The following is a 57,082-nucleotide window of genomic DNA, read 5'->3' as shown; positions in this document are numbered from 1 at the left end:
TGGCCAAAGACAAAGCCAAAGACCAGTGCTGTAAAGAATGCCCCGCCTGCACGAAAGGTGATGTAGCGAAACAGGTTGAAGACATCCCCGCCATCGGAGAACGCGGTCAGCCAATACAACATCTAGCGGTGTCCCTGTTTGTTGCCCACTGCCGCTTGCCCGAGTTTGCGCAGCGCGTCAACTACGCGAGAGACCCTGATCCCCTTTGAGCCCTTGAGCAGCACGATATCCCCCGCCTTCAGCCCTTGGGGCAAATGCGCGGCCATCTCTTCGGCGCTGTCGCTGTGATGGCCACGGATCGCACCGGGCAAGGCCGCATGCAGATGCGCCATCAACGGCCCCACCGTATGCACCAGCGCGATGCGCGCCATGGCGGGGTGATCGGCGATGGCGGCATGCAGCGCTGGACCGGTCGGCCCAAGCTCCAGCATGTCGCCCAGAACCGCGATCCGCCGCCCGCGCCCCTCGGGCTCGGCTGCGGCCAACATCTCAAGCGCGGCAGCGATGGAGGCGGGATTGGCGTTGAACGCGTCATCGATCATTTCAACGACCAAATCCTCGCGCCCGCCTAGCGTCAGGCGTTCACGCGTGCCGCGCCCTTGATAGGGTGTCCAACCTGCCAAGGTGATCGCAGCTTGGGTCGCATCGGCCCCGGCCAGTTCCGCCGCCGTCAGTGCAATCAGCGCATTCATCGCGTAATGCCGCCCCGGCGCGCCGATCTTGAACACCCGCGCGGTGTCAAGGATATCGGCCTTGATCACCGTGGCACTATCGGCGACTTGGGCCGAGATCATCCGCGCCTCGACCCCGTCACGCGCACCAAAACGCACCAAGCGCGCGCCCACGGCATGCGCCTTGTCGAAAAGGATCTGGGCGGTGTCGATATCGGCATGGGCAAGCGCGATGCCGCCGGGGACAAGCCCATCATAAATCGCGGCTTTTTCATGCGCGATCCCCTCGATTACGCCGAAAGCTTCCAGATGGGCGGGGGCGACGGTGGTAACGATGGCGATATCAGGCCGGGCAAGATGGGACAGCGGCGCAATCTCGCCGGGATGGTTCATGCCGATCTCGATCACCGCGAAATCGGTGTCAGCAGGCATGCGCGCCAGCGTAATCGGCACGCCCCAATGGTTGTTGAAACTCGCCTCGGCGGCATGGGTCCGACCCTGCGGGGCAAGGGCCGCGCGCAGCATTTCTTTGACCGTGGTTTTGCCGACCGATCCGGTGACGGCGATAACTTTCGCACGGGTGCGCGCGCGCCCCGCCGCGCCCAAGGCGCGCAGGCCATCCATCACATCGCCCACGATCAACAGCTTGGCCGGATCGACGCCCTCAGGCACATGGGCCACCATTGCAGCGGCCGCCCCACGCGCCAAAGCATCGGCCACGAAATCATGCCCATCGCGCGCGGCCGAAAGCGCCACGAACATTTCACCCGGCGCGATGGTCCGGCTGTCGATCGACAGGCCCGTGACCGCCCAATCGCCCACGACCTGCCCGCCGGTGGCGGCGGCGGCCTCAGCACTTGTCCAAAGCGCGCTCATATACGGCCCTCCAAGGCGGCGATGGCAAGGCTTGCTTGCTCGACATCATCGAAAGGATAGACCACATCGCCCACGATCTGCCCGCTTTCATGGCCCTTGCCCGCGATCAACAGCGCATCGCCCGGTGCAAGCGCATCAACCCCGCGCAAGATCGCCTCGGCGCGGTCGCCCACCTCGCGCGCCTGCGGGCAGGCTTGCAGAATTGCGGCACGAATAGCCGATGGTTCCTCGGATCTTGGGTTGTCATCTGTCACAAAGACAACATCGGCATGATCGGCGGCGGCCTTGCCCATCAAGGGGCGCTTGCCACGGTCACGGTCGCCGCCTGCACCAAAGACCACGATCAAACGGCCCATGACATGCGGGCGCAACGCCCTGAGCGCGGTTTCCAGCGCATCGGGCGTATGGGCGTAATCGACGAAAACCGGCGCGCCATTGGCCCGGCGGCCCGCCATCTGCATCCGCCCGCGCACACCGGTAAGGCGCGGCAAGACCGCGAAAACTGCCGCGGGCGCTTCACCCGCCGCGATGACAAGCCCCGCCGCTGTCAGCACATTCATCGCCTGAAAAGCCCCGATCAGGGGCAGACGCGCCTGCACCGGCTCGCCCTGCCAGCGAAACAGCACATCCTGACCTGTCTCATCCAAGCGCCGCCCGGTGATCTTGAGCGCGGCATCTTCTGCATATTGGGCGACACCGATCACCTCAATCTCGCGGGCTTTGCAGGCGGCGGCAACGCGCGCGCCATAGCTGTCGTCAAGATTGATGACCGCGATCCCGTCTTCGGGCAGCAATTCCGAGAAAAGGCGCAGCTTGGCTTGGAAATAGGTTTCCATGTCGCCGTGATAATCGAGATGGTCTTGCGTCAGATTGGTGAAACCGGCAGCCGCGAGCCGCACCGCCTCCATCCGGCGCTGATCAAGCCCGTGCGACGAGGCCTCCATCGCCACATGGCTGACACCGGCACCTGCCATTTCGGCCAATACGCGCTGGAGCGTCAGGGGATCGGGCGTGGTATGCAGCCCCGGCGCGGCATAGGCCCCCTCGACCCCGGTGGTGCCGATATTGACCGCCTCATGGCCCAACAGCGCCCAGATCTGGCGTGCAAAGCTGGCGACGCTGGTCTTGCCGTTGGTGCCGGTAACCGCCACGACACAGTCAGGCTGGGCCGCAAACCACAGGGCCGCCGCATGGGCGAGGGCCGCGCGCGCATCTTCGACGACCACAACTGTCGCGGGGGTTTTGGCCAAGCCATCGGCGGCAAGTGCCGCCCCTTCGCGATCAGTCAGGATCGCGGCAGCGCCATGTTGCAATGCTGTCTCGATAAATGCAGCGCCATGGGTTTGCGTGCCGGGAAGTGCCGCGAACAAGGCACCAGCGGCGACCTTGCGGCTGTCAATCGCCAGCCCTGTGACAGCCACATCGCCACCCGCGCGTGGCGTCAGGCCAAGCTCTGAAAGCTGCCGTGTCAAAGCGGCCATTGCCCCACCCCATCCGCATTCACCGTGAACTGCTCGATAGCGCATCCATGGGGCCCGGTTCAATCTCGGGTCGCAGGCCCAAGATCGGCGCGCTGCGGCGAATGATCTCGGCGGCCACGGGAACCACGGTCCAGCCCGCAGTGCGGCGTGGCTCTGGCCCCGATGTCTCGACGGGTTCTTGCAACATGGTGATCAGCACATAGCGTGGCGCATGCATCGGAAAGGCGGCGGCGAAGGTGTTGATATTGCGATCCTCGTAATAGCCCCCCGTGGGGCGCGGCAGATCGGCGGTGCCGGTCTTGCCACCCACGGCATACCCCTCGACCTCGGCAAAGGTCGCGGTGCCTTCCAGCACGGTGGCACGCATCATCGCGCGCAACTGCGCACTGGTCGCCTCGGAAATGATCCGCGCGCCGATCTGCGGGCGGTCTTGGCGCAACAGCGTCGGCACCACCTTTGTGCCGCCATTGACCATGGTCGCATAGGCGCCCGCCAGATGCACCAGCGAGGTCGACAGCCCATGGCCATAGGAAATCGTCATCGTCGCCAATTCGCCCCAGCGCGCAGGGATCAGGGGGCGGGCATTGCGCGCCTCGATGATCTCGATTGACGCGGGTTCAAGCAGGCCCAGCGCCGAGAGGAATTCGCGCTGTGCCTCGCCGCCGATGGCCTGCGCGATGCGCGCCGTGCCGATGTTGGAGGAGTGGATGAACACGTCGCTAACCGATTGCAACGGGCCCTTGCTGCGATAATCGCTGATCCGAAAGCGCCCCACCCGCATCGGCCCGCGGGTATCGATCATGTCGTCGGGGGTGATCTGCCCCATCTCAATCGCCTGCGCGATCGGGAAGGCCTTGAGCACGCTGCCAAGTTCATAGACGCCCTGCACCGCGCGGTTAAACAAGGGGCTATCGGCCGGATCGCCCGATAGCGCAGGTGCAGGCCGGGCGTTGGGGTCGAAATCGGGCAGGCTTGCCATGGCGATGATCTCGCCTGAATTGGCATCCATCAGCACCGCGGCCGCCCCGCGCGCATTCATCAGCATCATGCCGCCGGCCAGCACTTCTTCAAGGCCCGCTTGCACGGAAAGGTCGATAGAAAGCTGCAAGGGCGCGCTGCGGCCCGGATCGCGCAGGGTTTCGTCGAACACCGCCTCGATCCCGGCCACGCCGATCACCTCGGCGGCATCGACCGCCTCTTGGCCAAAGCCCGCCCCGCCAAGGATATGCGCCGCCAATCGGCCATTGGGATAAAGCCGCATCTCGCGCGGGCCGAAAAGCAGCCCCGGCTCGCCCAGATCATGCACCTGTTGTTCTTGCTCGGGGCTGAGATAGCGACGCAGCCACAGGAAACGACGATCAGAATCAAGCCGCGCATGCAGCGCGTCGGCGTCTAATTCAGGAAAAATTTGCGCCAAACCATCGGCGGCGGCGCGCGCATCAACGATCTCATGAGGATGGGCGTAAAGCGCATTGGTGGCGAAATTCGTGGCCAGAACGCGGCCCTCGCGGTCGACGATATCAGCGCGGGTGGTGTGGATCGTGCTGGTGATCTGGGCCACCGCAGGCTCTGACGCCTCGGAGGTGGCAAGCGCCGCCATCCGCGCGCCGACCGAGCCGAAGGCCAACAGAAACACCACCGCCACCAAAAGCATTCGCCCCTCGGTGCGCTGGCGCAGACGGTCGCGCGCCGCCTCGTGGCGCTGGCGCAGGTTTTCGCGCTCGATCAAGGCGGGGTTTTCCCCGCGCTGGCGGGCGTCAAGGATCCGCGCCAAGGGGCGCAATGGCGTGCGCTGCGTCATGGGATCTGCTCCTCGCCGATGGAGGCGCTATCCAAAATGATCTCGGGCTCGCTATCCTCGATCACCGGCAGCGGATAGGGGATTTGCGTCGCGCGGCCGAATTGATCGGGCGACATGGGCAAAAGGCCAAGCCGCTCGAAATTGATAAAGCCAAGCTCACGCAGACGGTCAGGACGGTTAAGATAGGCCCATTCAGCAGTCAAGATCGCCATGCGCTCGCGCTCGGCGCCAATCTGGGCCTGCAAACGCTCGACCCGGCGTTCGGCCTGTTGGGTCAAGATCGCCTGATGATAGGCCCAATAGCCCAAGGCGATGACCGTAAGCATGCCACACAAGGTGAGAAACCCACGCATCACAACACCTCCGGCAAAAGGGGAAGGCCAAGGCGCGCGCGATCAACAGGGCGGGCGGGCGCATCGGTGCGCGTCGCAACCCGCAGGCGCGCCGAGCGCGCACGCGGATTATCGGCCAATTCGACCTCATCGGGCGCGATGGCCTTTTTCGGCGTCAACACGAAACCGGGGGTTTGCTCTTGCGCCTCGGGGGCATGGCGTGACCCGCCGCCTCCGGTGCTGGCGCGTTCGGCCAAGAAGCGTTTGACCACGCGATCCTCGAGCGAGTGAAAGGTGACGACGGCCAGCTTGCCGCCGGGTCTCAGCGCGCGTTCCGCCGCCTCTAGCCCATCGACAAGCTGGCGCAGCTCGTCATTCACCGCGATACGGATGGCCTGAAAACTGCGCGTGGCGGGGTGGCTTTGACCGGGTTTCTTGCGCGGCAAGCACCCTTCGATCAGCCGGGCCAGTTGCAGCGTTGATGTGATCGGCGCCTTGGCGCGTTCGGCAATGATCGTGCGCGCAATGCGGCGCGCGGCATGTTCTTCACCGTAATGATAGAGAATATCGGCAATCAACGCCTCGGGCGCTTGGTTGACGATATCGGCAGCAGACACACCCGCCTGCCCCATCCGCATATCAAGCGGGCCGTCATTCATGAAGGAAAAGCCACGCTCGGGGCGATCAAGCTGCATCGAGGAGACACCCAGATCGAGCGCGACACCGTCAAGCGGCTGCCCTGCCAATTGGTCGAGATCGGAAAACGTGCCCTGCACCAGATGCAAGCGGTCGCCATATTCATCGGCCCAAGCTGCGGCCAGATCAAAGGCCAGCGGGTCGCGGTCAACACCGATCACCTGCGCGGCACCGGCGCCCAGAAGGCCACGGCTATAGCCGCCCGCGCCAAAGGTGCCATCAAGCCAAACGCCCTGCACCGGGGCCACCGTATCGAGAAGGGCGCGCAACAAAACGGGAATATGCGGCGCGCGGCGCGGTGGTGTCGCGCTGGCAGAGGTCATTCCGCATCCATCGGTGCTGGTTCATCCGGCAAAAGCGAGAGCGCATCGAAATGCGCATCATCGCGCCCAAGCTCGGCCAGAAGTGCCGCAAAGGTCGCGGCCTGTGCATCGGCCTGGGCCGGGCTGAGAATATGGAATTTCTCGCCATGCCCCTCAAAGGCTGCTTCGTCATCAAGCGCGATCTTTTCGCGCAATTCCTGTGACAAAACGATCCGGCCCGTCTCATCAAGCGTGAGCGTCTCGGACATGGTTTTGTAGTAATAGGCCATGATGCGGGCCTCGGCCGAGCCCGATTTCATCCGGCTGATGCGCGACAAAAGCCGCCCATAGGCGTCGGCCGACCAGCATTCGATAAATTTCTTGGTGGGATCGCCAAAGGTGACATGCATTCGCAACACGCCGCCGGGTGCATATTCGGTATCGCAGTTCTGCAAGACACGACGAAACTTGACCGGGATCGAGACCCGGCCTTTTCCATCCATCTTGTTCCGGCTGACGCCGGTGAACTCACGTTCCACGGGACTTTGCCCTTTTGCTGCCACGTTTCGGTCGCAAACCGACCGCCGGGAATGGAAACGGCGGATTGAGCAAGCTGCCACTGCTCAATCCGCCGCTCTCGTCCCATCTCTGGGTGTCCGACTGCGCAGGCCACCTGGGGGGATGTCTGCTCGCTTGCGCGCCGGATCTCTTTTTCTGGCGTGAGAGATGCCTGTATGAACCTGCCGTTTTTTGTTTTTGGTTCAGGCCTTTGCGGCCCGTTTTTTTACTCGTCTGCCAGTGGTGATTAAATGCCATGGCACGGACGCCCATGTAAACCCTTTTTTTGGGAATTATTCCCATTTCATGGGACAGTCGGCCAAAACACGCCGCATGGGCAAGCCACGACACCCCAATCAAGGGCAGCTGTTGTAGCCTCGCGGCCTACAACCCCAAGATATAGATTAAAGACAGCGCTGGGTGAAAATGGGAGCAGATCCCAGATTTCGTCCAGCACGGCCGCGAAAACGCTAATCTGTGGTGATTTCACCTGAATATGGTGCGAATCACCCCCTCGGCGGGGATGAGATCAGACCAAGCCGCCCGCGATCAGACGCGCGGCCAGCGCACCATAGGCCTGCGCCATTGGGCCGTCGCCCGCGGCAATCGGCGTGCCCGCATCGCCCGCCAGACGCGTATCGAGGTCGATGGGAAGCGATCCCAAGAACGGCAGGCCGAGCTTTTCCGCCTCGGCCTTCACGCCACCTTGGCCAAAGATATGCGCCTCATGCCCGCAATTGGGGCAATGATAGACGCCCATATTCTCGATCAAGCCCAAGATCGGCGTCTTGAGCAACTCGAACATATTGAGGGCCTTGCGCGCATCCAAAAGTGCCACATCCTGCGGGGTCGAGACCACGATTGCCCCGCTCACATCAGAACGCTGGCACAAGGTCATCGCCACATCGCCGGTGCCGGGCGGCAGATCGACGATCAACACATCGAGATCGCCCCATTCGACCTGCGTCAGCATTTGCTGAAGCGCGCCCATCAGCATCGGACCGCGCCACACCACGGCTTTTTCCTCGGGCAGCATAAAGCCAATCGACATCAGCGTGACGCCATGCCCATGCAGCGGGATGATCGTTTTCCCATCAGGCGAGGCGGGGCGCTTGTTCACCCCCATCATGCGCGGCTGACTGGGGCCATAGATATCGGCATCGAGCAAGCCTACCCGTTTGCCCGCGCGCGCCAAAGCCACGGCGAGGTTCGAGGCGACGGTGGATTTGCCCACCCCACCCTTGCCCGAGCCGACCGCGATGATGCGCTTGACGCCGGTTGGGTTCATCGGCCCGGCCTGCGGCGTGGGATGGCCCCCGATCTTGAGGTTTGGCGGCGCAGATGCAGGCGGTGCCTTGGGTGCCGGACCATGGGCGGTCAAAGCCACGCTGACCTGTTCGACACCGGCCAGCTTGCGCACCAACCCCTCGCAGGCCAGCCGCACAGGTTCCATCTTGCGCGCCATGTCGGGGCTTTCGGCCTCGAGCACGAAGCTCACGCGGCCACCCTCGACCTTGAGCGCGCGTACCATATCGCGGCTGACCGGGTCGCCGCCATCGGGCAAGGTCAGGCTGCGCAACGCCTCAAGAATAGTTTCGCGGGTCTGTGTCATGATGCGCCTGTCCTGTTGCGGGATCGCTCTTGCGCCATGACATAATCGCTCAGCGCCGGGCTTGCACCCCCAGAATGAGCGCGCCCAAGACGATGATGCCGCCGGCCCCGGCCAAGACCAGCGCCGTGCCGATCCCAAGCACCTCGCCCAAGCCGCCGATCCCGAAGGCGCCCAGCGCCACGGCACCGAAACCGGCCACCACCCATAAGCTCATCACGCGACCGCGATATTCATCGGGCAGGTCGGTCTGGATCGCCGATTGCATCGACACACCGACCCATGTGGCGCAAAATCCCGCCACCGCCGTGGCCAAGATCGCCGGGTACCAACCCGGCGACAACCCCATGGCGATCACCGCCCCCTGCCCCAAGGCCGCAGCCCACAAGACCACAGGCGGGATGCTTGCCCCCGAGGCCCCGATGCCCGACGCCTTGAGCATGGCCGAGGATACCGCCCCCGCACCGGCAGCAGCCGTCAACACACCCAAACCCGCAGCCCCGCGCCCATAGGCACCATCGGCCAGAACCGGCAACACCTCGAGCGCGCCGCGCACGATGGTTGAAAAGATCAAGGTAATGGCCAGCGCCAGCCGCACGACAGGCGCGCGCACGGCATACACCAACCCTTCACGCAGATCAGCGAACACCGACGCGCGCGGGCGTGGCGGCAGCGCGCGCGGGCGCAAACGCGGCAACACGATCAGCATCGGCACATAGCAAAGGACAGATACCCACAACGCCACCCCTGCCCCCAGATTGGCAATCACCGCCCCCGCGATCACCGGGGCCACCAGCCGGGCAAGGTTGAAATTCAGGGCCGCCACGCTGACGACATGGCGCACCTCGGACACTGGCACGAGGCGCGGCCCCAAGGACATGCGCACCGGATGATGCGCAGCCGAGATCAAACCGATGGCAAAAGCCGCTAAGGCCAGCGCGAAAGACCCCGTATAGGGCAGGCTGATTGCCAAAAGCGCCAAGACCAAGGCCATCAGCGCATTGGTCGAAAACGATGCGCGGCGGATGTCGACCCGGTCGGTCATTACCCCGAAAAGCGGGCCCAAAACCAAGGCGGGCGCAAGGCTTAAACCCGCGACAAGCCCCACGAACGCGGCAGAGCCCGTCCGCTCCCATGCCAGCCAGCCAAGCGTGACACGCTGCACCCAGATCGCCTGCACCGCAAAGAAGATCCCGATGAAGAAAAGACGGAACTGCGCATCGCGAAACGCGCCACCAGCCAAGGCCGTGATGTCAAGGGGGGGCTTCCGCAACGTCATCTCCAGCTATGCATTTGCTGCAAAGCAGCATTGAGGCATCGTGCATTGTGCAAATGCAGCATATGGCTATCTTCAATGACAAGGCGGGGATGAAACGAACAAATCTGAGACGAGCCAAAGCGCAATTCGGCGCTCGCCCGCCCAAGCAAGAAAGTGATGAAAATGGCATATGTAACGAGCAACCGCACGATCTCCAACGGCATGGGCCTCGGCGCGCGCCTGACCGAAATCGGCAAAGACATCGTCGCCGCATGGCGGGCCCACCGCGTCTATCGTGAGACGCTGACAGAATTGCAAGCGCTCTCGACGCGCGAGCTGGCCGATCTTGGCCTCAACGCTTCGATGCTGCGCAGCATCGCGCTCGAAGCGGCCTACGGCAAGCGCGGCTAACGCGCGGCAGAAATAATGTGCGGCCTTGCGGCGGCACAAAAGAATGGCTCGGCATCCCTTCCTCCCTTGGGATTGCTTGGCTAGCGGGTCCATCCCCCTCCTCCCTAGGATGGGCCCAGCACGACCCGGCCCGGCAACGGGCCATGCTGATCGGTTCCTCTCCTCCTCCCTTGGGGAACCGTGACGTCCGGCGGTGGGGCCTCCTCCTCCCTAGGCCCCGCCGCCGCCTTATTCCGCAAGCGCGCCCTGCGCCTTGCACGCAAGATCGGCGCCTTCTCCTCCCTTGGCGCTGAACGTAGGCGGTGACACCTGACCTCCCTCAGGCGTCACCGCCTTTTCTTTTTGGGAAATGCCCGTCATAGCTGCCGCACCCCCGATATGATGGCGCTGCGCGATGACACTTGATCTGATCCTTGCCTTGATCCTTTTCGCCTTTGCCTCGTCGATCACGCCGGGACCGAATAATATCATGCTCTTGGCCTCGGGCGCGAATTTCGGCCTCCGGCGTACGGTGCCGCATATGCTGGGCATTTCGGGCGGGCATGCGCTGATGGTGGCGCTGGTGGGGCTTGGGCTGTTGCAGCTTTTTACGGCGATCCCATGGCTGAAAACCGCGTTGATGATCGCGAGCGCCGCCTATCTGTTGTGGCTGGCATGGAAAATCGCCAATGCCGCCGCACCCGGTGCGCGCGATGCCACGGGCCGCCCCTTTAGCTTTGTGCAAGCGGCAGCCTTTCAATGGGTCAATCCCAAGGCATGGTATATGGCGATCTATGCACAGACGAATTTTGCGCCTGAACAAAGCGGCTATTGGGGCGCGCTTGCGGTGGCTATGGTGTTTGCGGTCATCAACCTGCCATCGGTGACGGTGTGGGCCGCGATGGGCACACAGCTGCGCCGCTGGCTGGACGGGCCGGGACGATTGCGCGCCTTCAACATCACCATGGCGCTATTGCTGGTCGCCTCGCTCTATCCAATGCTGGGGCTTTGAAGCTTAGAACGGCACATCATCGGCGCGGTTGGCGGCGACAAGATACCCCGCAACCACATGCTTGGCCCCGGCCTTGTCAAAATCGACGCCCAGCTTGTCACCCTCGACCGACACCACAGCGCCATAGCCGAATTTCTGGTGAAACACCCGGTCGCCGATGGCAAAGGCGCTGATCGCTTCGGCATCGATGGTCATATGCCGCGCCTCGGTCGGTTGGCGCAGGCCGGGGCGGGCGGTGTTGGTCTGCAACCGCTTCCAGCCCGGTGAATTATAGACATCGGCCCGCGCTGCCGCTTCATGCAGGGTCGCACCACCCATCGCCGCGGCAACAGGGCTGGCGCTGGCCGCCATGCCGCCATGCCCATGTAGGCCGGGCGGCGTCAGCACCTCGACATGGGTTTGCGGCAGCTCGTCGATGAAGCGCGAGGGCATTTGGCTTTGCCATTGACCATAAACGCGGCGGTTGCCCGCAAAGCTGATGGTACAGACCGCTTCAGCCCGCGTGATGCCGACATAGGCCAGACGCCGCTCTTCCTCGAGACCCTTAAGCCCCGTCTCATCCATCGCGCGTTGCGAGGGGAACAACCCATCCTCCCAGCCCGGCAGGAACACGGCGGGAAACTCCAACCCTTTGGCCGCATGCAGCGTCATGAGGGTGACTTTTTGTTCTTCATCATCTTGGGCATTGTCCATGATCAGGCTGACATGTTCGAGAAACCCTTGAAGGTTTTCAAACAATTCCAACGCTTTGACCAATTCCTTGAGGTTTTCAAGCCGCCCCGGTGCCTCGGGCGTCTTGTCGTTTTGCCACATGGCCGTGTAGCCCGACTCGTCGAGGATCATCTCGGCCAGCGCGATATGGCCGATCTTGGGGGTGGGGTGATCCTCCTCGACCAAAAGGTCATCATCGGCGCCACCCAGACCGATGGGCTGCAGGCCGCCCAGCATCAGCTTGCGCCAGCGCGCGACGGCATCGATCAAGGTTTTGAGTTCCTTGGCCCCTTTGCCACCGATTGCGCCGCTCTCGACGGCCAGCCGCGCGCCCTCAAGCAAGCTGATCCCGTTGCTGCGGGCGAGTTTCTGGATCGCCGATTGCGCCTTGTCGCCCAAGCCGCGTTTGGGTGTGTTCACGATCCGCTCAAAGGCCAGATCGTCATCGGGGCTGACCACGACACGGAAATAGGCCATGGCATCGCGGATCTCCATCCGCTCGTAAAAGCGCGGGCCGCCGATGACGCGGTAAGGCAGGCCGATGGTCAAAAACCGATCCTCGAACGCCCGCATCTGATGCGAGGCGCGCACGAGGATCGCCATGCCATCAAGCCCGATGGGGTCAATGCCGCGCGTGCCGCGCGACAGCGCTTCAAGCTCTTCACCGATCCAGCGCGCCTCTTCCTCGCCATCCCAATGGCCGATCAGCCGGACCTTGTGGCCATCGCCGCCCACGCTGCGCAGGGTTTTGCCCAAGCGTTCGCGGTTATGCGCGATCACGCCATTGGCCGCTTCCAGAATATGCGCGGTCGAGCGATAGTTTTCCTCCAGCCGGATCACCACAGCGCCCGGAAAATCCTTTTCAAACCGAAGGATATTGCCCACCTCGGCCCCGCGCCAGCCATAGATCGACTGATCATCATCGCCCACGACGCAGATATTGGAATGCCCCCCCGCCAAGAGGCGCAGCCATAAATACTGTGCGATATTAGTGTCTTGGTATTCGTCGACCAAGATGTAGCGAAACCAGCGCTGGTATTGGCCAAGCAGGTCGGGATGGGCCTGAAAGATCGTGATCATGTGCAACAACAGATCACCGAAATCGACGGCGTTCAGTTCGCGCAGCCGGGTTTGGTATTGCGCGTAAAGCGCGGGCCCCTTGCGGTCGAAAGCCCCCGCCTCGGCGGCAGGCAGCTTATCGGGTGTCAGCGCGCGGTTCTTCCAACCATCGATGATCCCTGCCATTTGCCGCGCAGGCCAGCGTTTCTCATCGATCTCGCTGGCCACAATCAACTGTTTGATGAGCCGCAGCTGATCATCGGTGTCGAGAATGGTGAAATTAGATTTCAGCCCCACCAACTCCGCATGGCGGCGCAGAAGTTTCACACAGATCGCGTGAAAGGTGCCCAGCCACGGCATCCCCTCGACTGGCTGGCCCAACAGGCTGGCCACCCGCAGTTTCATCTCGCGCGCGGCCTTGTTGGTGAAGGTGACGGCCAAGATCTCGTTCGGGCGCGCCGTGCCTGTGGTCAACAGATGCGCGATCCGCGCGGTCAGCGCGCGGGTCTTGCCGGTGCCTGCGCCTGCCAGCATCAAGACCGGCCCCTCCAACGCCTCGACAGCTTGGCGTTGGGCGGGGTTCAACCCGTCAAGATAAGGCATGGGCCGCGCGGCCATCGCGCGCGCCGATAGCGAAAGGGAGGCCGCCGCCGCGAAGGCATCTGAATCATCGAAACTGCTCATGCGTGCCAGAATAGTGCGGTTCCGCGCCGCTTGAAAGCTTTGTTCGCATAATGTTCTGATTTTAACCCTTTCTTGCATCGCTTCTGCCTATTTGCGCAGAGATGACGCGCGAAAGAGCCCGCGCGCAGATCGCGAACGGCACTGGACAAAGCGCGGATCGCGGGATTTTGTCCGCGCTATGGATTTACATGCACGCTACCCCGCCTTGTCCGATCTGAAATCCCGCGCCCGCGCGCGCATCCCGCATTTCGTGTGGGAATATCTCGATAGCGCGACAGGCAGCGAGGCGATCACCCGGCGCAATCGCGCCGCACTGGATGCGGTGCTGTTTCATCCCGCCGCACTCAGGGGCGAGATCAAAACCGATCTGAGCACGCGCTTTTTGGGCCGCGATTACCCGGCCCCATTCGGGATTGCACCCTTGGGCATGTCGGGGCTGATTTGGCCCGATGCCGAGCGGATGCTGGCCCGCCATGCGGCGCAAGCGGGAATTCCCTATGGCCTATCAACGGTCGCCACCCGCACCCCTGAAGAGGTGGCCGCTCATATCGGCGATCAAGGCTGGTTCCAGATGTATCCGCCGCGCGACACCAAGATCCGCGACGATATGCTGGCGCGCGCCAAGGGGGCGGGGTTTCACACGCTTGTGCTGACTGTCGATGTGCCTGCCGCCTCGCGCCGGGAACGCCAAACGCGCGGTGGGCTGGTACAGCCGCCACGGCTGACCCCGCGCCTTTTGGCACAGGTGGCGCGCTGCCCGGCTTGGGGCTTGGGCATACAGGCCACGGGCATGCCCCGGATGCGCCTGATGGACAGCTACGCCGATCAAAAGAAAACCGGCCCCCTGCCCTCGACCGCGCATGTGGGCTATTTGCTGCGCGCGGCCCCTGATTGGGAATATGTGCAGGCGCTGCGCGAAGCATGGCAGGGGCATCTGATCCTGAAAGGCGTGATGGAGGCCGAGGTGGCCACAAAGGCCGAAACCATGGGCGTCGATGCGATCTGGGTGTCGAACCATGCGGGCCGGCAATTCGATGGCGCACCCGCCAGCCTTGATGCCTTGCGCATGGTGCGGGGGGCGACGCGCTTGCCCCTGATCTTTGACAGCGGGATCGAGGGTGGGCTTGATATCCTGCGCGCGCTGGCGCTGGGGGCGCATTTCGTGATGATGGGGCGCGCTTGGCATTATGCCCTTGGGGCGTTGGGCGCGGCGGGGCCTGCGCATCTGCATGATATGCTGGTCAAGGATATGGCAAGCAACATGGCCCAGATGGGCGTGGCGCGCCTGAGTGATTTGGCCGGGCGCTTGGCAACACCGGGTTAATTGCGCGCCGCCGTGGCGGGGCGGATTACTGTCATATCGCACTTCGCAAACGATATTGCCGCAACGCAGCACGCGTGATCCATACAATTGCACCTGCAATCATTGGCACATGCCAACGTAAAGCCGTTGCCCAACGGCGTCACACGGCTTACACATTCTGCATCTGCGAGATGGAGAGCTGTTGTTATGTCCGAATTCAAGAAAATCCTCATCGCCAACCGTGGCGAGATCGCCATTCGCGTCATGCGCGCGGCCAATGAATTGGGAAAACGGACTGTCGCCATCTATGCCGAAGAAGACAAGCTGAGCTTGCACCGCTTCAAGGCAGATGAGGCCTATAAGATCGGCGAGGGGCTTGGCCCCGTGGCGGCCTATCTCTCGATCCCTGAGATCATCCGCGTGGCCAAGCTATCGGGGGCGGATGCGATCCATCCGGGCTATGGGCTTTTGTCGGAGAACCCGGATTTCGTCGATGCCTGTGTGGCCAACGGGATCACCTTCATCGGCCCCAAGGCCGACACGATGCGCGCGCTTGGCGACAAGGCGAGCGCGCGGCGCGTGGCGATGGCGGCCGGTGTGCCCGTCATCCCCGCGACCGAGGTGCTGGGCGATGACATGGACGCAATCCGTGCCGAGGCCGAGGCGGTGGGCTATCCCCTGATGCTCAAGGCCTCATGGGGTGGTGGTGGGCGCGGGATGCGCCCGATCATGGGCCCGGCCGAATTGGAAGAAAAGGTCCGCGAGGGCCGCCGCGAGGCCGAGGCCGCCTTTGGCAATGGCGAAGGGTATCTGGAAAAGATGATCCTGCGCGCCCGCCATGTCGAGGTGCAGATCCTTGGCGATAGCATGGGCAATATCTATCACCTCTATGAGCGTGATTGCTCGGTCCAGCGCCGCAACCAAAAGGTCGTGGAACGCGCCCCCGCCCCCTATCTGTCGCAAAGCCAGCGCGACGAGATCTGTCTGCTTGGCAAGAAGATCTGCGCGCATGTGAACTACGAATGCGCGGGCACCGTCGAATTCTTGATGGATATGGACAGCGGCAAATTCTACTTCATCGAAGTGAACCCGCGCGTGCAGGTCGAACATACCGTCACCGAAGAGGTGACAGGCATCGACATCGTGCGCGCGCAAATCCTGATCGCCGAGGGCAAATCACTGGTCGAGGCGACAGGCGTGGCCAGCCAATATGACGTCAAGCTTGACGGTCACGCGATCCAGTGCCGGGTGACGACCGAAGATCCGGCCAATAATTTCATCCCCGATTACGGCCGCATCACCGCCTATCGGGGTGCCACGGGGATGGGCATCCGCCTTGACGGCGGCACGGCCTATTCAGGCGCTGTTATCACGCGCTATTACGACAGCCTGCTTGAGAAAGTCACCGCTTGGGCACCCACGCCCGAGGCCGCGATTGCGCGGATGGATCGCGCGCTGCGCGAGTTTCGCATCCGGGGCGTCAGCACGAATATCGATTTCGTGATCAACCTGCTCAAGCATCCGACCTTCTTGAATTACCAATACACGACCAAGTTCATCGACACGACGCCCGCGCTGTTCGATTTCAAGCCGCGCCGCGACCGCGCAACCCGCATTCTAACCTACATCGCCGATATCACGGTCAACGGCCACCCCGAGACCGAGGGCCGCCCCCGCCCGCGCGCCGATGTGAAGCCACCCAAAGCCCCCGCCGCGCGCAGCGACAGCTACCCCGCAGGGACACGGCAATTGCTCGACGAACAAGGGCCGTTGGCCGTGGCCAAATGGATGAAGGATCAAAAGCGGCTTTTGATCACTGACAGCACGATGCGCGACGGGCATCAGTCGCTTTTGGCAACCCGGATGCGTTCAATCGACATGATCCGCGTGGCCCCCGCCTATGCCGCCAAGCTGCCCGAGTTGTTCAGCGTGGAATGTTGGGGGGGCGCGACATTCGATGTCGCCTACCGCTTCTTGCAGGAATGCCCGTGGCAACGATTGCGCGATATTCGGGCGGCAATGCCCAACATCATGACCCAGATGCTTTTGCGCGGTGCCAATGGCGTGGGCTACACGATCTATCCCGACAACGTGGTCCAAGCTTTCGTACGGCAGGCGGCGGAAAGCGGCGTCGACATCTTCCGCGTCTTCGACAGCCTGAACTGGGTCGAGAATATGCGTGTGTCGATGGATGCGGTTCTCGACACCGGCAAAATCTGCGAAGGCACGATCTGCTACACCGGCAATATCCTTGATCCCGACCGGGCCAAGTATGACCTGAAATACTACGTCAAAATGGCCAAGGAGCTGGAGGCCGCAGGCGCCCATGTGCTGGGGCTAAAGGATATGGCGGGGCTTTTGAAGCCCGCATCCGCCGCCGTGCTGATCCCCGCGCTGAAAGATGCGGTTGATCTGCCCATCCATTTCCACACCCATGACACGGCGGGCGTGGCCTGCGGCACGATCTTGACGGCAGCGGCGGCGGGGGTTGATGCCGTCGATTGCGCGATGGATGCGCTCTCGGGCAACACCAGCCAAGCGACGCTTGGCACCATCGTGGAATCGCTGCAATTCACCGACCGCGACACGGGCCTTGATATCCGCGCCATCCGCGAGATCAGCGATTATTGGGAGGCCGTGCGCGCCCATTACGCAGCCTTCGAGAGCGGCATGCAGGCCCCCGCCTCGGAGGTGTATCTGCACGAAATGCCGGGCGGCCAGTTCACCAACCTTAAGGCGCAGGCGCGTTCCATGGGGTTGGAAGATCGCTGGCACGAGGTCGCGCAGATGTATGCCGATGTGAACCGCATGTTCGGCGATATCGTCAAGGTCACGCCCTCCTCCAAGGTGGTGGGCGACATGGCGCTGATGATGGTCTCCCAAGGGCTGACGCGCGCCGATGTCGAAGACCCTGCCAAGGAGGTCGCTTTCCCCGACAGCGTGATCGACATGATGCGCGGCAATCTGGGCCAGCCGCCGGGCGGCTTTCCGCCCGGTATCCTGAAAAAGGTTCTCAAGGACGAGACCCCGATCTTGGATCGCCCCGGCCTGCATGTCGCCCCCATCGATCTGGAAAAAACCCGCGCCGAGGTTGCTGCCAAGCTCGACGAAGAGATCGATGGCGAAGACCTGATGGGCTATCTGATGTATCCGAAGGTGTTTTCCGACTACGCGATGCGCCACAAGGATTACGGCCCGGTGCGCACGCTGCCCACGCGGACCTTCTTTTACGGGATGGAACCCGGCGAAGAGATCGAGGCCGAGATTGACCCCGGCGTCACGCTGAACATCCAGCTGCAAGCCGTGGGCGAAACCACCGCCGAGGGCGAGGTTAAGGTGTTCTTCGAGTTGAACGGCCAGCCCCGCACCATCCGCGTGCCCAACCGCAAGCTGGGCGCGACCGTGATCAAGCGCCCAAAGGCCGAGATCGGCAATCCCAACCATATCGGTGCACCAATGCCCGGCGTTGTCGCCTCCGTCGCGGTCCAGCCGGGCCAAAAGCTCAAGATGGGCGACCTGATGCTGACCATCGAGGCAATGAAGATGGAAACCGGCCTGCACGCCGAGCGCGATGCAGTGGTCCGTGCGGTCCATGTCACCCCCGGCGGCCAGATCGACGCGAAGGATTTGCTGATCGAATTGGAGTGATGCGTCAAAGACATACCCATGGGCAGGGCATGTTGCCGTAACGTAACATTGACTCAACCTGGCAATCACGCCACCGTGAGCGGGTGTTTGTCAGCGGTGAGGTGAGTAAATGTTTCGGATCGGATTGGTTTGCGCCCTGTTTCTTGTGCTCGGCGGATGTGTCGCGAATATGCAGCTTGGCACGGCGCTGACGTCGCGTGGTGTGATTGATCAGGCCAATTTGCAATTGGGCCAAGTCATGCTTTGGAACCGGCAAGAGGGGACAACGCGTCCCATCGGGCGCATCGACCCGGCACGCTTTGGCGTGGCCAGCTCTAGCTTGCGCGAACAAGAAACCGCCACCTTCACCGGAAGCGCCAAGTTGATCGGCGGCGTTGATCTGCCCGACAGGCTGCGCGGGGAGTTGGAAAGCGAAGTGGCCAACCGCTCGCAGATCGCGCTGCGCAACATGCGTTTCACCAATTTGGACGGGCCACGAAGTGCCTTTTACGAGACGGTGCGCGCGGAACCCGCGTTTTGGTACGCAGAGCTTGGTCTTGAGCGCAACGGCAACTTACGGCTGCCCGAGGGCGTTTTCCTCGTGATTGTCAGCCAAGTGACGACAGGGCAATCCCTGCGCGTGAATGTGGACCGCGAATTGGATGCAGGCGGCACATTCACCTCAAGTGTCATCACCGCAAGGGGGCCTGTTCGTTTCCGCATTTCGGACGCAAGATCACTGGAAATCCAATCATCCGAGGGGGACACGAACCTCTTTGCCCAATTCCAGATATTCGCAACCGCGCGGGGCGAGAACGGCATAAGGCTTTTGCCGGTCGATGATCGTGCCGCAAGGGGAGAATTGGCGGCAGCCATCGCAAGTGGTCGCTAAGGGGAGAGTGGGACAAAACCCCACCCTACGGGCCATGGCGCATCGCGTTTCGCTATGCGTCAAAGCCGCCGATCATGCCCGCAGAAAACCCACCCCCGACCCGCAATTTCCCCCTTGCACCGTCGGGCAGTTGCCACTAATACCCGCCTCCACAGAGCGGGTGTAGCTCAGGGGTAGAGCATTACCTTGCCAAGGTAAGGGTCGTGAGTTCGAATCTCATCACCCGCTCCAGTCGCAAAGGCCCGGGTCGCAAGACCCGGGTCTTTTCGTTTGGCGGTGGCGCTGCGCACAGACGGTGCATTGATCCCGAACATCTTTCGCGCATATGTTTACCCGATAGATGAAAAGCGCCGGGTCTATGAGACGACAGCCACCCCCCCGTCAATTCGCACCCCCGCCCGGATCGCACCGCTGATGGGGCAGAGCGGTAAGATCGCGATCATCGGCACCGTGGGCGTGCCCGCGCGCTATGGCGGCTTTGAAACCTTGGCCGAGGAATTGGTACGCGCCGCCGCAAAAGCGGGTAAGGCACACCGTCTGACCGTGTGGTGCAGCGCGCCTCAGACCGCGCAGCCCCATCCTGCAACCTATCTCGGTGCCGCGCTGCGCTACTTGCCGCTCAGGGCCAATGGGGCGCAATCCATCCCCTATGACGCGCTCTCGCTGTTGCAAGCCGCGCGCAGTGGGCATCAAGCGGCGCTTTTGCTGGGCGTCTCGGGCGCGCTTGCCCTGCCCGCGTTACGCGCGGCTTTTCCCATGCGGATCGTCACCAATATCGACGGGCTGGAATGGCAGCGCGCGAAATGGGGCGGCGTGGCGCGCAGGGTGCTGCAACGCTCCGAGGTGGCGGCTGCGCGCTGGTCGCATCACCTTGTCGCCGACAACCCCGAGATCGCGCGCCATATCCGCGACCGCTATGGGCGTGATCCTGTCGAAATCCCCTATGGCTTTGAGGATACCGCCCCCCAGCCGCCCATCGCCATCGCCGATCTTGCCTTGCCCCCGCGCTATGCGCTGGCCATGGCGCGCGCCGAGCCAGAGAATAATCTCGCCCTCATCCTTGCGCTTTTCGCAAGCGATCCAAGCTTGCCGCCGCTGGTGGTCCTGTCCAATTGGGCCGATACGCGCCATGGCCAAGCGCTGGCCGCACGCTACCGTGCCCATCCCAAACTGCATCTGTGCGCGGCCGAATATGACCCCGCAAAGCTTGCTGCAATCCGGGCTGGGGCAATGTGCTATATCCATGGCCATGCCGCAGGCGGCACGAACCCCGCGCTTGTCACCATGATGGGCGCGCGCCTGCCCATCGCGGCATGGGATTGCAGCTATAACCGCGCCACGACCGAGGGGCAGGCCACGTTCTTCAATAGCGCAGAGGGGCTGCGCGCCTGCCTTTATGCCTTCGACGAGACCGCATTTGGGGCAGCGATGGCCGACAAATTACACGCCATCGCGGCACGCCGCTACCGGTGGGCAGATGTCACAGATGCCTATTTCCGTCTCTTGGGCCTTTAGCCGGGTCTTTCACCTGCGCCAACACGCGTCTATACCCGCCCCAAGACCCCAGAGGGAGCAGGCCGATGCGCACCGCCCAGATCACCCGCAAGACCAATGAAACCGATATCACCGTGTCGGTCGATCTCGATGGTACGGGCCGTCGTGACATCACAACCGGCGTGGGCTTTTTCGACCATATGCTCGACCAGTTGGCGCGCCACGCGCTGATCGACATCACCATCAGCGCCACCGGCGATCTACATATCGACGACCACCACACGGTCGAGGATGTGGGCATTGCACTGGGTCAAGCGCTGTCAAAAGCCATGGGCGACAAGCGCGGCATCCGCCGCTATGGCAGCTTTCACCTTGCGATGGATGACGCGCTGCTGCGCGCGGCGCTCGACCTGTCGGGGCGGCCCTATCTGGTGTGGGATGTCGCATTCCCCACGCCCAAGATCGGCGGTTTCGACACGGAACTGGTGCGCGAGTTTTTCCAAGCGCTCTCGACCCATGGCGGCATCACGCTGCATGTCAGCAAGCTTGCAGGCATCAACAGCCACCACATTGCCGAGGCAGCGTTCAAGGCCGTGGCGCGTGCGCTGCGCGAGGCACTGGAAGCCGATCCGCGCAGCGGCGATGCCATCCCCTCCACCAAGGGAACGTTGTGAGCGCATGACCACGGTCTTGATCGATTACGATTCAGGCAACCTGCACTCGGCCGAGAAAGCCTTTCAACGCATGGCGGCCGAGGGCGGGCATGGCCCGGTGGTGGTGACATCCGACCCAGACACAGTCGCGCGGGCGACCCGTATCGTGCTGCCCGGTGATGGGGCCTTTCCTGCCTGCCGCCGGGGGCTACAGGCGATCGATGGGCTGGAGGCGGCGATCCGCGAGGCGGTCGAGGCGCGCGGTGTGCCGTTTCTTGGCATCTGCGTTGGCATGCAAATGCTGGCGACTTGGGGCCGCGAATACGCGGATGTGGCGGGGTTTGACTGGGTGCAGGGCGAGGTGACGCGCATCGCCCCAGCTGACCCGGCGCTGAAGGTGCCGCATATGGGTTGGAACGATCTGGTGATCGACCAGCCCCATCCGGTGCTTGCGGGGATTGAGACCGGCGATCACGCCTATTTCGTCCATTCCTATGCCATGCGCGTGGATGACCCTGCCGATCTTTTGGCGCATGTCGATTACGGCGGGCCGGTCACCGCCATCATTGGCCGCGCCAATGTGGTGGGAACCCAGTTTCACCCTGAGAAAAGCCAGCGCGCGGGGCTGAGGTTGATCGCCAATTTCCTGAATTGGCGGCCCTAAGCCCCGGCGCTTTTGGTCAGTTACGCTGCCAGGTGCCGCCCTCGCGGCAGATCGCACCCCCCATGACACAGCCCGACACGCTCAAGGCATCGCCCGACAAGGCCAGCCGCGAGCGATAATCGCGGCCGCGATCGGGCGAATGCAGCATGCCGCGATACTGCCCGGCCTCGCCGGTTGGGTTGGTATCCCAGATCAACTGGCGGCCAGTATTCTCGGACTGCATCGGATTGCCCGCGCTGTCGAAGGATTGCACCAGCGTGCCGCAAAGCGAGGTGCCACACTGCGTGATCCGGATGATCCCGCTATTGCCGTTGTCATCAGCAGCCGTCCGCCAATCGCCGATCAGGGGATCGGCCATGGCAGCAGTTGCCATCACCATCAGCGCCGCGGCGCTGCTCAAAAATAACCGCATACCATTTCCTCCCAAAAATTGTGCATCGATCTAGCCGCGCGACGGGGGATTCTGTCCAGCATGACGTTGCGCCAAATGCCGGACTTGCCGATCCCGCGCCCCTTTGACAAAAGCGCCCTAAATGACCGCGAAAGGAACAAGCGCCATGATCCTCTACCCCGCCATCGACCTCAAGGATGGTCAGGCCGTCCGCCTTGTGCGCGGCGAAATGGATCAGGCGACCGTGTTCAACACCGATCCCGCCGCCCAAGCGCGCAGCTTTCAAGAGGCGGGCTGTGCATGGCTGCATCTGGTTGATTTGAACGGTGCCTTTGCGGGCCAGCCCGTGAATGGCGCAGCCGTCGAGGCGATCTTGGCTGCCACAGATGTGCCCGCCCAGCTTGGCGGTGGTATCCGCGATCTCGCCACGATCGAGATGTGGCTGACCCGTGGCATCGCCCGCGTCATCCTTGGCACGGTCGCGGTGGAGAACCCCGATCTCGTGCGCCAAGCCGCCGCTGCATTCCCCGGCCAGATCGCCGTGGGCATCGACGCGCGCAAGGGCCGCGTGGCGACCAAGGGCTGGGCCGAGGAAACCGATGTCATGGTCACCGACCTTGCCCGCCAGTTCGAAGATGCCGGCGTTGCCGCCATCATCTACACCGATATCGACCGCGACGGCGCGATGGGCGGGCCGAATGTGCAGGCCACGGCCGATCTGGCGCGCGCCACATCCATCCCCGTGATCGCCTCGGGCGGCGTCTCCTCGCTCGCCGATCTAATCGCGCTGCGTGACACGGGCGTCATCGCGGGCGCGATCTCGGGCCGCGCGCTTTATGACGGGGCGCTCGATCTCGGCCAAGCGCTGTCGGCTCTCGCGTCCTAGCTTCTCTGTTTCACAAATATCCCGGGGAGCGCGAGGGGCTGGCCCCTCGCTCCTACCGCTTCCCCTGCCACCGCCATTGGCGTATGAGACCCCCATGCTCAAGACCCGCATCATCCCCTGTCTCGATGTCGCCGATGGCCGCGTGGTCAAGGGCGTGAACTTCGTCGATCTGGTCGATGCGGGCGACCCGGTGGAACAGGCGCGCGCCTATGATGCGGCAGGCGCGGATGAGCTGTGTTTCCTCGACATCCAGGCCACGCATGAAAACCGCGGCACAATGTATGATCTGGCCACCCGCACGGCCGAGCAATGCTTTATGCCGCTGACCATCGGCGGCGGCGTGCGCACGGTCGATGATGTGCGCAACCTCCTGCTTGCGGGTGCCGACAAGGTCAGCTTCAACTCAGCCGCTGTGGCCGACCCCGATGTGGTGGCGCGCGCCGCCGACAAATTCGGCAGCCAATGCATCGTTGTGGCGATCGATGCCAAGACCGTCGCGCCGGGAAAATGGGAGATCTTCACCCATGGCGGGCGCAAAGCCACGGGCATCGACGCGGTGGCATTCGCGCGTCTGGTCGCGGCCAAAGGGGCGGGCGAGATCCTTCTGACCTCGATGGACCGCGACGGGACGAAATCGGGCTTTAACCTGCCGCTGACCCGTGCAGTGGCCGATGCTGTATCCGTGCCCGTGATCGCCTCGGGCGGCGTTGGCACGCTTGACCACCTCGTCGAAGGCGTGACCGAAGGCGGCGCAAGCGCTGTGCTCGCGGCCTCTATTTTTCACTTCGGCACCTATTCGATTGCCGAGGCCAAGGCCCATATGCATGCCGCCGGCATCCCCGTGAGGTTGACATGAGCGAGAATACACTCACCCGCCTTGCCGCCACCATCGCCGCGCGCAAAGGCGCCGATCCCGAAAGCTCTTGGACCGCCAAGCTTTTGGCCAAGGGCCCCGAGAAATGCGCCGAGAAATTCGGTGAAGAAGCCGTTGAGGCCATTGTGGAGGCTGTGCGCGGCGACCGCGCGCGCCTGACCTCTGAGGCGGCCGATGTGCTCTACCACCTCTTGGTGATGCTGACCGCGCGCGATATCACGCTTGACGATGTCTTGGCAGAGCTTGATCGCCGCGAGGGCCAATCAGGGATCGCGGAAAAAGCGAGCCGCGGCTAAGGCGGGCGAAAAGCTTAAGTTTTTCGCCCGGGAAAACCACAGTTTTCCTTTTGGGAAATCTCGAGATTTCCCACGCGGAAAACCCGGGTTTTCCGCCCCCCTCACAGCTTCGAGGAAATGATCCCGGTGTTGAAGCCGCCCATGCGCAGCTCGCCGAAAAGCCGCTGATATTCGATCTTAGGGCAGCGATCTTGGATCACGGTCAGGCCCGCCGCTTCCGCCCGTGCCGCAGCCTCCGGGTGGGTCACGCCGATCTGCATCCAGATGACCTTGGGCAAAGGGTCCATCGCCAGCACCTCATCCACGATCCCCGGCACGGCGTCGGAGCGGCGAAAGATATCGACCACATCGACGGGTTCGGGAATATCCGACAGGCTTGCGTGCACCTCTTGGCCCCAAAGCCGCTCACCGGCATGGCCGGGGTTGACCGGCACGACCTTGTAGCCCTTGAGCCCAAGGTAGCGGCCCACGAAATGGCTGGGCCGCACGGGGTTGGGCGACACGCCGACAAGCGCGAAAACGCGGGACTTGCGCAAGATATCGCGCAGCAGATTATCTGAGGGATCTTGTGTCATGCCCCCTTTTACCAGAACAAAAAAGCGCCCGCAGCCGAAATGACGCGGGCGCAGGTGATGGAACGAGGGACAGTGTTGCGCAGACGATGTTCCAAACCGCCTGCAACCGACAGATGTGGTGCCTGCGCGGATTTTGTAGAGCGAAAACAAAAATGTGATCCCGGACAGGCGGATGGGCGGCACAGGCGCGGATCAGTCAAAGATGTCCTCGATCACCTCGAACACCTCTTCAAAGGCTTTCTTCCAAAATGATTTGCGCCGTTTGATCGGCCTGCGCATGCGCGCCTCATCATGCGGGGCGGGCTGCACCGACCCATGCGGGGCCGGGCGCTGTGCACTGCGCTTTTTGGGTTGCGCGGGCATGGGTGGCTTGAGCCACTTCATCTCGTGCAGCGGCGCGCCACAGGCACCGCAAGCCAATTCATGCCCACCGCGCGCTGTCAGTTGCAGCGCTTGGCGACGCCCGCAATAGGAACAGGTGGCGATCTTGGTCTGCATCCGCTTGGCGGTCCTTTAGGCTTGTGTGATCGCATAGAGCGATACCGCCGCCGCATTCGAGACATTGAGCGAGCCAAAATCACCAGCTGCAGGAATACGCACCAGATAATCGCACAGCTCGCGCGTCCGCTCGCGCAGGCCCGGCCCCTCGGCACCAAGGACCAAGGCCACTGGACGATCCGACAGCTCTGCCGCGATCACACCCAGATCGACCTCGGCTGCACCATCAAGCCCCACACAGACAAAGCCCATGTTTTTCAGCGCCTCGATTGCATTGCCCAAATTCGGCACCCGCAGATAGGGCTGACGCTCCAGCGCGCCCGAGGCGGTCTTGGCCAGCGCACCTGTCTCGGGTGCGGCGTGCCGGGCGGGGGCGATCACCGCGCGCGCGCCGAACACCTCGGCCGAGCGCAGAATCGCACCCACATTATGCGGATCGCTGACCCGGTCGAGCAGCACCAGCCGTGGCAGGCCCGCACCCGGCGCCATCGCTACATCCTCCAAGCTGCCCCAATCGAGCGCGCGCACCTCGAGTGCGGCCCCTTGATGGACCGAGCCGGGATCAAGCGGCGCGGTGAATTTGCGCGGATCGGCAATCTCGGGCTCCATGCCCGCCTGCGCGATGGCATCGGCCAGCTTGTCGGCGGCATTGCGCGTGACGATCAGGCGCAGACGCGTGCGTGCAGGGTTGAGCAGCGCATCGCGCACTGCATGCAGGCCGAAAAGCCACACGGTTTCCGCCGCCGAGGCGCGCTTGGCCTTTTCTTTGTCGATGACCCAAGTGGGTTTTTTCGTCATTTCCAGCGCCCTTGTTCCTTGCATCACGGGTTACGCGCGCCAAGGCCGAATGCCAAGGGGCAGCGCCCACGCGATTTCGCGGTTGACGGCCCCTGCCCCCGTGATTATCCAGCCCTCGCGTCGGGCGACGTGCTGCAAGGTGCGGCAGCGGACTGTAACTCCGCCGGGGAGACCCATGCCTGGTTCGATTCCAGGGTCGCCCACCATTCCCCCCATCGAATCATGCAAGCCAACGCGCCGCAAAACCGCGGGTTTTGCCCCTTAGGGTTGTATTTTTATGCAACCTTAACCACCGCTGACCGATAAGGCGGGCAATCTTTGCCGGCATGGGTAAATTCACCTGCTTGCGTGTTGTCGATTGCGTAACTTTGCACTAGCTAAAGAGAATAGGTGCGATCTTTCGCGCGCACTTTTCTGGGGACGCGACCTGTGACACTCATTCCCGATTTTGGGTCGATCCAAACAGAGGCCGTCCCCGCTTGGAACCAAGGGGAAAAGCCGTCGCTGTTCTATCGGGCCAGCAAGCGCGCCTTGGACCTTGGATTTTGTACCATCTTCTTGCTGCCTGCGATGCTCTTTGTGTTGATCTGGCTCTTGGTGTTGAACCCGATCTATAATCCCGGCCCGCTGTTTTTCCGCCAAAAGCGCATGGGGCGTGATTGCAAACCGTTTCGCGCATTGAAATTCCGCACGATGGTTGGCAACCCGACCGTGCGGCGGGGGCCTGACGACCCGCTTGAGATGCACCGCATTACGCCCTTGGGCCGCTTCTTGCGGCTGACGCGCTTTGATGAATTGCCGCAAGTCTTGAACGTCTATCTCGGCGAGATGAGCTTGATCGGCCCGCGCCCCGATTATTTCGCCCATGCCCATCACTACATCCACGCCATCCCCGATTACCGCCATCGCTACAGCGTGCGACCGGGCATCAGCGGGCTGGCCCAGATCCAGCTTGGCTATGCGCAAGGGATCGAAGCGACCCGGCGCAAGACGATTGCCGATATCGACTATATCCGCAACGCCAGCCTATCGCTTGATCTGTGGATCTTTTGGCGGACCATGGTGACGGTCTGGCGGATGCGCGGCACCTGATTGCCCAAAGCGACGGGCAAGGGTGACTGGGGGGCGTAGAGCAATGCAAAAACACAAAGCCAAATCAGGCAAAAAGCAAAAAGATTTCAACGTCATGATCGTGGCGCAAGCCGGGCGGCTGACCTATGAGGCCGTGCTTTTTGCCGCCAGCTTTCGGCGCTTTAACCGCAACTTCAAGGGGCAATTCTTTGTCGCGGAGCCACAGCCGGGCGCGCGCTGGTCGCGCGATCCGCGCATCACCGACACAGAGGCGCGCAGCCTTTTGACCGAAGACTTCGGCGCCACGATCCTGCCCTTTGAGAACCGACATTTCGGCGAAAGCTACCCCTATGGCAACAAGATCGAAGCGCTCGCTTCACTGCCCGCCGATCAACCTTTTGTCTTTTTTGACACCGACACGCTGATCACCGGCGATCTGTCGGATGTGCCCTTTGATTTCGACCGCCCCACAGCCAGCCTCAGGGTCGAGGGGACATGGCCACAGCTTGAGCTTTATGGCCCCGGCTACACGGCGACATGGCAATCGCTCTACGACAAGTTCGGCCTTGATTTCAAAGCCTCGCTCGATCCGCGCTGGCCCGCCGAATATTGGCGACACTATCTCTATTTCAACGCAGGGTTTTTCTACTATCGCGACCCGGCGGCCTTTGGCACGCGCTTTACCGAATACGCGCTGGCGATCCGCGACACCCCCCCGGCAGAGCTTGTGTGCCAATCGCTTGACCCATGGCTTGATCAGGTGGCACTGCCCTTGGTGATCCAGTCCTTCGGCGGTGGGCGCGATGCTCTGGCACCGGGATGGCTGGATGGCAGCCATAGCTGCCACTACCGCGTCCTTCCCTTGGCCTATGCGCGCGAGGATCAAGCGGTCGTCGACCTGTTGGAAGAGATCACCACCCCCAACCGCATCAAAAAAGTGCTCAAGGCCCATGAGCCGATCAAGCGGATGATCTATCAGGGCAAGGGCGCCAAAGCCCGCGCGCTGTTTGACCGCGAAAACCTGCCCAAGCGCGAACAAGTCATCCGCAATACGCTGAAGCGCGAGAATTTGTGGCTCAGATAATCACCGCAACGATGCGGTGACCGATGGCCCGTCACCCCGCGCTGGCGGGTTCGCCCTTTTTCCGCTGCTCGGAATAGATCAACAAGGGCTGCGCCTCCGAGGTTACGGCCTCCACATTGACCACCACCTCTTCCACGCCTTCGGTGCTGGGCAGGTCGAACATGGTGTTGAGCAAGATATCTTCCATGATCGAACGCAAACCCCGCGCGCCGGTCTTGCGCATGATGGCGCGTTTGGCGATGGCCGTCAGCGCGTCATCGGTGAACTTCAGCTTCACATCCTCAAGCTCGAACAGGCGCTGGTATTGCTTGACCAGCGCATTCTTCGGCTCGGTCAGGATGGTGACAAGTGCGGCCTCGTCCAAATCCTCGAGCGTGGCCAACACAGGCAGACGGCCAACGAATTCTGGGATCAGGCCAAATTTCAACAGATCCTCGGGTTCAAGCTCTTTGAAATACTCGCCCACCGATTTGGATTCAGGATCGCGCACATCGGCACCAAAGCCCATCGCGCTGCCCTTGCCGCGCTGCGCGATGATCTTGTCGAGGCCCGCGAAAGCCCCGCCGCAGATGAACAAGATATTGGTCGTATCGACCTGCAAAAACTCTTGCTGCGGATGCTTGCGCCCACCTTGCGGCGGCACGGAGGCGACCGTGCCCTCCATGATCTTCAAAAGTGCCTGCTGCACCCCCTCGCCCGAGACATCGCGGGTGATCGAGGGGTTGTCGGATTTGCGCGTGATCTTATCGACCTCGTCGATATAGACGATGCCGCGCTGCGCCCGTTCGACATTGTATTCGCTGGCCTGCAACAGCTTAAGGATGATGTTCTCGACATCCTCGCCCACATAGCCCGCTTCGGTCAGCGTGGTGGCGTCGGCCATGGTGAAAGGCACATCCAAGATACGCGCCAAGGTCTGGGCCAACAGCGTCTTGCCACAGCCCGTGGGGCCGATCAGCAAGATATTCGATTTCGACAGCTCGATATCGGATTTGCCCGCATTGTTCAGACGCTTGTAGTGGTTATGCACCGCCACGGACAGCACGCGCTTAGCGTGGCGCTGACCGATGACGTAATCATCAAGCACATCGCAAATCTCAAGCGGGGTGGGCACGCCGCCCGCCGATTTCAGCCCCGAAGTCTTGGTCTCTTCGCGGATGATATCCATGCAAAGCTCGACGCATTCATCGCAGATAAACACCGTCGGCCCGGCGATCAGCTTGCGCACCTCATGCTGGCTTTTGCCGCAGAACGAACAATAAAGCGTGTTCTTCGTGTCGCTACTGGATGAATTCGCCATGCTCTACACCTCAACCGGTCTGTCGGACCATATTGCCAATGTGCCCGCGCAGCGGCGCGCACACACTGTCCCCGAAAGCCTAGAACAGGCGACCGGGCACCACAATGTCAAAATCCCCGCAAATTTCAGTGGGGAAAGCGGACCAATCACTTGGTTTCGCCACCGGCGGGAACGCGGGTTTCCACGATTTCGTCGATTAAGCCCCAAGCCTTGGCCTGTTCGGCATCCATGAAATTGTCGCGCTCAAGCCCTTCGACCACAGCCTCAAAACTTTGGCCGGTGTGCTTGACATAGATCTGGTTCAGCCGATCCTTGAGCTTTTGGGTCTCTTTGGCGTGGATCATGATATCGGTCGCCTGCCCCTGATACCCGCCCGAGGGCTGGTGAACCATGATCCGGCTATTGGGCAGCGAAAAGCGCATGCCCTTTTCGCCAGCCGTCAGCAAAAGCGAGCCCATGGAGGCCGCTTGACCAACAACCAAGGTCGAGACCTTGGGCTTGATGTATTGCATCGTGTCGTAGATCGACAGACCCGAGGTCACCACGCCACCGGGCGAGTTGATATACATCGAGATTTCCTTGGACGGATTCTCGGCCTCAAGGTGCAAAAGCTGTGCGACGATCAAGCTTGCCATGCCGTCATGCACCGGGCCGGACAGAAAGATGATCCGCTCTTTCAAAAGCCGCGAGAAGATATCATAGGCCCGCTCGCCCCGGCTGGTCTGTTCGACCACCATCGGCACAAGGTTGTTCATGTAATGGTCAATAGGATCAATCATAGCGGCCTGCCCCGAATGCGAATGGCTGTTACCCCTCAGTCTTAGTGGTGGGTTGGGGGGGCTGCAAGGGCACGGGGCGAATTCGATGGACATGACCTGACGCCCGCCTAGCTTGCCCGCAATGACCAAAACAGCTGAAAACACCCCCATCCCGGCCACGCGCACCCATGCGCTGGAACGGTTGCGCCGCTTTGTTCCCGTCGCAGGGCGCGACTATGCCGCACGGCGCAATTTCGATCTGGCCGCGCAAAACCATCCGCATGTCTCGGGCCTGTCGCCCTATCTGCGCCATCGGCTGATCACCGAGCCCGAGGTGCTTGCCGCCGTTTTGGGCCGCCATTCCGCCATGGCAGCCGAGAAATTCATCCAAGAGGTCGTCTGGCGGACCTATTGGAAAGGCTGGCTCGAAATGCGGCCGCAGGTCTGGGCGGATTATCGCACCGGGCTTGCGCGTGTCTTGGCCGATGGTCGTCATGATGACCGCTTGGCTGCAGCCACCGCAGGGCAGACGGGGATCGATTGCTTTGATGCATGGATGCGCGAATTGGTCGCGACAGGGTATTTGCACAATCACGCGCGGATGTGGATGGCCTCGATCTGGATCTTCACCTTGCGCCTGCCGTGGGAGGCGGGGGCCGATCTGTTTATGCGCCATCTGCTCGACGGCGATCCGGCGTCCAACACGCTGTCATGGCGCTGGGTCGCGGGTTTGCAAACACCGGGCAAGCATTACCTTGCGCGGCCCAACAATATCGCGCGCTATACCGAGGGGCGCTTTGCCCCCAAAGGTCTGGTCAGCGATGCCGCCCCGCTTTCTGGCCCGCCACACCCGCCGCGCCGCCCTTTGCCAGCCGACGCGCGCCCCAATCCCGATCTGCCCACGGGTATCTTGTTGACCGAAGAAGACCTCTCGCCGGGGTTTCTTTTCGACGATCACCCTGGCCCGATCCTTGGCCATGCGGCGCTGATCTCGGTTGCAGGCCGCTCGCCCTTGCCCGTGGCACAGCCTGTCGTGGCCTTTACGCAGGAAGCGATGACCGATGCCCGCGCGCGCTGGTCGGGTCGCATGGGCGCGCCCGGCCCGCTCAGCGATGATCCGGCCGCAATCACGGCCTGGGCCTTGGATCTTGGGCTGACCCAGATCGTGACGGCTTATGCGCCCACCGGCCCGGCAGCCCACGCCGTCGGCGTCTTGGATGCGATGCTGGCAGAGGTCGGGATTGCCCTGATCCGACGCATCCGCCCCTATGACCAAGCCGCATGGCCCCATGCCAGCGCCGGCTTCTTCCGCTTCAAGGACCATATCCCGACACTGATCCGCGACATCGCGCCCGCATCTGTGGATAAGTCGTGAATATGTCTAAAAATATTAAACCTTTGCTATCACATGCGAGTGGATCGACGTCATTAGTTGCATTTTCATAATCTCCTCCATGAGCCCAAAACTCCTAACATCCGCCGAACCAGCGTCACCCCATTGCCAAAGCCTTGCACAATCGCTGCAAATGATATGAATCGGTGCCAGCCCAAAGGAGACCGCGCCATGCCCGACGGACAGACCCGCTATAACGGCCCCTCGCTCGCACCGTTCGACTGGGCCGATCCGTTCCACCTCGCCGCACAGCTCAGCGAAGAAGAGCGTATGATCGCCGAGAGCGCGCGGGCCTATGCGCAAGACAAGCTGATGCCGCGTGTCAGTGACGCGTACTTGAACGAACGTGTCGCGCCCGAGATCTTTGCCGAGATGGGTGAGATGGGGCTTTTGGGCGTCACCATCCCCGAGGCATACGGCGGGCTGGGGGCGGGCTATGTGGCATACGGGCTTGTCGCGCGCGAGGTTGAGCGCGTCGATAGCGGCTATCGCTCGATGATGAGCGTGCAATCAAGCCTCGTGATGTATCCCATCCATGCCTATGGCTCGGAAGCGCAGCGGCAAAAATACCTGCCCGGTCTGGCGGCGGGCAAGCTGATCGGCTGTTTCGGGCTGACCGAACCCGATGCCGGATCGGACCCGGCAGGCATGAAGACCGTGGCCCGCAAAACCGCCGACGGCTATGTGCTGAACGGGGCCAAGATGTGGATTTCCAACAGCCCCATCGCCGATGTTTTCGTCGTTTGGGCCAAATCCGAGGCACATGGCGGCAAAATCCGTGGCTTTATCCTTGAGAAAGGCATGGCGGGACTCAGCGCCCCCAAGATCGGCGGCAAGCTCTCGCTTCGTGCATCGGTCACGGGTGAGATCGTGATGAAGGATGTGGCGGTGCCAGAGGATGCACTGCTGCCCGGGGTTGAGGGCCTCAAAGGGCCGTTTGGCTGCCTCAACCGGGCGCGCTATGGCATCGCTTGGGGTGTCATGGGTGCGGCCGAGGATTGCTGGCACCGCGCGCGGCAATATGGGTTGGACCGGGTGCAATTTGACCGCCCCTTGGCGCAGACACAGCTCTTTCAGAAAAAGCTCGCCGATATGCAGACCGAGATCGCGCTGGGGCTTCAAGCCGCACTGCGTGCTGGCCGCATGCTTGAGGATGGGAGCTGCGCGCCCGAGGTGATTTCGCTAATCAAGCGCAACAATTGCGGCAAGGCGCTCGATATCGCGCGGGCCGCGCGCGATATGCATGGCGGCAACGGGATCATGGCGGAATATCATGTCATGCGCCACGCTCAGAACCTTGAGACGGTGAATACCTATGAGGGCACGCATGATGTGCATGCGCTGATCCTTGGTCGCGCCCAAACCGGGCTTCAGGCGTTTTTCTGAAACCCGATTATTCGTACGAATAATCGGGCATTTGAATTTTCGTACGAAAATTCAGCGCCTCAGGCACCCAGCCTTGCGGTCACGCTTTCGGGCGTGACCGTGCCAATCACAACGCCCGCCTCCTCTACCGCCAAGGGGGCGGGGTCTTTGGCAAAGCGCGCCAAGATTGCGCGCAGAGGTGTCTCAGGGGAGATAGACACCACGCCACCCGCGCCCTGCCCCATCACATCGCGCGCGGTCAAGACGCCGAGCGGGTTCATATTCGCAACAAATTCCGCAACATAAGCCGTGGCAGGCTGCGAGAAAATCTCGCGCGGGGTGCCGCATTGAATGATGCGCCCCCCTTCCATGATCGCGATGCGGTTGCCGATCTTGAACGCCTCGTCTAGATCATGGCTGACAAAGATGATCGTGCGCTTCAGATCGCGCTGCAGGTCAAGCAATTCATCTTGCAGCTTCGTCCGGATCAGCGGGTCAAGCGCCGAGAACGGTTCATCCATCAGCAAGATCGGCGCCTCGGTCGCAAAGGCGCGCGCCAGCCCCACGCGCTGCTGCATGCCGCCCGAAAGCTCACCCACCAACGCATCGGCGCGGTCTGACAGGCCCACCAGTTCCAGCTGGCGCTCAACCCGCTCACGGCGCGCGCTGCCATCGACCCCCGCCAATTCCAGCCCTAGCCCCACATTCTCGGCCACGCTGCGCCAAGGCAAAAGGCCGAATTGTTGAAAGACCATGGCCACCGCGGTCTGGCGCAGATGGCGCAAATTTGCCCCCCGCGCCTCGGTCACATTCACCATCGCATCGCCCAAGCGCACCTCGACATGGCCGCGCGCCACGGGGTTGAGCGCGTTGACCGCGCGCAGCAATGTCGATTTGCCCGACCCCGACAGGCCCATCAGGACAAGGATTTCCCCCGCCTCCACGCTCAGCGTGCAATCATGCACGCCCAAGACATGCCCCGTCGCCGCTTGGATCTCGGCCCGTGTTTCCCCCGCATCTGCGCGCACCAGCGCGGGCGCGGGATTGTCGCCGAACATGATGCAGACATTGTGAAAGCGGACAGCAACGCTCATCTGCGGCTCACCCGCAATAGACGGTCGAGCAAGATCGCCACCACCACGATGATCAGCCCCGCCTCAAAGCCCAAACCGGTGTTCACCTGATTGAGCGCGCGCACCACCGGCACGCCCAGCCCATTTGCCCCCACAAGCGCCGCGATGACCACCATCGACAGCGATAGCATGATCGTCTGGTTCAGCCCGGCCATGATCTGTGGCGTGGCATAGGGCAACTCGACCTTCCACAGCTTTTGGCGCGGCGTAGCCCCAAAGGCATCAGCGGCCTCCAGCAATGCGGTCGGGGTTGAGGATATCCCCAAATGCGTCAGCCGGATCGGCGCGGGCAACACAAAGATCACGGTCGCGATCAGCCCCGGCACCATGCCGATGCCGAAAAACACGATGGCCGGGATCAGATAGACAAAGGTCGGTAGCGTTTGCATCAAATCCAGCACGGGCCGCATCGCGGCATAAAGCCTTGGCCGATGCGCCGCCGCGATCCCGATGGGCACGCCCAATCCCATGCAGACGACGCAAGCCGCCGTGACCAGTGTCAGGCTTTCGGTCGTCTCATCCCAGTAACCTTGGTTGATGATGAACAATAGGCCAGCGGCCAAAAGCATCGGCACCCGCCAACCACGATGCAGCCGATAGGCCAGCACGACAAAGATCACGGTTATCAAGATCGGGTGCCATTCGGGCGGGTAAAGGTAGTCGATCTCAGACCGGCGCAGATCATAAAGCCAGCCGGTGTTGGGCGGTTCTTGCAACAGCGCGAGGATCACCTCGATCATCACCTCAAGCGCCAGCGCCAGCGCGTCAAAAAGCCCGGCCAGATTGACCTGAAGCCAATCAAACCCCGCTTCGGCCGCGTCACCGATGCGGATCTTACATTCCGACAAGGCGCCAAGCGGGCCCATACCCTCGGGCCAGCCCTGATCGCACTCGGTCAGCCATCGCAGCATCGGGCATGTCCTTTGACAGGCGTGGGTGCGGTGCGCACCATCATGCGCACCGCCTTTTCGCCGCGATCAGACGATCACAGGCCCAATGCGGTGGTCATCGCCGCGCGCGCATCGCCACCATCGACGGTGGTCACACCATCAAGCCAGCCCATGACGAGATCGGGATTGGCCGACATCCAAGCCGTGGCCGCATCGATCGGATCGGCCCCATCGTTCAAGATCGCGCCCATGATCTCGTTTTCCATCGCAAGCGTGAAAACCAGATTGTTCAACAGCGCGCCAACATTGGGGCAAGCCGCCGCGTAGCCCGCACGCGTGTTGGTAAAGACCGTAGCACCGCCCAGATCGGGGCCGAACCAATCATCACCGCCTGTCAGATAGGTCAGATCGAAATTGGCATTCATCGGATGCGGCTCCCAAGCGAGGAAGACGATCGGTTCTCCACGATCGACCGCGCGCGCAACTTGGGCCAGCATGCCTTGTTCCGAGCTTTCGACCACATCGAATTCCGCCCCAGCAAGCCCGAAAGCATCAGCCGCGATCATGTCCATGATCAGGCGGTTGCCATCATTGCCGGGCTCGATCCCGTAGATCTGGCTTTCCAGCGCATCGGCAGCACCCGCGATATCGGCGAAATCAGCGATCCCCATCGCGGCACCATGCGCATTGGTGGCCAGCGTGTATTTCGCCCCTTCCAGATTGGCGCGCACGGTATCGACGGTGCCTGCATCGCGGTAAGGCGCGATATCGGCCTCCATCGTCGGCATCCAATTGCCCAGGAAGATGTCGATGTCGCCCGAGGCAAGCGAGGTATAGGTGACAGGCACCGACAAAACGAGCGTCTCGGTCTCATAGCCCAAGGCCTCCAGTACGACAGAGGTCGCCGCCGTGGTCGCGGTGATATCGGTCCAGCCGACATCGGAAAAACGCACGGTGTCACAATCGTTATGCCCACCGGCCAAGGCCGCCCCGGTGGTCAGGCCCAATGCAAGCACGCTACAAGCGGTACGGGTGATCAAGCTCATTTACGGTTCTCCCTGTTGCGGTCGTTTGTTGATTGACCAGTCAATTAAAATCCGATCTTCTGCGACAGCGCAACCCTAAGGAGTATCCGATGCCGCGGCTAGGTGTGATGGCACTGCGTAAAGACGCCCTTGTCAACGCCACGATCGGTGAGATCGGGCGGAAAGGCTCACTCGACGTCACGATGGGCCAGATTGCAAGTGCGGCGGGGGTCTCCTCGGCGCTGGCGCATCATTATTTTGGCTCGAAAGATGAGCTTTTCCTTGCCGCGATGCGGGCGATTCTCTCGGAATTCGGGGCCGAGGCGCGGCGCGCATTGGCCCTTGCCCGCACACCGCGCGCGCGGCTTTCGGCGCTGATGCAGGCCAGTTTCGGGGGCCGGAATTTCCAGCCCGAGGTGGTGGCGGCATGGCTCAACTTCTACGTTCTGGCCCAGACCCAACCACAGGCCGCACGGCTTTTGCGTGTGTATCAACACAGGCTGGTGTCGAACCTCACCCATGCGCTGCGCCCGCTTTGCGCCGACCCAACAGGCGTCGCGCGCACCACGGCGGCGCTGATCGATGGCGTCTATATCCGCCTCGCCTTGACCGAGGCAGGCCCACCAGACGCGGCCGATGCCATCGCGACGCTTGAGGGGTATCTTGCCCTTGCCACAGGACATCGCGCATGACGCATCCCAATATCTTGATCGTGATGGTCGACCAGTTGAACGGGACGCTTTTTCCCGATGGCCCGGCCGATTGGCTGCATGCGCCCCATCTCAAGCGGCTGGCCGCGCGGTCGGTGCGCTTTGCCAAGAGCTATACGGCAAGCCCGCTTTGCGCGCCTGCGCGCGCCAGCTTCATGTCGGGGCAATTGCCCTCGCGCACGGGGGTCTATGACAACGCGGCGGAGTTTGCCTCCTCAATTCCAACCTATGCCCACCATCTGCGCCGTGCGGGCTATCAAACATGCCTCTCGGGCAAGATGCATTTCGTCGGCCCGGATCAGTTGCACGGCTTTGAACAGCGCCTAACCACCGACATCTACCCCGCCGATTTCGGCTGGACGCCCGATTACCGCAAACCGGGTGAGCGGATCGATTGGTGGTATCACAATATGGGCAGCGTCACCGGCGCAGGCGTGGCCGAGATCACCAACCAGATGGAATATGATGACGAGGTGGCCTTTGCCGCCGAGCAAAAGCTCTATGACCTCGCGCGCGGCGGCGACGCGCGGCCATGGTGCCTAACCGTCAGCTTTACCCATCCCCACGACCCTTACGTCGCCCGGCGCAAATACTGGGATCTTTACGCCGATTGCGCCCATCTCCAGCCCGAGGTTGCGGCCCTTCCCTATGCCGAACACGACCCCCACGCACAGCGCATTTTCGATGCCAATGACTGGCGCAATTTCGACATCACCGCGGATGACATCGCCCGCTCGCGCCGCGCCTATTTCGCCAATATCTCGTATCTCGACGACAAGATCGGCAGCATCCTCGATGTGCTAGAGCGCACGCGGCAAGCGGCGATCGTGGTCTTTGTCTCGGACCATGGCGATATGCTGGGCGAGCGGGGCTTGTGGTTCAAGATGAACTTCTACGAGGGATCGGCCCGCGTGCCCCTGATGATCGCGGCCCCCGGTATCGCGCCGGGGCTGATCCTTGATCCGGTCTCGACCATCGATCTTTGCCCCACGCTGTGCGATTTGGCGGGCGTATCCATGGCCGAGGTCATGCCATGGACCGATGGCGAAAGCCTCGTGCCGCTGGCCCATGGTCGCCCCCGGACAAGCCCCGTGGCAATGGAATACGCAGCCGAGGCCAGCATCACGCCGCTGGTGGGCTTGCGCCAAGGGCGGTGGAAATACACCAACTGCGCCGCCGATCCCGAGCAACTCTTTGATCTCGACGCCGACCCGCAGGAAATGACCAACCTTGCCGATGACGGGGCATATGCCAAAACGCTCGAGCATTTCCGCCTGCTCGCTGCGACCCGCTGGGATCTCGAAGGTTTTGACGCCGCCGTGCGCGAAAGCCAAGCGCGCCGCTGGGTGGTCTATGAAAGCCTGCGCAACGGGGCCTATTACCCGTGGGATTTCCAACCGCTCCGCGCTGCCTCAGAGCGGTTCATGCGCAACCATATGGACCTCAATGTCCTTGAGGAAAATCAACGGTATCCAAGGGGCGAATAGCCCCAAAACCAAAGAGAGGGGGGAATGATGCAAGCCCAACCGCAAGCCAGCCATTTCGTAAACGGCACCTATCTGGAAGATACCAAGGGAACGGCCATGCAGGTGATCTTTCCCGGCACGGGCGAGACCATCGCCGAGGTGCACGAGGCCACGACGCACGTGATCGAAGCGGCGCTGGCCGCCGCGAAAGCCGCCCAAGGACCATGGGCCGCGCTTAAGCCTGTTGAGCGTGGCCGCATCCTGCGCCGCGCGGCCGATATCATCCGCGCCCGCAACCAAGCGCTGTCGGAGCTTGAGACGCTGGACACCGGCAAGCCCATTTCCGAAACGCTGGTGGCCGATGCCACATCAGCCGCCGATGCGCTGGAATATTTCGGCGGGCTTGCGGGCACACTTACGGGCGAGCATGTGCCTTTGGGGGCGGATTGGGCCTATACGATGCGCATCCCTTTGGGCGTTTGCGTGGGCCTTGGCGCGTGGAACTATCCCACCCAAGTCGCGGCATGGAAAGCGGCACCCGCGCTGATCTGTGGCAACACGATGGTCTTCAAACCCAGCGAACAAACGCCGCTTTGCGCGCTGAAACTGGCCGAAATCCTGATCGAAGCGGGCGCACCGCCCGGTGTTTTCAACGTGATCCAAGGGGCGGGAACCGTGGGCCGCGCACTGGTCGAGGATGCCCGCGTGGCCAAGGTCTCGCTCACCGGGTCGGCCGAGACGGGCAAAAAAGTCTATGCCGGGGCGGCGGCGCAGATGAAGCATGTGACGATGGAATTGGGCGGCAAGTCACCCCTCATCATCTTTGACGATGCCGATCTGGAAAGTGCAGTTTCGGCGGCGATCAACGCCAATTTCTTTGCCACGGGCCAAGTCTGCTCCAACGGCACACGGGTTTTCGTGCAAAGGGGCATCAAACAGGCGTTTCTCGACCGTCTCACCGCCCGTCTGGCCAATGCCGTGATCGGCGACCCGCGCGACGCGGCCACGACTTTCGGCCCGATGGTCAGCGAAGAACAGCTTTCCATCACCTGTGCCTACATCGAAAAAGGCAAGGCCGAAGGCGCGCGTCTGGTCGCGGGCGGTGCCCGCCTGAACCGCCCCGGCTGCTATATCGCGCCCACGGTCTTTGCCGATGTCACCGACGCGATGACCATCGCGCGCGAAGAGATTTTTGGCCCCGTCATGTCGGTGCTTGATTTCGACACCGAGGCCGAGGTCATCACGCGCGCCAATGCCACCGATCTGGGCCTGTCGGGCGCGGTGTTTACCCAAGACCTGACACGCGGCCACCGGGTCGTGCATGCGATCGACGCCGGATCTGTCTGGATCAACCAATATAACCTCACCCCTGTCGAAGTTCCCTTTGGCGGCGTCAAAGGCTCGGGCGTCGGGCGCGAGAACTCCCGCGCGGCGCTGGAAGCCTATTCCCAACTCAAGACCGTCTATGTCGGCATGACCCCGGTGGAGGCCGCCTATTGATGGAAGCTGATTACGTCGTCGTCGGCGCAGGCAGCGCGGGCTGTGCCATCGCCTATCGGCTGGCCCAAGCGGGCAAATCCGTGATCGTGGTCGAACATGGCGGGTCGGATTGGGGGCCTTTCATCAACATGCCCGCCGCGCTTTCCTACCCGATGAACATGGCGCGCTATGACTGGGGCTATGTGACCGAGCCCGAGCCGCATATGGGCGGGCGTGTCATGGCCTGCCCGCGCGGCAAGGTTTTGGGCGGGTCATCCTCGATCAACGGCATGATCTATGTGCGGGGGCATGCGCATGATTTCGACACATGGGCCGAGATGGGGGCCGATGGCTGGGCCTATGCGGATGTGCTGCCCTATTTCAAACGTGCGGAAACTTGGCATGGCGATGCGGGCGATCCGGCCTTTCGCGGCTTTGACGGCCCGCTGCATATCACGCGCGGCCCGCGCAAGAACCCGCTGTTCGATGCCTTCATCCAAGCCGGTGCCAATGCGGGCTATGGCGCGACCGATGATTACAACGGCGCACGGCAAGAGGGTTTTGGCGCCTTCGAGATGACCGTATGGCAAGGTGAACGCTGGTCAGCGGCCAAGGCTTATCTGCGGCCTGCGCTAAAGACCGGCAACTGCACCATGGCACGCGGTCTGGTCGAGAAGGTCGAGATCACCGATGGCCGCGCCACAGGTGTGCGGCTGGTAGGTGGCCAGATCATCACCGCACGCGCCGAGGTGGTGCTGTCGGCGGGGTCCATCAATTCGCCCAAGATCTTGATGCTCAGCGGCATTGGCCCAGCCAAGCATCTGGCAGAGCATGGCATTACCGTCATCGCCGACCGCGCGGGCGTGGGCGCAAACCTGCAAGATCATCTGGAAATTTACGTTCAATTCGCCGCCACCAAACCCGTCAGCCTTGCGCCCTATTGGTCGCTCTGGGGCAAGGCGCTGGTGGGCGCGCAATGGCTTTTGACGCGCAAGGGCTTGGGTGCGTCCAATAATTTCGAGGCCTGCGGCTTTATCCGGTCGCGCGCGGGGATCGCCTACCCCGATATTCAGTATCACTTCCTGCCCATCGCCGTGCGCTATGACGGCAAAACCGCCGCAAACGGCCACGGGTTTCAGGCCCATGTCGGCCCCATGCGCTCGAAAAGCCGGGGCGCGGTTACCTTACGCTCAGCCGATCCCAAGGACGCGCCGCGCATTCAGTTCAACTACATGTCCCATCCCGATGATTGGGATGAATTCCGCACCGCCATCCGCCTCACGCGCGAGATTTTCGCGACAGAGCCGATGGCTGGTTACGTGGATCACGAAATTCAGCCGGGCGCAGATGCACAAAGCGATGCGGCGCTCGATGCCGTGATCCGCGAACATGCCGAAAGCGCCTATCACCCCTGCGGCACCGCCCGGATGGGGCGCGCGGATGATCCGATGGCGGTCGTTGATGCCCAGACCCGCGTGATCGGTGTGAAAGGGCTGCGGCTGGCCGACAGTTCGATCTTCCCGCAAATCCCCAATGGCAATCTCAACGCGCCATCGATCATGGTGGGCGAGAAAGCCGCCGATCACATCCTTGGCCGCGCGCCCTTGGCACCTGCGAACCTCGACCCGTGGATCGCCCCTGATTGGCAAAGCGCCCAGCGCGAAAGCCACGCGCGCAAAGCGGCCGAATAGCCTACCCCTCCCCAATCACCAGCACCCGGCCATAGGGCGGTTCCGCCACCTTGCGCGGCACCGCCCAGAGCACCGGAAACCCCGGCTTTTGCGGCAGTTGCGCATCAAGATCGCTCAGCACCACCAGCATCGCGGGCGCAAGCCTGCCCGCCTTATCGAACAGATCGGCGTAATCCGTGCCCCCGCCCCGGCGCAGGGCCAGATCCTGCAACCCCTGCCACCCCGCCGGATCAAGGCGGCGCGTCAAAAACACCGTCTCGTCAAAGCCCATCAGATGCACCTCGGCGCCCGTGCGCCGTGCGATCCCTTCGGCCTCAGCCGCGAAAAGCGCCATCGCCTGCGCATCGATGGACGAGGATGTATCAAGCCCAACCACCAACCTTGGCCGCGCATCCATCCGTGCGCGCCCCGGCTGATAGACCGGCACCGGCCCGCCTCGGCGTTCAGCCTCGGCCATCTGGGCCAGCCAAGCGCGCGCGGGTCGCCGCCAACTCAGATGGGGCCGCTCGGTCAAGGCGCGCGCCAAAAGCCCGCGCAAGACCAACTCCCATGGCACGGATGGCGGGGCCAGATCGGCCAAGATCGCGCCCAGCCGCCCAATACCGCTGCCTGCGCGCCGCCCAGCCTCCAGCGCGCGCAAGATCTGGTTGCGCCAATCAGCGGCCTTTTGCGTCTCGCCTGCCTCATCGGGCGCGCCCAAACCCAGATCGACCGCGAAACCGCGCGTGGCACCCCATTCGCGCAGGCGCTCGGCGCGTTTGGCATCGGCATGCAACGCCATGGCCAGACGGTCAGCATCCCAGCGCTCGAGTGCTGCCACCGCCGATGGCGCGGGCATGCCTGCCTCAGCCAGCAATTCGGTCAGCATGACCGCCGGACGCAGCACCGCATGCCCCGCCAAGATCAGCACCTCATTGATGATCCCATCCGCCGCCAAACCATAAAGCGATGGATCAAAGCCTTCGCCCAGCCGCTCGGCCAACCCCGCCTGCCGGTCGGAATGGCGCAGCGCCACATGCAGCACGTGATGGGCCACCAGCCCCACCTGTTCGGGCAGGCCCAGCGTGTCGAAACCGGGGCCATAGCTGATCGTGTCGCCATCCGTCCGCGTGGCCCCCTCCCCATCGCGGTGGCGGCACCACAGCGCGAGAGCTGCCAGCGCCGGATCGACCTCGACCAAATGCGCAAGCGCGCGGGCGGCGCGCTGACTATGGCCGCTCACGGTAGCCCGGCGGCCTGCCGCGCGGCGGCATAGGCGGCGTAATCGGGGCTCTGGGCAAAACCCTCTTCCCAACCCCGCTCCAGCGCCCGTCCGATCAGCATCTCGAACCCGAAGGTTGCCAACTCACCCACCGGCAGGCCACCAAAGCCCGGCCCAGACAGACCGCGCAAATCGGCCAATATCTCGATGGCCACGCCCAGATTATCGCGCTGCACCGCACCGACCAGCCCATAAACCAGCGCGCTGAGCCCATGCAGCGTGCGCGGATACATCATGGCGCGCTCGCGGCGCGGGGCCGCCATCATCGCGCCGATCTGCACCGTGGCCGCAATCTCATCGGCCAATAGCGCAAACTCTGCCGCCGCAGCATCCCCCACCGTGCCCGCGATCATCACAGCCCGCCGCGCGCGGTCAGGCACGGCCTCCATGATGCGGCTCACGCGCGTCCAGCTGCGCGGCGTGCAGGCGATCATCTGCCCCCGTCGCAGCGTGGCCTCCGTCGTCTCGAGCAGATCGGGCCGCGTGCGAATGAAGGCCGCAACGCTTGGGTGAATCCCCGCAGCCACAGCATAATGCGTCAGCCAATCCTCAGGGTTTGCCTGTACGATCATATGGATCAACCGATCGCTTAGCGCCGTGCCCATCTCATAGGCAATGGCCCCATCCTCAACCTGGTTGCCCGCCGCCACGATCATGACCGAGGCGGGCAAGCGGTGCCGCCCCACCCGGCGCTCTTGCAACAGCCCGTAAACCGTGGGCTGCAACGCGGGCGAGGCAGCGGTCAACTCATCGAGAAACAAGATCGCGGGCGCATCGGTATCGGGCAGATCCTCGGGCCGGTACCAGATGGTTTTTGCCGCCTGATGATCGAAATAGGGCAGCCCGCGCAAATCCTGCGGCTCGATCGTGGTCAGGCGCAGATCGAACAGCTTGGCCCCGACCCGGTCAGCCAAGCTTTGCACCACCTCGGTCTTGCCCACACCGGGCCGGCCATGCAGCATCCAGCTTGCCACAAGCCCCCCGGCCTTTTGCGCCTCCCATCCTGCCGTCAGCACGGCCAAGGCCTCGCCTGCCGAAATCCGCGTCGCATTCACGCTCATGCCCCTGCCCTCCGCTTGTCCAAGGCGGCCGCCAGCCGCGCATGGGCCGAGACCGCGCGCGCCTCTTGCGCAATATCGCGGATATAGCGATCCTCGCGGTGATTGACCGCCAAAAGATCCCGCTCGCTCAGCGCGGCATCGAAAAGCCCCGCCAATGCCGCGCGATCCCCCGCATCCAGCGACAAAAGCCGCGGCGCAGGCTGGGCGCATTGCACCGAAACCAGCGTCAAGGGCGCGATCCGCGCCAATTCCGATTGCTCGATCACCAAGCGCAACTCCCCCTCCGCGATCCCTTGGCGCGCCGCGATCAGGCGCAGCGCCGCACGCGCACGAAAGGCCAAGGTATCAAGCCTGCGCGCCGCCTCATCCTCAGCCACCGCGCGCGCGCGCCCCGCTTTTGACAGGCGCAGCACCTTCATTTCGACCAAGGCAATCACGACCAACATCGCGAGCGGCGCCTGCGTCACCGGCAGCGCCAAATCGCGCGACAAAAGCGGAATGGCAACAAAGGGCAACAAGGCCGCGAGATAGCGCAAAAGCTGCATCTCCACGAGCAGTCGCAGCCAGAGGCCAACCCCCGCCGCCTTGGGCACAAGCTGCACCCGCCCAAAGAACTTCTTGGGCAGCGCGCGGGTTTCCAGAACACGGCGATTGGCAATGGTGGTGTCGCTCACGATCAACATGCGCGCCAAGCTAGCCCGCCACGCCCGCGAAAACACCACCCCTCGCCGAATTTCGCACCATCTTTGCTTCTTAAATACTCCCGCCGGAGGCCACCTCCCGCGCCACAGGCAATCACGCCAAAAGCGCCGCGATACGCTTGCCGCTTTGCGCAAAGGCTCATGATGGGCTAAAGCGCGCACAACATGTCATGTCAGGGTGTTTCCATGTCGCGTATTGCGCCGCTCACTTGCTTCAAGGCCTATGATATTCGTGGCCGCCTCGAGACCGAATTAAACAGCGATATCGCCTATCGCATCGGCCGCGCCTTCGGCGAGGTGATGGGGGCCACCCGCGTGGTGCTGGGCCGCGATGTGCGCCCCTCCTCCGTCACGCTGGCCAATGCCGTGGCGCAAGGGCTGAGCGATGCCGGTGTCACGGTCCTCGATCTTGGCCTCTCCGGCACGGAGGAGACCTATTTCGCCACCACCCATCTCGACGCCTGCGGCGGTATCTGCGTGACGGCCAGCCATAATCCGATGGATTACAACGGCATGAAGATGGTCAAGCGCGGCTCGGCCCCGATTGGCCAAGCCGATGGCATGGCCGCGATCAAATCGCTGGCCGAAAGCGGTGATTTCGCCCCCGCCCGTCCCGGCGGCCAGATCATGGATGCCAGCGCCACCCGTGCGGCTTATGTCGCCAAGCTGATGGAATTCGTCGATCTTGCCGCGCTCAAGCCGATGAAGCTCTTGGTCAATGCAGGTCATGGCGCGGCTGGCCCCAGCTTTGACGCGCTGGCCACAGCGCTGGACGCCACCGGCGCACCGCTCGAGATCATCCGCATCCACCACGCCCCCGATGGCAGCTTTCCCGCTGGCATCCCCAACCCGCTGCTCGATGAGAACCAACCGCTGACCGCAGGGCCGGTGGTGGCACATGGCGCCGATATGGGCGTGGCATGGGATGGCGATTTCGACCGCTGCTTTTTCTTCGATCACGAGGGCGGGTTCGTCCCCGGCGAATATGTCGTAGCCCTTCTGGCCGAGGCGTTTTTGGCCAAGGAACCGGGCCAAAAGATCGTGCATGACCCGCGTGTTGTCTGGGCCACGCAAGACCGCGTCACCGCTTTGGGTGGCCAAGCCATCCAATCCAAATGCGGCCATTCCTTCATCAAACAGGTGATGCGCGACACCGGTGCCGTCTATGGCGGCGAGATGAGCGCGCATCACTATTTCCGCGATTTCATGGCCTGCGACAGCGGCATGATCCCGATGCTGCTGATGATCGAGTTGATCAGCCGCCGTGGCCAAAGCCTCAAGGATTTGCTCACCAACCTACGCGCCGCCTACCCCTCCTCGGGCGAGGTGAATTTCCGCGTGGATGACCAAGCCGCCGTGATCCAAGCGATCGAGGCGCGCTATGCACCCTTGGCCTTGGCCCGCGATGAGGCCGACGGGCTCAGCCTCTCCTTCGCTGACTGGCGCTTCAACCTGCGCGCCTCCAACACCGAGCCGCTCCTCCGCCTGAACATCGAGGCGCGCGGCAAGCCCGAACGGGTGGCCGAGAAACTGGCCGAAATGCGCGGACTGATCGGCGCGTAAGCGCCGGTCTGGACAAGCCGCCACGCCACCCCCATGCTGCCCCCGTCAGGGGGGCGTCATGCGCTTTGAAACACTCATCACCGGCGGGCGCGTCGTTACGGGCGGCGCAGTCGTGCCAGCCGATATCGCCATCACCGATGGGCGGATCGCGGCCTTGGGCCATGGGCTGACCGGCGCGCAGGAAATAAACGCCACGGGCCTGATCATCACCCCCGGCGGCGTGGATCCGCATTGCCATATCGAACAGATGTCGGGCATGGGGCTGATGAATGCCGACACATTCGAGACCGCCACCAGATCTGCCGCGATGGGGGGAACCACCAGCACCATCTCTTTCGCCGCACAGGCCAAGGGCCAGCGCTTGCGCGACGCCATGGCCGATTACGCGGCACGCGCCGCGCGCGGGGCGGCCATCGATCACGCCTTTCACATCTTGATCAGCGATCCCGATGTGGCGGATTTCGCGGATGATCTGCGCGCGCTGATTGCCGCCGGTCATCGCTCGATCAAGCTGTTCACGACCTACAATATCGGCTTATCCGACGCGGCCATCCTCAAGGTGCTGCGCATCGCGGGTCCGGCCGGTGCGCTGACCTGCATCCATGCCGAGAATGACGCGATCATTGCCGATGCCCGCGCGCAGCTTTTGGCCGAGGGGCGGACAAGGCCCATTGACCACGCCGCCTCCCGCCCCCGCGCGGCGGAAATCGAGGCGGTGGCGCGCATGTGCCATCTGGCCGAAATTGCCCGCGCGCCCGTGATGATCTTCCATGTCTCGACCGCCGAGGCGGTCGCCGAGATCGCCAATGCCCGCGCGCGCGGTGCGCCCATCTGGGCCGAAACCTGCCCCCATTACCTGTTCCAAACCGAAGATGTGCTGGACCGCCCCGGCATGGAAGGGGCGAAATGGATGTGCTCGCCCCCGCAACGCACCCGCACCGACCAAACCGCCCTTTGGGCCGGGATCGCGGCGGGGCATATTCAAATCGTCTCCTCTGATCACGCGCCCTATCGCTTTGACGCAACGGGGAAATTCGCCAATGGCTTTGATGCGCCCTTTCCCGCCATCGCCAATGGCATGCCGGGGCTCGAGCCGCGCTTGCCCTTGATGTTCGATGCAATGGTCAACCGTGGCCATCTGGGGCTGGCAAGCTTTGCGCGCCTCAACTGTGAAGCGCCCGCTTCGCTTTACGGCCTGCGCGGCAAAGGCCGGATCGCGCCCGGATATGACGCTGATCTGGTGCTGTGGGATCCGGCACAAAGCCGCACCTATGGTGCCAACGACCTGCACGACAATGTGGGCTACAACCCGTGGGAGGGCACGACCGTCACTGGCTTTCCCACGGCCGTATTCCTGCGCGGCCAAGCGGTCATGCGCGATGGCGAATACCTTGGCCAACCGGGTGCTGGCCGCTGGATCGACCGCCCCGCCATTGGCACAACACCCCGCGATCTCACAGGACAAGCGCAATGACCCCTCGCCCCGATGCGCCGCATGAGCTGGCGATCACCTTTCTTTATTACCGCGACCTGCCGCGCGCCTTCGCTTTTTACCGCGATGTGCTGGGCCTGCCCTTGGCCATCGATCAGGGCGATCTGGCCAAGATCTTGCGCATCGCACCGGGCGCGCATGTGGGGCTGGTTGATGAGGCCAAGGGGATGAACAACTGGCAGCCCGAGAAATGCGTCCAACTCTGCATCCGGGTTGCGGATGTGCAAGCTTGGTATGACTATTTAGGCGAGATTGGGGTGGATGCGCTCTCAAAAATGTTCCAAAATGACAATCTCGGCATTCGCGCCTTCGTCTTTCGCGACCCCGAGGGGTATCAGATCGAGATCCAGCAAACCACGCGGGTGGGCGCATGACAGGCACGCTTTTCGTCATCAACCCCAATTCCAGCCAGACCGTCACCGACGGGATCGCTACAGCCATCGCACCCTTGCAAGGCATGGGCGCACCGATCTCCTGCCTCACCTTGGCCGAGGGGCCGCCGGGTATTGAGACCCAAGCGCAGGCCGATGAAACCATCACGCCGATGCTGCGGCTGGCCGCGTCGCTGGAACCCGAGGCTGCGGGCTTTGTCATCGCCTGTTTCGGCGATCCCGGTGTGCATGCGCTGCGCTCTCGCACCGCCAAACCCGTCTTGGGCATACAAGAGGCCGCCGTTGCGACCGCGCTGACCCTTGGCCAGCGCTTTGGCATCATCGCGATCTTGCCTGCCTCTATCCCGCGCCATCTGCGCAGCTTGGGCGCGATGGGGGTGCTGGATCGTTTGGCGGGCGACCGCGCGCTTGGTCTGGGGGTGGCGGAACTCGCCGATCCCGCCATCACGCAAAACCGCCTGATCGATACGGGCCGCGCACTGCGTGACCAAGACGGGGCCGAGGTGCTAATCCTTGGCTGCGCGGGCATGGCGCGCTATCGCTCTGCTCTGGAACAACTGCTACAGATCCCGGTGATCGACCCCTGCCAAGCCGCCGTCGCCATGGCGCTGGGCCGGATCGCCTTGTCACAGACCCATAAACCCGGAGCCTGATATGGCCAAACTTCTCGATGAAACCGCCGCCGGTGTCTTTACCATCGCCGCCACCCCTTTTCTGCCCGATGGCACGCTCGACCTGCAAAGCATCGACCGCATGGTCGATTTCTACGAGGAAAAGGGCGCGACCGGCCTGACCATCCTTGGCATCATGGGCGAGGCGGGCAAGCTCTCGGCCGAGGAAAGCGATGTGGTCATCGCGCGTGTCACCGCGCGGGCATCCGTGCCGATCATCGTCGGCGTCTCGGCCCCCGGCCTTGCCGCGATCAAGGCGCTGGCCGATAGCGCCATGGACAAGGGGGCCGCTGGCGTCATGGTCGCCCCCCCCGGCCATCTGCGCACTGATGACCAGATCATCGGCTATTTCCAGATGGTCGCCGATGTCTTGGGCCAAACACCTTGGGTGATCCAAGATTTCCCGCTGGTCACCGGCGTGCAGATGTCGGCCAAAGTGATCCGCACGATTTTCGACAGCTGCCCCACCGCCGTCATGCTCAAGCATGAGGATTGGCCGGGCCTCGACAAGATCACCACCCTGCGCGCGCAAGAGGCAGGCGGCGCGCGCCGTGTCTCGATCCTGTGCGGCAATGGCGGGCAATTCTTGCTCGAGGAAGTCTTGCGCGGTGCCGATGGCGCGATGACGGGCTTTGCCTACCCCGAGATGATGGCCGATGTGGTGCGCTTGGTGAAAAAAGGCGATGAAGGGCGGGCGCGCGATCTTTTCGACGCCTATCTGCCGCTCATCCGCTACGAAAGCCAGCCGGGTCTGGGCCTGTCGATCCGCAAACATATCCTCGCCCGTCGCGGCGCGATTGCCCATGCCACAGTCCGCCGCCCCGGCCCCGCGCTGTCAGCAGGAACGCTGGCCGAGATTGAAACGCTGATGACAAGGCAGGCGGCAAAGCTCGCAATCCTCGCCTAGGCCAAAAGAAAACGGCCCGGGGTCATCCCCCGGGCCGCATCCTTGGCTGATCGCTGATCCGATCAGAACATGTCGTTATGCATGACCTTGGCCCATGCGGCAACGAAGTCGTGTACGAACTTCTCGCCCGCATCGTCTTGGGCATAGACCTCGGCATAGGCGCGCAGGATGGAGTTCGAGCCGAACACCAGATCGACGCGGGTTGCCGTCCACTTGGTCTGACCGCCCTTGCGCGCGACGATATTGTAGCTGTTGGCCCCCGTCGGCACCCAAGAATAGGACATATCCGTCAGATTGACGAAGAAATCCGTGGTCAGTGCGCCCGCTCGGTCGGTGAAGACACCATGCGCCGTGCCACCATGGTTGGTGCCCATCGCCCGCATGCCGCCCACCAGAACCGTCATCTCCGGCCCGGTCAGGCCCAGAAGCTGCGCGCGATCCAGCATCAGCTCTTCGGCACCGACGGCGTAGTCAGCCTTGAGGAAGTTGCGGAAACCATCGGCCAGCGGTTCGAGAACCGCAAAGCTTTCGGCATCCGTCATCTCGGCCGTTGCATCGCCACGACCGGCCTTGAACGGCACGGTGACGCTGACACCGGCCGCCTTAGCCGCCTGTTCGACACCGACATTGCCCGCCAAAACGATGGTATCAGCGACCGAGGCACCATGGGCCGCGGCCAAGGGCTCCAACACCGCCAGCACACGCGCCAGACGCGCGGGCTCATTGCCCGCCCAATCCTTTTGCGGGGCCAAGCGGATACGCGCGCCATTGGCACCGCCGCGCAAATCCGACTGGCGGAAGGTGCGCGCGCTGTCCCATGCGGTGGCGACCATATCGGCCACCGACAGGCCCGAGGCGGCAATCGCCGCTTTCAGCTTGGCCACATCATAGCCGGTCTTGCCTGCGGGGACCGGATCTTGCCAGATCAGATCTTCGGCAGGGGCTTCTGGCCCGATATAGCGCGTGCGCGGTCCCAGATCGCGATGGGTCAGCTTGAACCATGCGCGCGCAAAGCAATCGTCGAAATAAGCCGGATCGGCCATGAATTTCTGGCAGATCGCGTTATAGGCCGGGTCGATCTTCATCGCCATGTCGGCATCCGTCATCATCGGCATGACGCGCTTGGTCGGATCGGTGGGATCGACCGGCATGTCTTCTTCGCGGATGTCGATGGGGCGGTACTGCCATGCGCCTGCGGGCGATTTGGTCAGTTCCCACTCATAGCCGAAGAGTAGCTTGAAATAGCCCATGTCCCACTTGGTCGGATGGGTCGTCCAAGCCCCCTCGATACCGCTTGTGACCGCATTGGTCGCCTTGCCGCCGAGGTTGGGGTTGATCCAGCCAAAGCCTTGGTTCTCGATCCCCGCCGCTTCGGGTTCCGCACCCAGCGCTGCCGCATCGCCATTGCCATGCGCCTTGCCGACCGTGTGGCCGCCACAGGTCAGCGCCGCGGTTTCTTCGTCATTCATCGCCATCCGGGCAAAGGTGACGCGCACCTGCTCGGCGGTGTTGAGCGGGTCGGGCTGGCCATTCACGCCTTCGGGATTGACGTAGATCAGGCCCATATGGACAGCGGCCAAGGGGTTGGCCAGCGTGTCGGGCTTCATGATGTCCTCGTAGCGCTGCGCCGCATCGCCGAGGAATTCCTGCTCCGACCCCCAATAGACATCCTTTTCGGGCGCCCAGATATCTTCGCGACCGAACGAGAAGCCAAAGGTTTTCAGCCCCATCGACTCATAGGCGACATTGCCCGCAAGCAAGATCAGATCGGCCCAGCTCAGCTTGTTGCCGTACTTCTTCTTCACGGGCCACAGCAGGCGGCGGGCCTTGTCGAGGTTGCCATTGTCAGGCCAGGAATTCAGCGGCGCAAAGCGGATATTGCCTGCACCGCCACCACCGCGCCCATCTTGCACGCGGTAAGACCCCGCCGAGTGCCACGCCAAACGGATCATCAGACCGCCGTAATGGCCCCAGTCAGCCGGCCACCAATCTTGGCTGTCGGTCATCAGCGCGGTGACATCGGCCTTGACCGCGTCGAAATCGAGCGACTTGACCGCCTCGCGATAGTCGAAATCCGCAAGCGGGTTCGACTTGGCGTCATGCTGGTGCAGAATGTCGAGGTTCAGCGTCTTGGGCCACCACTCGGCCACACCCGTTGATTGGGTGGTCATCGAGCCATGCATCACCGGGCATTTGCCCGCCGACTTGTCATCTCCGTCCATCATCGTCTTTCTCCATATTCGCTGCAAAGCTGCTTGGCATCGCGTTGCCTTGGGGAAAGCCTATGGGCGATTCCCCTGTCCTGCATTGCGCTTAACAAAGAAAAGCGATCAGGATAAGTTGTATTTCCTGATTGTCATGATAAGTTCATCTTATGACAAACATCACCCTCCGCCAATTACGCTTTGTGGATGCGCTGGCCCGGTTCCGCCATTTCGGACAGGCGGCCGAGGCCTGTTCCGTCACCCAGCCCGCATTATCGATGCAGATCAAGGCGCTCGAGGATGGCTTGGGCGCCAAGCTGTTCGAGCGCGGCGCGCGGCAAGTGCGGCTAACGGGTCTGGGCGAGGAGATCGCGGCGCGCGCGCGCGACATCTTGCGCGCCGTGGGCGAGTTGGAGGATGTGGCCCGCACCCGGCGCGATGGACCGGGCGGGCGGCTGCGGCTGGGGGTCATTCCCACTATCGCGCCCTACCTGCTGCCGCGGCTCATCCGCGATCTGGGCGCGCGCTACCCCGGCGTCGATCTCCAGCTGCGCGAAACCCAGACCGAGCGGCTGATCGCCGAGCTGCGCGATGGGCGGCTTGATACCGCGCTGGTCGCCCTTCCCGTGTCGGAACCCGGCCTGACCGAAGTAGCGCTCTTCTCCGAGGGCTTCGTGCTCGTCCGCCCCGAGGCCGAAGCAGGTCGCCCCGTCCCCGCCCCCGCCGCCCTGCCCGATATGCAGCTTTTGCTCTTGGAGGAGGGGCATTGTTTCCGCGATCAAGCGCTCGAGGTTTGCGGCCTGAGAACCGGCGCACGGCACGCGGGGCTTGATGGCTCGTCGCTCTCCACGCTGGTGCAGATGGTGGGCGCAGGCTTGGGCGTGACGCTCATCCCCGAAATGGCAGTCGGGGTTGAAACCCGTGGGGCGAGCGTCGCCGTGCAACGGTTCGAGACCACGCGCCCAGCCCGCACCGTCGGCATGATCTGGCGCAGCACCAGCGCGCTGGCCGCCGAGTTGCACGATCTGGCCGAGGTGGTGCGCCAATCGGCCGAGGCGATGTATGATGCGGCCCGCTTAGGCTGAGGCGCGTGCGAACCCCACGATCTCGCCCACCAGCACATCCAGCGTGTCGATGGCCTGCACCCCCGGCGCGACCGCTTCGGGGATGAGCGAGAACTCGGTGCAGGCGATCAGTTGCACCTCAGCACCCTTTGCCAAAAGCGCCCCAGATGCGGCCAAAAGCGCCCCGCGCGCGGCGTCATTCGGGCCTTCCGCCTTGATAGACCGGATCGCGGCCAGCATCGCCGCCCCATCATCAGGGTGGATCACCTCCAACCCCAGCGCCCCCAGCGCACGGTCGAAAAGCCCCACCTTCGCCACGGCGGGCGAGGCCAAAAGCCCGACCTTGCCGCCAAGCCCTGCCACAGCCAACGCCGCGCGCGCCGAGGCCGCAACCATGTCGAGAAACGGAACACTGACCGCCGCCCGGATCTCATCGGCATAATGATGCGCGGTGTTGCACGGCATGGCGAGCGCCATGGCCCCCGCCCCCTCCAGCCGCTTTGCCATCGCCACCAGCACCGGCGCGGGGTCCGCGCCCGTGCCTTCGATCAACCGCGCGATGCGGCTGGGCACTTGGGGGTTTTGATCCACGATCAACGGCACATGATCGCCATCATCGCGCGCGGGCACCGCCGCGATGATCTTTTGCATCAAAAGAACCGTCGCCTCTGGCCCCATGCCGCCAAGGATGCCGACCGTCCTCATCCGCGCGCCAATGCGCCCTTATAGGCAAATAGCCCGACCGAGCCGCCGGTGTGCAAAAACACCACCCGCTCGCCTTGCTTGAAATGCCCTTTGCGGCACAAATCGATCAGCCCCGCCGCCCCTTTGCCGGAATAGACGGGATCAAGCAAAATCCCCTCCAATTCGGCAAACATGCGGATCGCCTCCAGCGTATCCTCACGCGGCAGGCCATAGCCCGCGCCGACGTAATCGGTATTGGCCACCACATCTTCGCGCTTGACCACCCCTGCGCAACCCAGCTTTTCCGCCGTGCGGCAGGCCAGATCAAAGACCATCTGTTCTTGCTTTTCCTTGGGCGCGCGGGTGCCGATGCCAAGCACCGGGATGCCCGCATTCAGCGCGCACATCCCCGCCACCAGCCCGGCTTGCGTGCCGGACGATCCCGTCGCCGTGACCAGATGATCGACCACCAGCCCGCGCTCATTGACCTGACCCAACAACTCCAACGCGCAATTCACATAGCCCAGCGCGCCCGTCGGGTTCGACCCGCCACCGGGGATGGTATAAACCTTGCGCCCCTTGGCGCGCGCAGCCTCGGCTGCCCGTTCCATCGCGGCGGGCATGTCAGTGCCGCCCGGATGCACCTCGGTCGTGGACCCATGCAGATGATCGAGCAGCACATTGCCATTCTCGGTATAATCGGGGTCTTGGTAGCCTGTCCGATCTTCTAAAAGAACGTGGCAGCCCATGCCGAGTTTTGCGGCGAATGCGGCGGTCTGGCGGGCATGGTTGGATTGCGTGGCCCCTTGCGTCATGACCATATCAGCACCCTCGGCCATCGCCTCGGCCATCAGGAATTCCAGCTTGCGCGTCTTGTTGCCCCCCGATGACATGCCGGTGCAATCATCGCGCTTGATCCAAATCTCTGGCCCGCCCAAAGCCGCGCTCAGGCGGTCCATCCGCTCCAACGGCGTTGGCAAATGGGCAAGAAAGACGCGGGGAAATCGGGAAAGATGCATGACCATGGGCTCCGCCATAAGGGTGTTGCGCGCAGTGATGCATATTTTGTCAGCAATTGACAATGCGCCAGCATCCGGCTCAGAGCACCATGTGCATATCCAGTCTGGCCAAGGGCTGACAAAACACTAAATTGCCCCTGTCGTCGGGCAAGCGATGGCGACCAAAGGAGGGACACCCATGACAGACACACTCGCCGCGCTGATCAGCGCGCAAGATCAACGCGCGCAAGCAATCGGCGCACCGGGCCGCGATTGGCTCAGCTATGCAGGCTTGGCCGACCAAGCCGCCCATGTCGCAGATGCGCTGCATGGCGCGGGCATCGGGCGCGGCGACCGCGTGGCCATCGTGCTGCCCAATGGCCCCGAAATGGCCGTGGCTTTCGTGACTGTCGCGGGCGTGGCCACCACCTGCCCGCTCAACCCCGCCTATAAGCAAGAAGAATTCGCCTTTTACCTCGATGACCTCAAGGCCAAGGCCATCATCTTGGCCGAGGGCGAGACAGGTGCCGCCCATGCCGCCGCCATCGCGCAAGGCCTGACGGTGATCCGCCTGTCCTTTGACGTAAGTCTGCCCGCCGGCAGCTTTACCCTCACGGCTGAAGGCAGCGCAGGCCAAGCCGACACCGCCGCCCCCAATGCCGATGACGTCGCGCTGATCTTGCACACCTCCGGCACCACCTCGCGTCCCAAGATCGTGCCGCTGTTGCAATCGAACGTCGCGGCCTCGGCCCGCCATATCGGTGCCTCGCTGGCGCTGACACCCGCGGATCGCTGCCTCAACGTGATGCCCTTGTTCCATATCCACGGGCTGATCGCGGCCGTCTCCTCCAGCCTTGCCGCTGGCGGGTCGGTCTGGTGCGCGCCCGGCTTTGACGCGATGAAGTTCTTCAGCTGGATGGAGGAGGCGCGCCCCACATGGTACACCGCCGTGCCGACCATGCATCAAACGATCCTCGCGCGCGCCTCGCGCAATGCCGAGACGATCAAGAATGTTCCGCTGCGCTTCTTGCGCTCCTCTTCGGCCTCGCTGCCCGGCCCGGTGATGGAGCAACTCGCCGCAACCTTTGGCGCCCCGGTGATCGAGGGCTACGGCATGACCGAAGCCGCCCACCAAATGGCCTCCAACCCCCTGCCGCCGCGCGCGCAAAAGCCCGGATCGGTCGGCGTCGAGGCTGGCCCCTTGGTCCGCATCGCCCATGAGATCGAAAACCGCCTTGTCGAAGGTGTGGGCGAGATCGTCATCTCCGGCCCCAATGTGACGCCGGGCTACGAGGGCAACCCCGAGGCGAATGCCAAGAACTTTTTCGAGGCCGATGGCCGCCGCTGGTTCCGCACCGGCGATCAGGGCCAGTTCGATGATGAGGGGTATCTCTCGCTCACCGGGCGGCTGAAGGAGATTATCAACCGTGGCGGCGAAAAGATCTCGCCGCTTGAGGTCGATGGCGTTCTGTCAGCCCATCCTGCGGTGGCACAAGTCGTGACCTTCGCCATCCCCCATGCCAAGCTCGGCGAAGAGGTAGGTGCCGCCGTCGTGCTGCGCGAAGGCATGGAGGCGACCGAGGCCGATATCCGCGCCTTTGCAGGCGAACGGCTGGCCGCCTTCAAAGTGCCGCGCAAGGTGGTGATCTTGGCCGAAATCCCGAAAGGTGCGACCGGAAAGCTCCAGCGCATCGGGCTGGCCGAGAAACTGGGATTGGTGGAACAAGCATGAAGATCTGTATTTTCGGCGCGGGCGCCATCGGCGGCTACATGGGTGCAAAACTGGCCGAAGCCGGGGCCGAGGTCAGCCTTGTCGCCCGTGGCCCGCATCTGGCAGCCATGCAGGCCAATGGCCTGACGCTCATCGAAGAGGGTGAGCGCAAGACCTACAAGGTCAACGCCTCCGATGATCCGGCAGCACTTGGGCATCAAGATTACGTCATCGTGACGCTCAAGGCGCATTCCGTGCCCCCCATCGTGGGCAAGATGGCGCCGCTGATCGGGCCGGAAACAACCATCGTCTCGGGCGTCAACGGTGTGCCATGGTGGTATTTCCACAAGGATGGCGGCCCGCTTGAAGGCACAAGGCTCGCCTCGGTCGATCCGGGCGATGCGCAATGGAACGGCTTTGGCCCGGACCGCGTCTTGGGCTGCGTGGTTTATCCCGCCGCCGAAGTGATCGAGCCGGGCGTCGTCAAGCATATCGAAGGTAACCGGTTCAGCTTGGGCGAGCCTGACGGGTCAAAATCCGACCGCGCCGTGCGCCTGTCCGAAGCCTTGGGCAAGGCGGGGCTAAAAGCCCCCGTGCGCCCGCGCCTGCGCGACGAG

At 63.0% G+C, this 57,082-nt stretch carries 52 protein-coding genes and 2 tRNA genes (1 of these 54 cut by a window edge); 29 read left to right on the top strand and 25 right to left on the bottom strand.

The features are described from left to right. From mraY to KG698_RS12310, 9 genes are all read right to left on the bottom strand, one after another. A protein-coding gene (gene mraY / locus KG698_RS12350) for a phospho-N-acetylmuramoyl-pentapeptide-transferase (protein WP_213685886.1) crosses the window boundary here: on the bottom strand, positions 1–122 show its beginning. Its footprint begins 961 nt before the window's first position; 122 of the gene's 1,083 nt are visible here — the first part of the coding sequence; it begins with the start codon at positions 120–122; its stop codon lies beyond the left edge, outside the window. After that, complete coding sequence (murF, locus tag KG698_RS12345; protein WP_213685885.1) at positions 123–1,547, bottom strand: UDP-N-acetylmuramoyl-tripeptide--D-alanyl-D-alanine ligase; 1,425 nt, start codon at positions 1,545–1,547, stop codon at positions 123–125. Further along, the gene (locus KG698_RS12340; protein ID WP_213685884.1) at positions 1,544–3,028 is read right to left on the bottom strand and encodes a UDP-N-acetylmuramoyl-L-alanyl-D-glutamate--2,6-diaminopimelate ligase; all 1,485 of its coding nucleotides are present in this window, start codon (positions 3,026–3,028) and stop codon (positions 1,544–1,546) included. The genes murF and KG698_RS12340 overlap by 4 nt, the downstream gene beginning before the upstream one ends. A gap of 19 nt (positions 3,029–3,047) precedes the next feature. Beyond that, entirely contained in the window at positions 3,048–4,829 is a 1,782-nt protein-coding gene (locus KG698_RS12335) for a penicillin-binding protein 2 (RefSeq protein WP_213685883.1), read from the bottom strand. After that, the gene (locus tag KG698_RS12330; protein ID WP_213685882.1) at positions 4,826–5,182 is read right to left on the bottom strand and encodes a cell division protein FtsL; all 357 of its coding nucleotides are present in this window, start codon (positions 5,180–5,182) and stop codon (positions 4,826–4,828) included. The genes KG698_RS12335 and KG698_RS12330 overlap by 4 nt, the downstream gene beginning before the upstream one ends. Continuing rightward, positions 5,182–6,180, bottom strand: coding sequence for a 16S rRNA (cytosine(1402)-N(4))-methyltransferase RsmH (gene rsmH, locus KG698_RS12325; RefSeq protein WP_213685881.1), 999 nt, complete (start codon positions 6,178–6,180; stop codon positions 5,182–5,184). Before rsmH ends, KG698_RS12330 begins: the two co-directional genes overlap by 1 nt. Beyond that, positions 6,177–6,698 carry a cell division/cell wall cluster transcriptional repressor MraZ gene (locus KG698_RS15865; protein WP_213685880.1) on the bottom strand — a complete coding sequence of 174 codons (522 nt, stop codon included), beginning with the start codon at positions 6,696–6,698 and terminating at the stop codon, positions 6,177–6,179. Before KG698_RS15865 ends, rsmH begins: the two co-directional genes overlap by 4 nt. A gap of 548 nt (positions 6,699–7,246) precedes the next feature. Continuing rightward, entirely contained in the window at positions 7,247–8,329 is a 1,083-nt protein-coding gene (locus KG698_RS12315; RefSeq protein WP_213685879.1) for an Mrp/NBP35 family ATP-binding protein, read from the bottom strand. Positions 8,330–8,378: 49 nt separating this feature from the next. Beyond that, the gene (locus KG698_RS12310; protein WP_213685878.1) at positions 8,379–9,599 is read right to left on the bottom strand and encodes an MFS transporter; all 1,221 of its coding nucleotides are present in this window, start codon (positions 9,597–9,599) and stop codon (positions 8,379–8,381) included. Between the two features lie 168 nt (positions 9,600–9,767). Between KG698_RS12310 and KG698_RS12305 the strand changes: the two genes are divergently transcribed. Further along, positions 9,768–9,995: a DUF1127 domain-containing protein gene (locus tag KG698_RS12305; RefSeq protein WP_213685877.1), complete on the top strand. Its 228-nt coding sequence runs from the start codon at positions 9,768–9,770 to the stop codon at positions 9,993–9,995. 394 nt (positions 9,996–10,389) lie between these two features. Then, on the top strand, positions 10,390–10,986 hold the full coding sequence (locus tag KG698_RS12300; protein WP_213685876.1) for a LysE family translocator: 597 nt from the start codon (positions 10,390–10,392) through the stop codon (positions 10,984–10,986). A gap of 3 nt (positions 10,987–10,989) precedes the next feature. Here KG698_RS12300 and KG698_RS12295 read toward each other — a convergent pair whose 3' ends face one another. Then, a complete protein-coding gene (locus tag KG698_RS12295; RefSeq protein ID WP_213685875.1) occupies positions 10,990–13,440 on the bottom strand; it encodes an ATP-dependent helicase in 2,451 nt (816 codons plus the stop codon). 178 nt (positions 13,441–13,618) lie between these two features. Between KG698_RS12295 and KG698_RS12290 the strand changes: the two genes are divergently transcribed. The 7 genes from KG698_RS12290 (at position 13,619) to hisH (ending at position 22,073) form a co-directional block, all read left to right on the top strand. Next, on the top strand, positions 13,619–14,764 hold the full coding sequence (locus tag KG698_RS12290; protein WP_213685874.1) for an alpha-hydroxy acid oxidase: 1,146 nt from the start codon (positions 13,619–13,621) through the stop codon (positions 14,762–14,764). Positions 14,765–14,950: 186 nt separating this feature from the next. Then, on the top strand, positions 14,951–18,391 hold the full coding sequence (locus KG698_RS12285; RefSeq protein ID WP_213685873.1) for a pyruvate carboxylase: 3,441 nt from the start codon (positions 14,951–14,953) through the stop codon (positions 18,389–18,391). Positions 18,392–18,500: 109 nt separating this feature from the next. Beyond that, on the top strand, positions 18,501–19,262 hold the full coding sequence (locus KG698_RS12280; protein ID WP_213685872.1) for a hypothetical protein: 762 nt from the start codon (positions 18,501–18,503) through the stop codon (positions 19,260–19,262). A gap of 156 nt (positions 19,263–19,418) precedes the next feature. Then, positions 19,419–19,493, top strand: a tRNA-Gly gene (locus KG698_RS12275). 45 nt (positions 19,494–19,538) lie between these two features. Further along, positions 19,539–20,777 (top strand): DUF1972 domain-containing protein, encoded by a 1,239-nt coding sequence (locus KG698_RS12270; protein WP_213685871.1) that lies wholly within the window; start codon positions 19,539–19,541, stop codon positions 20,775–20,777. 65 nt (positions 20,778–20,842) lie between these two features. Then, positions 20,843–21,430: an imidazoleglycerol-phosphate dehydratase HisB gene (gene hisB, locus KG698_RS12265; protein WP_213685870.1), complete on the top strand. Its 588-nt coding sequence runs from the start codon at positions 20,843–20,845 to the stop codon at positions 21,428–21,430. Positions 21,431–21,434: 4 nt separating this feature from the next. Continuing rightward, positions 21,435–22,073 carry an imidazole glycerol phosphate synthase subunit HisH gene (gene hisH, locus KG698_RS12260; RefSeq protein ID WP_213685869.1) on the top strand — a complete coding sequence of 213 codons (639 nt, stop codon included), beginning with the start codon at positions 21,435–21,437 and terminating at the stop codon, positions 22,071–22,073. A 16-nt stretch (positions 22,074–22,089) separates the two neighbouring features. On the opposite strand, the gene KG698_RS12255 is transcribed toward hisH, so the two are convergent. Beyond that, a complete protein-coding gene (locus tag KG698_RS12255; protein WP_213685868.1) occupies positions 22,090–22,485 on the bottom strand; it encodes a DUF2147 domain-containing protein in 396 nt (131 codons plus the stop codon). A gap of 145 nt (positions 22,486–22,630) precedes the next feature. Between KG698_RS12255 and hisA the strand changes: the two genes are divergently transcribed. The 3 genes from hisA (at position 22,631) to KG698_RS12240 (ending at position 24,520) form a co-directional block, all read left to right on the top strand. Then, positions 22,631–23,350 carry a 1-(5-phosphoribosyl)-5-[(5-phosphoribosylamino)methylideneamino]imidazole-4-carboxamide isomerase gene (hisA, locus tag KG698_RS12250; RefSeq protein WP_213685908.1) on the top strand — a complete coding sequence of 240 codons (720 nt, stop codon included), beginning with the start codon at positions 22,631–22,633 and terminating at the stop codon, positions 23,348–23,350. A 94-nt stretch (positions 23,351–23,444) separates the two neighbouring features. Beyond that, a complete protein-coding gene (gene hisF / locus KG698_RS12245; protein WP_213685867.1) occupies positions 23,445–24,206 on the top strand; it encodes an imidazole glycerol phosphate synthase subunit HisF in 762 nt (253 codons plus the stop codon). Beyond that, positions 24,203–24,520, top strand: coding sequence for a phosphoribosyl-ATP diphosphatase (locus KG698_RS12240; protein WP_213685866.1), 318 nt, complete (start codon positions 24,203–24,205; stop codon positions 24,518–24,520). The genes hisF and KG698_RS12240 overlap by 4 nt, the downstream gene beginning before the upstream one ends. A 101-nt stretch (positions 24,521–24,621) precedes the next feature. Here the strand turns inward: KG698_RS12240 and KG698_RS12235 are convergent, their stop codons facing one another. From KG698_RS12235 to rlmB, 3 genes are all read right to left on the bottom strand, one after another. Next, on the bottom strand, positions 24,622–25,095 hold the full coding sequence (locus tag KG698_RS12235) for a CoA-binding protein (RefSeq protein WP_213685865.1): 474 nt from the start codon (positions 25,093–25,095) through the stop codon (positions 24,622–24,624). A gap of 192 nt (positions 25,096–25,287) precedes the next feature. Beyond that, positions 25,288–25,593 carry a hypothetical protein gene (locus KG698_RS12230; RefSeq protein WP_213685864.1) on the bottom strand — a complete coding sequence of 102 codons (306 nt, stop codon included), beginning with the start codon at positions 25,591–25,593 and terminating at the stop codon, positions 25,288–25,290. Between the two features lie 15 nt (positions 25,594–25,608). Next, complete coding sequence (gene rlmB / locus KG698_RS12225; protein WP_213685863.1) at positions 25,609–26,391, bottom strand: 23S rRNA (guanosine(2251)-2'-O)-methyltransferase RlmB; 783 nt, start codon at positions 26,389–26,391, stop codon at positions 25,609–25,611. 122 nt (positions 26,392–26,513) lie between these two features. Between rlmB and KG698_RS12220 the strand changes: the two genes are divergently transcribed. The 3 genes from KG698_RS12220 to KG698_RS12210 all read left to right on the top strand — a co-directional run bounded on the left by KG698_RS12220 (position 26,514) and on the right by KG698_RS12210 (position 28,546). Further along, positions 26,514–26,597: transfer RNA gene (locus tag KG698_RS12220), tRNA-Tyr, on the top strand. Positions 26,598–26,820: 223 nt separating this feature from the next. After that, on the top strand, positions 26,821–27,483 hold the full coding sequence (locus tag KG698_RS12215; RefSeq protein WP_367114094.1) for a sugar transferase: 663 nt from the start codon (positions 26,821–26,823) through the stop codon (positions 27,481–27,483). 43 nt (positions 27,484–27,526) lie between these two features. Beyond that, positions 27,527–28,546: a hypothetical protein gene (locus tag KG698_RS12210; RefSeq protein ID WP_213685862.1), complete on the top strand. Its 1,020-nt coding sequence runs from the start codon at positions 27,527–27,529 to the stop codon at positions 28,544–28,546. Between the two features lie 31 nt (positions 28,547–28,577). On the opposite strand, the gene clpX is transcribed toward KG698_RS12210, so the two are convergent. Together clpX and KG698_RS12200 are read right to left on the bottom strand one after the other, a co-directional pair. Then, positions 28,578–29,846 carry an ATP-dependent Clp protease ATP-binding subunit ClpX gene (gene clpX, locus KG698_RS12205; protein ID WP_213685861.1) on the bottom strand — a complete coding sequence of 423 codons (1,269 nt, stop codon included), beginning with the start codon at positions 29,844–29,846 and terminating at the stop codon, positions 28,578–28,580. A gap of 146 nt (positions 29,847–29,992) precedes the next feature. After that, positions 29,993–30,625, bottom strand: coding sequence for an ATP-dependent Clp protease proteolytic subunit (locus tag KG698_RS12200; RefSeq protein ID WP_213685860.1), 633 nt, complete (start codon positions 30,623–30,625; stop codon positions 29,993–29,995). Between the two features lie 121 nt (positions 30,626–30,746). On the opposite strand from KG698_RS12200, the gene KG698_RS12195 reads away from it, so the two are divergent. Beyond that, positions 30,747–31,979 carry an FAD-binding domain-containing protein gene (locus KG698_RS12195; RefSeq protein WP_213685859.1) on the top strand — a complete coding sequence of 411 codons (1,233 nt, stop codon included), beginning with the start codon at positions 30,747–30,749 and terminating at the stop codon, positions 31,977–31,979. Positions 31,980–32,168: 189 nt separating this feature from the next. Continuing rightward, the gene (locus tag KG698_RS12190; RefSeq protein ID WP_213685858.1) at positions 32,169–33,383 is read left to right on the top strand and encodes an acyl-CoA dehydrogenase; all 1,215 of its coding nucleotides are present in this window, start codon (positions 32,169–32,171) and stop codon (positions 33,381–33,383) included. Positions 33,384–33,442: 59 nt separating this feature from the next. Here the strand turns inward: KG698_RS12190 and choV are convergent, their stop codons facing one another. The 3 genes from choV to choX form a co-directional block, all read right to left on the bottom strand. Next, positions 33,443–34,456 carry a choline ABC transporter ATP-binding protein gene (gene choV / locus KG698_RS12185; protein WP_213685857.1) on the bottom strand — a complete coding sequence of 338 codons (1,014 nt, stop codon included), beginning with the start codon at positions 34,454–34,456 and terminating at the stop codon, positions 33,443–33,445. After that, the gene (gene choW / locus KG698_RS12180) at positions 34,453–35,406 is read right to left on the bottom strand and encodes a choline ABC transporter permease subunit (protein ID WP_213685856.1); all 954 of its coding nucleotides are present in this window, start codon (positions 35,404–35,406) and stop codon (positions 34,453–34,455) included. The genes choV and choW overlap by 4 nt, the downstream gene beginning before the upstream one ends. Before the next feature lie 74 nt (positions 35,407–35,480). Next, positions 35,481–36,431, bottom strand: coding sequence for a choline ABC transporter substrate-binding protein (choX, locus tag KG698_RS12175; RefSeq protein ID WP_213685855.1), 951 nt, complete (start codon positions 36,429–36,431; stop codon positions 35,481–35,483). A gap of 89 nt (positions 36,432–36,520) precedes the next feature. On the opposite strand from choX, the gene betI reads away from it, so the two are divergent. The 4 genes from betI to betA are packed head-to-tail and all read left to right on the top strand — an operon-like array spanning position 36,521 to position 41,756. Then, complete coding sequence (gene betI, locus KG698_RS12170) at positions 36,521–37,102, top strand: transcriptional regulator BetI (protein ID WP_213685854.1); 582 nt, start codon at positions 36,521–36,523, stop codon at positions 37,100–37,102. Next, positions 37,099–38,607, top strand: a complete 1,509-nt coding sequence (gene betC, locus KG698_RS12165) for a choline-sulfatase (RefSeq protein ID WP_213685853.1) — start codon at positions 37,099–37,101, stop codon at positions 38,605–38,607. The genes betI and betC overlap by 4 nt, the downstream gene beginning before the upstream one ends. A 24-nt stretch (positions 38,608–38,631) precedes the next feature. Further along, entirely contained in the window at positions 38,632–40,086 is a 1,455-nt protein-coding gene (gene betB / locus KG698_RS12160) for a betaine-aldehyde dehydrogenase (protein WP_213685852.1), read from the top strand. After that, positions 40,086–41,756 (top strand): choline dehydrogenase, encoded by a 1,671-nt coding sequence (gene betA / locus KG698_RS12155; protein ID WP_213685851.1) that lies wholly within the window; start codon positions 40,086–40,088, stop codon positions 41,754–41,756. Before betB ends, betA begins: the two co-directional genes overlap by 1 nt. Position 41,757: 1 nt before the next feature. Here the strand turns inward: betA and KG698_RS12150 are convergent, their stop codons facing one another. Genes KG698_RS12150 through KG698_RS12140 form a run of 3 tightly spaced genes read right to left on the bottom strand, consistent with a single transcriptional unit; the run spans position 41,758 to position 44,752 of the window. Then, positions 41,758–42,978 carry a VWA-like domain-containing protein gene (locus KG698_RS12150; protein ID WP_213685850.1) on the bottom strand — a complete coding sequence of 407 codons (1,221 nt, stop codon included), beginning with the start codon at positions 42,976–42,978 and terminating at the stop codon, positions 41,758–41,760. Further along, complete coding sequence (locus KG698_RS12145; RefSeq protein WP_213685849.1) at positions 42,975–44,078, bottom strand: MoxR family ATPase; 1,104 nt, start codon at positions 44,076–44,078, stop codon at positions 42,975–42,977. Before KG698_RS12145 ends, KG698_RS12150 begins: the two co-directional genes overlap by 4 nt. Then, positions 44,075–44,752, bottom strand: a complete 678-nt coding sequence (locus tag KG698_RS12140) for a hypothetical protein (RefSeq protein ID WP_213685848.1) — start codon at positions 44,750–44,752, stop codon at positions 44,075–44,077. Before KG698_RS12140 ends, KG698_RS12145 begins: the two co-directional genes overlap by 4 nt. A gap of 222 nt (positions 44,753–44,974) precedes the next feature. Here KG698_RS12140 and KG698_RS12135 point away from each other — a divergent pair, with 222 nt between their 5' ends. Genes KG698_RS12135 through KG698_RS12115 form a run of 5 tightly spaced genes read left to right on the top strand, consistent with a single transcriptional unit; the run spans position 44,975 to position 49,804 of the window. Beyond that, positions 44,975–46,342 carry a phosphomannomutase gene (locus KG698_RS12135; protein ID WP_213685906.1) on the top strand — a complete coding sequence of 456 codons (1,368 nt, stop codon included), beginning with the start codon at positions 44,975–44,977 and terminating at the stop codon, positions 46,340–46,342. Between the two features lie 58 nt (positions 46,343–46,400). Beyond that, positions 46,401–47,816: a dihydropyrimidinase gene (hydA, locus tag KG698_RS12130; RefSeq protein ID WP_213685847.1), complete on the top strand. Its 1,416-nt coding sequence runs from the start codon at positions 46,401–46,403 to the stop codon at positions 47,814–47,816. Further along, a complete protein-coding gene (locus tag KG698_RS12125) occupies positions 47,813–48,208 on the top strand; it encodes a VOC family protein (RefSeq protein ID WP_213685846.1) in 396 nt (131 codons plus the stop codon). The genes hydA and KG698_RS12125 overlap by 4 nt, the downstream gene beginning before the upstream one ends. Next, a complete protein-coding gene (locus KG698_RS12120; protein ID WP_213685845.1) occupies positions 48,205–48,879 on the top strand; it encodes an aspartate/glutamate racemase family protein in 675 nt (224 codons plus the stop codon). The genes KG698_RS12125 and KG698_RS12120 overlap by 4 nt, the downstream gene beginning before the upstream one ends. Before the next feature lies 1 nt (position 48,880). Then, positions 48,881–49,804 carry a dihydrodipicolinate synthase family protein gene (locus KG698_RS12115; RefSeq protein ID WP_213685844.1) on the top strand — a complete coding sequence of 308 codons (924 nt, stop codon included), beginning with the start codon at positions 48,881–48,883 and terminating at the stop codon, positions 49,802–49,804. A 62-nt stretch (positions 49,805–49,866) separates the two neighbouring features. On the opposite strand, the gene katG is transcribed toward KG698_RS12115, so the two are convergent. Next, positions 49,867–52,026 carry a catalase/peroxidase HPI gene (gene katG / locus KG698_RS12110; protein WP_213685905.1) on the bottom strand — a complete coding sequence of 720 codons (2,160 nt, stop codon included), beginning with the start codon at positions 52,024–52,026 and terminating at the stop codon, positions 49,867–49,869. 152 nt (positions 52,027–52,178) lie between these two features. On the opposite strand from katG, the gene KG698_RS12105 reads away from it, so the two are divergent. Further along, positions 52,179–53,093 carry a hydrogen peroxide-inducible genes activator gene (locus KG698_RS12105; RefSeq protein ID WP_213685843.1) on the top strand — a complete coding sequence of 305 codons (915 nt, stop codon included), beginning with the start codon at positions 52,179–52,181 and terminating at the stop codon, positions 53,091–53,093. Here the strand turns inward: KG698_RS12105 and KG698_RS12100 are convergent. Both KG698_RS12100 and KG698_RS12095 read right to left on the bottom strand, forming a co-directional pair. Next, positions 53,085–53,777 carry an amino acid racemase gene (locus KG698_RS12100; RefSeq protein WP_213685842.1) on the bottom strand — a complete coding sequence of 231 codons (693 nt, stop codon included), beginning with the start codon at positions 53,775–53,777 and terminating at the stop codon, positions 53,085–53,087. The two genes, KG698_RS12105 and KG698_RS12100, sit on opposite strands and share 9 nt — an antisense overlap. After that, positions 53,774–54,775 carry a D-cysteine desulfhydrase gene (locus KG698_RS12095; RefSeq protein WP_213685841.1) on the bottom strand — a complete coding sequence of 334 codons (1,002 nt, stop codon included), beginning with the start codon at positions 54,773–54,775 and terminating at the stop codon, positions 53,774–53,776. Before KG698_RS12095 ends, KG698_RS12100 begins: the two co-directional genes overlap by 4 nt. A gap of 178 nt (positions 54,776–54,953) precedes the next feature. Here KG698_RS12095 and KG698_RS12090 point away from each other — a divergent pair, with 178 nt between their 5' ends. Both KG698_RS12090 and KG698_RS12085 read left to right on the top strand, forming a co-directional pair. Then, positions 54,954–56,486, top strand: a complete 1,533-nt coding sequence (locus tag KG698_RS12090; RefSeq protein WP_213685840.1) for an acyl--CoA ligase — start codon at positions 54,954–54,956, stop codon at positions 56,484–56,486. Beyond that, positions 56,483–57,082, top strand: a 600-nt coding sequence (locus KG698_RS12085; protein WP_213685839.1) for a 2-dehydropantoate 2-reductase, incomplete at its 3' end; no start/stop codon positions are given. The genes KG698_RS12090 and KG698_RS12085, both read left to right, overlap by 4 nt.

The organism is Roseicyclus sp., from assembly GCF_018402035.1.
Classification (GTDB): domain Bacteria; phylum Pseudomonadota; class Alphaproteobacteria; order Rhodobacterales; family Rhodobacteraceae; genus Roseicyclus.
This window is presented reverse-complemented; position numbering and strand designations above follow the sequence as displayed.

What these genes read in the sequence shown, in the direction of transcription:
- betB (WP_213685852.1), top strand. Translation starts at nt 38,632, where the DNA reads ATGATGCAAGCCCAACCGCAAGCCAGCCATTTCGTAAACGGCACCTAT.
- KG698_RS12120 (WP_213685845.1), top strand. Translation starts at nt 48,205, where the DNA reads ATGACAGGCACGCTTTTCGTCATCAACCCCAATTCCAGCCAGACCGTC.
- KG698_RS12255 (WP_213685868.1), bottom strand. Translation starts at nt 22,485, where the DNA reads ATGCGGTTATTTTTGAGCAGCGCCGCGGCGCTGATGGTGATGGCAACT.
- betC (WP_213685853.1), top strand. Translation starts at nt 37,099, where the DNA reads ATGACGCATCCCAATATCTTGATCGTGATGGTCGACCAGTTGAACGGG.
- KG698_RS12315 (WP_213685879.1), bottom strand. Translation starts at nt 8,329, where the DNA reads ATGACACAGACCCGCGAAACTATTCTTGAGGCGTTGCGCAGCCTGACC.
- KG698_RS12105 (WP_213685843.1), top strand. Translation starts at nt 52,179, where the DNA reads ATGACAAACATCACCCTCCGCCAATTACGCTTTGTGGATGCGCTGGCC.
- KG698_RS12125 (WP_213685846.1), top strand. Translation starts at nt 47,813, where the DNA reads ATGACCCCTCGCCCCGATGCGCCGCATGAGCTGGCGATCACCTTTCTT.
- KG698_RS12235 (WP_213685865.1), bottom strand. Translation starts at nt 25,095, where the DNA reads ATGACACAAGATCCCTCAGATAATCTGCTGCGCGATATCTTGCGCAAG.
- clpX (WP_213685861.1), bottom strand. Translation starts at nt 29,846, where the DNA reads ATGGCGAATTCATCCAGTAGCGACACGAAGAACACGCTTTATTGTTCG.
- KG698_RS12090 (WP_213685840.1), top strand. Translation starts at nt 54,954, where the DNA reads ATGACAGACACACTCGCCGCGCTGATCAGCGCGCAAGATCAACGCGCG.
- KG698_RS12210 (WP_213685862.1), top strand. Translation starts at nt 27,527, where the DNA reads ATGCAAAAACACAAAGCCAAATCAGGCAAAAAGCAAAAAGATTTCAAC.
- rlmB (WP_213685863.1), bottom strand. Translation starts at nt 26,391, where the DNA reads ATGACGAAAAAACCCACTTGGGTCATCGACAAAGAAAAGGCCAAGCGC.
- betA (WP_213685851.1), top strand. Translation starts at nt 40,086, where the DNA reads ATGGAAGCTGATTACGTCGTCGTCGGCGCAGGCAGCGCGGGCTGTGCC.
- murF (WP_213685885.1), bottom strand. Translation starts at nt 1,547, where the DNA reads ATGAGCGCGCTTTGGACAAGTGCTGAGGCCGCCGCCGCCACCGGCGGG.
- hisH (WP_213685869.1), top strand. Translation starts at nt 21,435, where the DNA reads ATGACCACGGTCTTGATCGATTACGATTCAGGCAACCTGCACTCGGCC.
- hydA (WP_213685847.1), top strand. Translation starts at nt 46,401, where the DNA reads ATGCGCTTTGAAACACTCATCACCGGCGGGCGCGTCGTTACGGGCGGC.
- KG698_RS12230 (WP_213685864.1), bottom strand. Translation starts at nt 25,593, where the DNA reads ATGCAGACCAAGATCGCCACCTGTTCCTATTGCGGGCGTCGCCAAGCG.
- KG698_RS12200 (WP_213685860.1), bottom strand. Translation starts at nt 30,625, where the DNA reads ATGATTGATCCTATTGACCATTACATGAACAACCTTGTGCCGATGGTG.
- KG698_RS12240 (WP_213685866.1), top strand. Translation starts at nt 24,203, where the DNA reads ATGAGCGAGAATACACTCACCCGCCTTGCCGCCACCATCGCCGCGCGC.
- KG698_RS12335 (WP_213685883.1), bottom strand. Translation starts at nt 4,829, where the DNA reads ATGACGCAGCGCACGCCATTGCGCCCCTTGGCGCGGATCCTTGACGCC.
- KG698_RS12330 (WP_213685882.1), bottom strand. Translation starts at nt 5,182, where the DNA reads ATGCGTGGGTTTCTCACCTTGTGTGGCATGCTTACGGTCATCGCCTTG.
- KG698_RS12195 (WP_213685859.1), top strand. Translation starts at nt 30,747, where the DNA reads ATGACCAAAACAGCTGAAAACACCCCCATCCCGGCCACGCGCACCCAT.
- KG698_RS12290 (WP_213685874.1), top strand. Translation starts at nt 13,619, where the DNA reads ATGGATTTACATGCACGCTACCCCGCCTTGTCCGATCTGAAATCCCGC.
- rsmH (WP_213685881.1), bottom strand. Translation starts at nt 6,180, where the DNA reads ATGACCTCTGCCAGCGCGACACCACCGCGCCGCGCGCCGCATATTCCC.
- KG698_RS12285 (WP_213685873.1), top strand. Translation starts at nt 14,951, where the DNA reads ATGTCCGAATTCAAGAAAATCCTCATCGCCAACCGTGGCGAGATCGCC.
- choW (WP_213685856.1), bottom strand. Translation starts at nt 35,406, where the DNA reads ATGCTGCGATGGCTGACCGAGTGCGATCAGGGCTGGCCCGAGGGTATG.
- KG698_RS12145 (WP_213685849.1), bottom strand. Translation starts at nt 44,078, where the DNA reads ATGAGCGTGAATGCGACGCGGATTTCGGCAGGCGAGGCCTTGGCCGTG.
- KG698_RS12305 (WP_213685877.1), top strand. Translation starts at nt 9,768, where the DNA reads ATGGCATATGTAACGAGCAACCGCACGATCTCCAACGGCATGGGCCTC.
- hisA (WP_213685908.1), top strand. Translation starts at nt 22,631, where the DNA reads ATGATCCTCTACCCCGCCATCGACCTCAAGGATGGTCAGGCCGTCCGC.
- hisB (WP_213685870.1), top strand. Translation starts at nt 20,843, where the DNA reads ATGCGCACCGCCCAGATCACCCGCAAGACCAATGAAACCGATATCACC.
- KG698_RS12115 (WP_213685844.1), top strand. Translation starts at nt 48,881, where the DNA reads ATGGCCAAACTTCTCGATGAAACCGCCGCCGGTGTCTTTACCATCGCC.
- KG698_RS12340 (WP_213685884.1), bottom strand. Translation starts at nt 3,028, where the DNA reads ATGGCCGCTTTGACACGGCAGCTTTCAGAGCTTGGCCTGACGCCACGC.
- choV (WP_213685857.1), bottom strand. Translation starts at nt 34,456, where the DNA reads ATGAGCGTTGCTGTCCGCTTTCACAATGTCTGCATCATGTTCGGCGAC.
- katG (WP_213685905.1), bottom strand. Translation starts at nt 52,026, where the DNA reads ATGGACGGAGATGACAAGTCGGCGGGCAAATGCCCGGTGATGCATGGC.
- KG698_RS12295 (WP_213685875.1), bottom strand. Translation starts at nt 13,440, where the DNA reads ATGAGCAGTTTCGATGATTCAGATGCCTTCGCGGCGGCGGCCTCCCTT.
- KG698_RS12300 (WP_213685876.1), top strand. Translation starts at nt 10,390, where the DNA reads ATGACACTTGATCTGATCCTTGCCTTGATCCTTTTCGCCTTTGCCTCG.
- KG698_RS12100 (WP_213685842.1), bottom strand. Translation starts at nt 53,777, where the DNA reads ATGAGGACGGTCGGCATCCTTGGCGGCATGGGGCCAGAGGCGACGGTT.
- hisF (WP_213685867.1), top strand. Translation starts at nt 23,445, where the DNA reads ATGCTCAAGACCCGCATCATCCCCTGTCTCGATGTCGCCGATGGCCGC.
- betI (WP_213685854.1), top strand. Translation starts at nt 36,521, where the DNA reads ATGCCGCGGCTAGGTGTGATGGCACTGCGTAAAGACGCCCTTGTCAAC.
- KG698_RS12190 (WP_213685858.1), top strand. Translation starts at nt 32,169, where the DNA reads ATGCCCGACGGACAGACCCGCTATAACGGCCCCTCGCTCGCACCGTTC.
- KG698_RS12280 (WP_213685872.1), top strand. Translation starts at nt 18,501, where the DNA reads ATGTTTCGGATCGGATTGGTTTGCGCCCTGTTTCTTGTGCTCGGCGGA.
- choX (WP_213685855.1), bottom strand. Translation starts at nt 36,431, where the DNA reads ATGAGCTTGATCACCCGTACCGCTTGTAGCGTGCTTGCATTGGGCCTG.
- KG698_RS12095 (WP_213685841.1), bottom strand. Translation starts at nt 54,775, where the DNA reads ATGCATCTTTCCCGATTTCCCCGCGTCTTTCTTGCCCATTTGCCAACG.